Source organism: Cupriavidus necator, assembly GCF_016127575.1.
Taxonomy (GTDB): domain Bacteria; phylum Pseudomonadota; class Gammaproteobacteria; order Burkholderiales; family Burkholderiaceae; genus Cupriavidus; species Cupriavidus necator_D.
This window is the reverse complement of sequence record NZ_CP066019.1, coordinates 1583055-1639239: the sequence shown is the minus strand read 5'-3', so window position 1 is coordinate 1639239 and position 56185 is coordinate 1583055. Positions and strand designations below refer to the sequence as shown.

The 56185-nt window shown below is 66.9% G+C and carries 50 protein-coding genes (2 of these 50 only partly in view); 14 read left to right on the top strand and 36 right to left on the bottom strand.

Features of this window, described 5'->3' with window-relative positions; all coding sequences use genetic code 11:
• Positions 1-52: the beginning of a LysR substrate-binding domain-containing protein gene (locus I6H87_RS26475; RefSeq protein ID WP_231881444.1), read on the bottom strand. 815 nt of this gene lie to the left of the window's left edge; the window shows 52 of its 867 coding nt (coding positions 1-52); its start codon is at positions 50-52; its stop codon lies beyond the left edge, outside the window.
• A gap of 144 nt (positions 53-196) precedes the next feature.
• On the opposite strand from I6H87_RS26475, the gene I6H87_RS26470 reads away from it, so the two are divergent.
• A complete protein-coding gene (locus I6H87_RS26470) occupies positions 197-682 on the top strand; it encodes a (2Fe-2S)-binding protein (protein ID WP_011617287.1) in 486 nt (161 codons plus the stop codon).
• Entirely contained in the window at positions 679-2817 is a 2139-nt protein-coding gene (locus I6H87_RS26465) for a xanthine dehydrogenase family protein molybdopterin-binding subunit (protein WP_011617286.1), read from the top strand. Before I6H87_RS26470 ends, I6H87_RS26465 begins: the two co-directional genes overlap by 4 nt.
• Before the next feature lie 16 nt (positions 2818-2833).
• On the opposite strand, the gene I6H87_RS26460 is transcribed toward I6H87_RS26465, so the two are convergent.
• Entirely contained in the window at positions 2834-4450 is a 1617-nt protein-coding gene (locus I6H87_RS26460) for a sensor domain-containing diguanylate cyclase (protein ID WP_011617285.1), read from the bottom strand.
• A 142-nt stretch (positions 4451-4592) separates the two neighbouring features.
• On the opposite strand from I6H87_RS26460, the gene I6H87_RS26455 reads away from it, so the two are divergent.
• Positions 4593-5624 carry a patatin-like phospholipase family protein gene (locus I6H87_RS26455; RefSeq protein ID WP_010814506.1) on the top strand — a complete coding sequence of 344 codons (1032 nt, stop codon included), beginning with the start codon at positions 4593-4595 and terminating at the stop codon, positions 5622-5624.
• On the opposite strand, the gene I6H87_RS26450 is transcribed toward I6H87_RS26455, so the two are convergent.
• The 10 genes from I6H87_RS26450 to I6H87_RS26405 form a co-directional block, all read right to left on the bottom strand.
• Entirely contained in the window at positions 5605-6249 is a 645-nt protein-coding gene (locus I6H87_RS26450; protein ID WP_010814505.1) for an HD domain-containing protein, read from the bottom strand. The genes I6H87_RS26455 and I6H87_RS26450 overlap by 20 nt on opposite strands.
• The gene (locus I6H87_RS26445) at positions 6246-9713 is read right to left on the bottom strand and encodes an adenylate/guanylate cyclase domain-containing protein (protein WP_011617284.1); all 3468 of its coding nucleotides are present in this window, start codon (positions 9711-9713) and stop codon (positions 6246-6248) included. Before I6H87_RS26445 ends, I6H87_RS26450 begins: the two co-directional genes overlap by 4 nt.
• 142 nt (positions 9714-9855) lie before the next feature.
• On the bottom strand, positions 9856-10176 hold the full coding sequence (locus I6H87_RS26440) for a Rieske (2Fe-2S) protein (protein WP_010814503.1): 321 nt from the start codon (positions 10174-10176) through the stop codon (positions 9856-9858).
• Position 10177: 1 nt separating this feature from the next.
• On the bottom strand, positions 10178-10546 hold the full coding sequence (locus tag I6H87_RS26435) for an SUF system Fe-S cluster assembly protein (protein WP_010814502.1): 369 nt from the start codon (positions 10544-10546) through the stop codon (positions 10178-10180).
• Between the two features lie 6 nt (positions 10547-10552).
• Positions 10553-10999 (bottom strand): Fe-S cluster assembly sulfur transfer protein SufU, encoded by a 447-nt coding sequence (gene sufU / locus I6H87_RS26430; protein ID WP_011617283.1) that lies wholly within the window; start codon positions 10997-10999, stop codon positions 10553-10555.
• The gene (locus tag I6H87_RS26425) at positions 10999-12267 is read right to left on the bottom strand and encodes a cysteine desulfurase (RefSeq protein ID WP_010814500.1); all 1269 of its coding nucleotides are present in this window, start codon (positions 12265-12267) and stop codon (positions 10999-11001) included. Before I6H87_RS26425 ends, sufU begins: the two co-directional genes overlap by 1 nt.
• A complete protein-coding gene (gene sufD, locus I6H87_RS26420) occupies positions 12264-13595 on the bottom strand; it encodes a Fe-S cluster assembly protein SufD (RefSeq protein WP_011617282.1) in 1332 nt (443 codons plus the stop codon). Before sufD ends, I6H87_RS26425 begins: the two co-directional genes overlap by 4 nt.
• Positions 13592-14338 carry a Fe-S cluster assembly ATPase SufC gene (gene sufC / locus I6H87_RS26415; RefSeq protein WP_010814498.1) on the bottom strand — a complete coding sequence of 249 codons (747 nt, stop codon included), beginning with the start codon at positions 14336-14338 and terminating at the stop codon, positions 13592-13594. The genes sufD and sufC overlap by 4 nt, the downstream gene beginning before the upstream one ends.
• A 12-nt stretch (positions 14339-14350) precedes the next feature.
• Entirely contained in the window at positions 14351-15799 is a 1449-nt protein-coding gene (gene sufB / locus I6H87_RS26410) for a Fe-S cluster assembly protein SufB (protein WP_010814497.1), read from the bottom strand.
• Positions 15800-15830: 31 nt separating this feature from the next.
• Positions 15831-16301 (bottom strand): SUF system Fe-S cluster assembly regulator, encoded by a 471-nt coding sequence (locus I6H87_RS26405; protein ID WP_011617281.1) that lies wholly within the window; start codon positions 16299-16301, stop codon positions 15831-15833.
• 132 nt (positions 16302-16433) lie between these two features.
• On the opposite strand from I6H87_RS26405, the gene I6H87_RS26400 reads away from it, so the two are divergent.
• Together I6H87_RS26400 and I6H87_RS26395 are read left to right on the top strand one after the other, a co-directional pair.
• Positions 16434-17144 carry an SDR family oxidoreductase gene (locus I6H87_RS26400; protein WP_011617280.1) on the top strand — a complete coding sequence of 237 codons (711 nt, stop codon included), beginning with the start codon at positions 16434-16436 and terminating at the stop codon, positions 17142-17144.
• Between the two features lie 377 nt (positions 17145-17521).
• Positions 17522-18493, top strand: a complete 972-nt coding sequence (locus I6H87_RS26395; RefSeq protein WP_010814494.1) for a Bug family tripartite tricarboxylate transporter substrate binding protein — start codon at positions 17522-17524, stop codon at positions 18491-18493.
• Positions 18494-18497: 4 nt separating this feature from the next.
• On the opposite strand, the gene I6H87_RS26390 is transcribed toward I6H87_RS26395, so the two are convergent.
• The 14 genes from I6H87_RS26390 to blaOXA form a co-directional block, all read right to left on the bottom strand.
• Positions 18498-19403 (bottom strand): LysR substrate-binding domain-containing protein, encoded by a 906-nt coding sequence (locus I6H87_RS26390; protein WP_010814493.1) that lies wholly within the window; start codon positions 19401-19403, stop codon positions 18498-18500.
• 82 nt (positions 19404-19485) lie between these two features.
• Positions 19486-20724 (bottom strand): metal-dependent hydrolase family protein, encoded by a 1239-nt coding sequence (locus I6H87_RS26385; RefSeq protein ID WP_011617278.1) that lies wholly within the window; start codon positions 20722-20724, stop codon positions 19486-19488.
• 1 nt (position 20725) lies between these two features.
• A complete protein-coding gene (locus I6H87_RS26380; protein WP_010814491.1) occupies positions 20726-22051 on the bottom strand; it encodes an MFS transporter in 1326 nt (441 codons plus the stop codon).
• A 307-nt stretch (positions 22052-22358) separates the two neighbouring features.
• Positions 22359-22724 (bottom strand): HVO_A0114 family putative DNA-binding protein, encoded by a 366-nt coding sequence (locus I6H87_RS26375; protein WP_010814490.1) that lies wholly within the window; start codon positions 22722-22724, stop codon positions 22359-22361.
• On the bottom strand, positions 22725-23078 hold the full coding sequence (locus I6H87_RS26370; protein ID WP_041688113.1) for a toxin-antitoxin system TumE family protein: 354 nt from the start codon (positions 23076-23078) through the stop codon (positions 22725-22727).
• Between the two features lie 253 nt (positions 23079-23331).
• Entirely contained in the window at positions 23332-24243 is a 912-nt protein-coding gene (locus tag I6H87_RS26365) for a carbohydrate kinase family protein (protein ID WP_010814488.1), read from the bottom strand.
• 29 nt (positions 24244-24272) lie between these two features.
• Entirely contained in the window at positions 24273-25907 is a 1635-nt protein-coding gene (gene pgi, locus I6H87_RS26360; protein WP_010814487.1) for a glucose-6-phosphate isomerase, read from the bottom strand.
• Positions 25908-25931: 24 nt separating this feature from the next.
• Positions 25932-27428 carry a glucose-6-phosphate dehydrogenase gene (gene zwf / locus I6H87_RS26355; RefSeq protein ID WP_011617276.1) on the bottom strand — a complete coding sequence of 499 codons (1497 nt, stop codon included), beginning with the start codon at positions 27426-27428 and terminating at the stop codon, positions 25932-25934.
• Positions 27429-27473: 45 nt separating this feature from the next.
• Positions 27474-28460, bottom strand: coding sequence for an ABC transporter substrate-binding protein (locus I6H87_RS26350; protein ID WP_011617275.1), 987 nt, complete (start codon positions 28458-28460; stop codon positions 27474-27476).
• A 25-nt stretch (positions 28461-28485) separates the two neighbouring features.
• A complete protein-coding gene (locus tag I6H87_RS26345; protein ID WP_010814484.1) occupies positions 28486-29508 on the bottom strand; it encodes an ABC transporter permease subunit in 1023 nt (340 codons plus the stop codon).
• Between the two features lie 79 nt (positions 29509-29587).
• Entirely contained in the window at positions 29588-31150 is a 1563-nt protein-coding gene (locus tag I6H87_RS26340) for a sugar ABC transporter ATP-binding protein (RefSeq protein ID WP_041688111.1), read from the bottom strand.
• Positions 31151-31169: 19 nt separating this feature from the next.
• Entirely contained in the window at positions 31170-32438 is a 1269-nt protein-coding gene (locus tag I6H87_RS26335) for an ROK family protein (RefSeq protein WP_011617273.1), read from the bottom strand.
• Between the two features lie 201 nt (positions 32439-32639).
• Positions 32640-33551, bottom strand: coding sequence for a hypothetical protein (locus I6H87_RS26330; protein WP_231881442.1), 912 nt, complete (start codon positions 33549-33551; stop codon positions 32640-32642).
• Between the two features lie 245 nt (positions 33552-33796).
• Positions 33797-34636, bottom strand: a complete 840-nt coding sequence (gene blaOXA / locus I6H87_RS26325; protein WP_011617271.1) for an OXA-1206 family carbapenem-hydrolyzing class D beta-lactamase — start codon at positions 34634-34636, stop codon at positions 33797-33799.
• 152 nt (positions 34637-34788) lie between these two features.
• Between blaOXA and I6H87_RS26320 the strand changes: the two genes are divergently transcribed.
• Both I6H87_RS26320 and I6H87_RS26315 read left to right on the top strand, forming a co-directional pair.
• Complete coding sequence (locus tag I6H87_RS26320; RefSeq protein ID WP_041688442.1) at positions 34789-36429, top strand: hypothetical protein; 1641 nt, start codon at positions 34789-34791, stop codon at positions 36427-36429.
• Between the two features lie 191 nt (positions 36430-36620).
• Positions 36621-36914 carry a hypothetical protein gene (locus tag I6H87_RS26315; protein ID WP_051398564.1) on the top strand — a complete coding sequence of 98 codons (294 nt, stop codon included), beginning with the start codon at positions 36621-36623 and terminating at the stop codon, positions 36912-36914.
• A gap of 76 nt (positions 36915-36990) precedes the next feature.
• On the opposite strand, the gene I6H87_RS26310 is transcribed toward I6H87_RS26315, so the two are convergent.
• Positions 36991-37290, bottom strand: coding sequence for a TFIIB-type zinc ribbon-containing protein (locus I6H87_RS26310; protein ID WP_010814477.1), 300 nt, complete (start codon positions 37288-37290; stop codon positions 36991-36993).
• Positions 37291-37449: 159 nt separating this feature from the next.
• On the opposite strand from I6H87_RS26310, the gene I6H87_RS26305 reads away from it, so the two are divergent.
• Entirely contained in the window at positions 37450-38043 is a 594-nt protein-coding gene (locus I6H87_RS26305; RefSeq protein WP_011617269.1) for a M23 family metallopeptidase, read from the top strand.
• Between the two features lie 30 nt (positions 38044-38073).
• Here the strand turns inward: I6H87_RS26305 and I6H87_RS26300 are convergent, their stop codons facing one another.
• The 6 genes from I6H87_RS26300 to I6H87_RS26275 form a co-directional block, all read right to left on the bottom strand.
• Positions 38074-39405 carry a nucleobase:cation symporter-2 family protein gene (locus I6H87_RS26300; protein ID WP_010814475.1) on the bottom strand — a complete coding sequence of 444 codons (1332 nt, stop codon included), beginning with the start codon at positions 39403-39405 and terminating at the stop codon, positions 38074-38076.
• A gap of 355 nt (positions 39406-39760) precedes the next feature.
• Complete coding sequence (locus I6H87_RS26295; RefSeq protein ID WP_011617268.1) at positions 39761-42055, bottom strand: TonB-dependent receptor; 2295 nt, start codon at positions 42053-42055, stop codon at positions 39761-39763.
• Positions 42056-42311: 256 nt separating this feature from the next.
• The gene (locus I6H87_RS26290; protein WP_010814473.1) at positions 42312-42830 is read right to left on the bottom strand and encodes a thioredoxin family protein; all 519 of its coding nucleotides are present in this window, start codon (positions 42828-42830) and stop codon (positions 42312-42314) included.
• A 3-nt stretch (positions 42831-42833) separates the two neighbouring features.
• Positions 42834-43535 (bottom strand): cytochrome c biogenesis CcdA family protein, encoded by a 702-nt coding sequence (locus I6H87_RS26285; protein WP_010814472.1) that lies wholly within the window; start codon positions 43533-43535, stop codon positions 42834-42836.
• Between the two features lie 273 nt (positions 43536-43808).
• On the bottom strand, positions 43809-45332 hold the full coding sequence (locus I6H87_RS26280) for a Fic family protein (RefSeq protein ID WP_010814471.1): 1524 nt from the start codon (positions 45330-45332) through the stop codon (positions 43809-43811).
• A 409-nt stretch (positions 45333-45741) separates the two neighbouring features.
• The gene (locus tag I6H87_RS26275) at positions 45742-45885 is read right to left on the bottom strand and encodes a hypothetical protein (RefSeq protein ID WP_155737074.1); all 144 of its coding nucleotides are present in this window, start codon (positions 45883-45885) and stop codon (positions 45742-45744) included.
• A gap of 522 nt (positions 45886-46407) precedes the next feature.
• Here I6H87_RS26275 and oxlT point away from each other — a divergent pair.
• The gene (gene oxlT, locus I6H87_RS26270) at positions 46408-47727 is read left to right on the top strand and encodes an oxalate/formate MFS antiporter (protein ID WP_010814470.1); all 1320 of its coding nucleotides are present in this window, start codon (positions 46408-46410) and stop codon (positions 47725-47727) included.
• A gap of 102 nt (positions 47728-47829) precedes the next feature.
• Here oxlT and I6H87_RS26265 read toward each other — a convergent pair whose 3' ends face one another.
• From I6H87_RS26265 to I6H87_RS26255, 3 genes are all read right to left on the bottom strand, one after another.
• Entirely contained in the window at positions 47830-49047 is a 1218-nt protein-coding gene (locus I6H87_RS26265; protein ID WP_010814469.1) for a polysaccharide pyruvyl transferase family protein, read from the bottom strand.
• A gap of 203 nt (positions 49048-49250) precedes the next feature.
• Positions 49251-50369: a chromate transporter gene (locus I6H87_RS26260; RefSeq protein ID WP_231881515.1), complete on the bottom strand. Its 1119-nt coding sequence runs from the start codon at positions 50367-50369 to the stop codon at positions 49251-49253.
• 108 nt (positions 50370-50477) lie between these two features.
• A complete protein-coding gene (locus I6H87_RS26255) occupies positions 50478-51434 on the bottom strand; it encodes a chromate resistance protein ChrB domain-containing protein (protein ID WP_011617266.1) in 957 nt (318 codons plus the stop codon).
• 200 nt (positions 51435-51634) lie between these two features.
• On the opposite strand from I6H87_RS26255, the gene I6H87_RS26250 reads away from it, so the two are divergent.
• The 5 genes from I6H87_RS26250 to I6H87_RS26230 all read left to right on the top strand — a co-directional run.
• On the top strand, positions 51635-52852 hold the full coding sequence (locus I6H87_RS26250) for an acyl-CoA dehydrogenase family protein (RefSeq protein ID WP_011617265.1): 1218 nt from the start codon (positions 51635-51637) through the stop codon (positions 52850-52852).
• Positions 52853-52869: 17 nt separating this feature from the next.
• A complete protein-coding gene (locus I6H87_RS26245; protein ID WP_010814465.1) occupies positions 52870-54210 on the top strand; it encodes an LLM class flavin-dependent oxidoreductase in 1341 nt (446 codons plus the stop codon).
• Between the two features lie 92 nt (positions 54211-54302).
• Positions 54303-55127: a MetQ/NlpA family ABC transporter substrate-binding protein gene (locus tag I6H87_RS26240; protein WP_011617264.1), complete on the top strand. Its 825-nt coding sequence runs from the start codon at positions 54303-54305 to the stop codon at positions 55125-55127.
• Between the two features lie 9 nt (positions 55128-55136).
• Complete coding sequence (locus I6H87_RS26235) at positions 55137-55970, top strand: methionine ABC transporter ATP-binding protein (protein WP_011617263.1); 834 nt, start codon at positions 55137-55139, stop codon at positions 55968-55970.
• Positions 55951-56185: the 5' end (the start) of a methionine ABC transporter permease gene (locus I6H87_RS26230; protein ID WP_011617262.1), read on the top strand. 422 nt of this gene lie beyond the right edge of the window; the window shows 235 of its 657 coding nt (coding positions 1-235); the start codon lies at positions 55951-55953; its stop codon lies off the right edge, out of view. Before I6H87_RS26235 ends, I6H87_RS26230 begins: the two co-directional genes overlap by 20 nt.

Sequence of the window (56185 nt, the reverse complement as noted above, 5' to 3'; positions counted from 1 at the left end):
GCGTCATGTTGCCCGTGCGCGCGGTGGCGGCAAAGGCCTGGAGGACTTGCATCGAGGGGAGCCTGCGGATCATGGCTGTGATCTTGCCTCACAGGTCATGGCAAAACAAGTCGATTGTCCTGCCATGCCGCGCGGCCGATACTGGGCCGCACCGAACCGGCCACTGCGAAGCCGGTGCGCGACGAGGAGACCCCCAATGAAATTGCAGCTGAAGATCAACGGCAAGCGCCATGCCGTCGATGCCGACCGCGACATGCCCCTGCTGTGGGTATTGCGCGACTACCTGGGCTATACCGGGACCAAGTTCGGCTGTGGTGCCGGCCTGTGCGGGGCCTGCACCGTGCATGTCGACGGCAAGGCCGTGCGCGCCTGCATCACGCCCGTGGGCAGCGTGGCACGTGCCGACATTACGACCATTGAGGGATTGTCGGCCGACAATTCGCATCCGGTGCAGCGTGCGTGGATTGTCGAGCAGGTGCCGCAGTGCGGCTACTGCCAGTCCGGCATGATCATGGCCGCCTGCGCCTTGCTGAAGGAGAACCCGGAGCCCGCGCCTGAAGACATTCGCGCCGGCATCACCAACCTGTGCCGCTGCGGCACCTACCCGCGCGTGGAGCGCGCCATCCTGCGCGCCGCCAGGGGACAGAGCATGGCCGATACCGACGGGAGGGCGCAATCGTGAGCGAATGCCACACCAGTCGCCGCCGCTTCCTGCAGGCTGCCAGCGCCGTGCCGGCAGCGTTCGTGCTGGGCTTCCACCTGCCGCTGGCAAAGGCCGCGGATGCGCCCGCGCACGATCCCGACGATATCAACGCGTGGCTGCGCATCGATGCCGATGGCAGCGTGACCATCATGGTGCCTTCCGCCGAGCTGGGGCAGGGCGTGATGACATCGGCGCCGATGCTGATTGCCGAAGAGCTGGAGTGCGACTGGAAGCAGGTGCGCGCGGAGCTGGCGCCCACCGATCCGGTCTACAACAACCGCATGTTCAAGGTACAGGCGACCGCCAGCAGCACCTCCGCGCGCTGGTCGTTCGAGCCGCTGCGGCGCATCGGCGCTACGGCGCGCGAGATGCTGCGCGAAGCCGCGGCGCAGGGCTGGAAAGTGCCGGTCGCGGAGTGCCGTGCCGTACAGGGCGTGGTGCGTCATGAGGCCAGCGGCCGGACGCTTGGCTACGGTGCGCTGGCAGCGCGGGCTGCCGCCTTGCCGCGCCCGGCCAGCGTGGCGCTGAAGGATCCGCGCGACTGGAAGCTGCTGGGCCGCCCGACTGACCGGCTCGACATTCCGCTGAAGACGCGCGGTGCTGCGGTGTTCGGCGTCGATGTCAAGGTGCCGCGCATGCTGGTGGGCTCGGTGATGGCCTGCCCGGCATTCGGCGGCAAGCTGCACCGTGTCGAGGCCCGGCCGGCGCTGGCCGTGCGCGGCGTGCGGCGCGTGGTGCCGTTGGACGACGCCGTGGTGGTGCTGGCCGACAGCTACTGGACCGCGCGCAAGGGCCTGGCCGCGCTCAGGCCGGACTGGAAACTGCCGCAAGGCGAACCCGTCGGCGATGCTGCCTTGATGGCCGGCTACCGGGAAGCCGCGCGGAGCGCTTCGGCGCTGGCGTTGCGCAATGGCGACCCCGATGCGCACATGCAGGCCGGCCAGGCCTATACCGCCGAATACGAGGTCCCGTACCTCGCGCACGCGACCATGGAGCCGATGAATGCCACGGCCGACGTTCGCGCCGACCGTGCCGAGATCTGGGGGCCGACCCAGGTCTGCGGCGAGATCGCGCATCGGCTGGCGCCTGTGCTCGGCCTGCCGGCCGAACGCATCGTTGTGCATTCGACCTTTGTCGGCGGCGGCTTCGGCCGGCGCGAGGAGTTCGACGTCTTTTTGCAGGCGGCGCTGGCATCGAAAGCGGCAGGACAGCCGGTCAAGCTGATCTGGTCGCGCGAGGAAGATATCCAGCACGACTTCTACCGCCCCGCGGCGGCGGCGCGCTTCAGCGCCGTGCTGGCACCCGGCGCGGCAGGCATCCGCGCGCTGGATGCGCGGCTGGCGTGCTCATCGATCTACATCCGCAATTTCCCGGACCGGGTCAAGGGCGGCGTCGATCCCAAGTCGGTCGAAGGCGTGGTGGACCTGCCTTACGCGCTGCCCAATGTCGCCGTGCGCCATGCGATGGTCAATACCGCCGTGCCGGTCGGTTTCTGGCGCGGCGTGGGCTATACCCAGAACACGTTCTTTGCCGAGAGCTTCATCGACGAGCTGGCCCACCATGCCAGGACTGATCCGCTGCAGTTCCGGCTGCGCCTGCTGGCCGAGCGCCCGCGCCAGGCGGATTTGCTGCGCCGGCTGGCGCAGCAGGCCGGCTGGGGCGGCGCACCGGCGGGGCGCTTCCAGGGCGTGGCGCTGTCGCAGGCATGGGGCTCGCTGTGCGCGACGGTAGTGGAGCTGTCGGTGCGGGACAAGCGCATCACGCTGCACCGCATCGTCAATGCTATCGACTGCGGCACCGTGATCAACCCCGCCACGGTCGAGCGCCAGCTTGAGGGCGCCAGCATCTGGGGCCTGAGCGCGGCGCTGTCCGGCGTCATCACGATTGGCGACGGGCGCGTGCAGCAATCCAATTTCCACGACTACCCACTGCTGCGCCTGGCCCAGACGCCGCGCTTCGAGGCTGTGCTGGTGCAGAGCGGCGAGCGCATCGGCGGCGTGGGGGAATCGGCGGTGCCGACGCTGGCGCCGGCGCTGGCCAATGCGCTGTTTGCTGCCACGGGCGAGCGCATCCGTTCACTGCCGCTGGCGCGGCATGGGTTCGAACTGGCGTAGCCGCGGCGCCGGGCCCTCAGGACGCCATCGCCGCTGCCGTGGCGCCGAAGGTTGCGACGCAATTGCGCCCGGAGCGCTTGGCCAGGTAGAGCGCTTCGTCGCCGGCACGGAGAAAGGCGCGCAGCTCGGCGAAATCCTTTTCGTTGCCGGGGCCGTTGGCATCGGTCACCGCACCGATGCTGACCGTCAAGTGCCCGTCGGCACCGGCAGCATTCGGAATCTGCAAGGCCTGGACGGCAGCGCGGATGGCCTCCGCCATGGCGGCCGCGCCGGCAGCGTTGGTGTGCGGCAGCAGGATGGCAAACTCTTCGCCGCCATAGCGCCCCGCATAGTCGCCCGGCCGCCGCACCTGGCGCTGGATGCAGGCGCCCACCGCTGCCAGCGCATCGTCACCGGCCTGGTGGCCGTAGCGGTCATTGAATTCCTTGAAGTGGTCGACGTCCAGCATCAGCAGCGACAAAGGCTGGCTGTGGCGGCGCGCGCGCCGCCATTCCACGTCGGCGGCATCGTCCAGCGCACGGCGGCTGCCAAGGCCGGTCAGGCCATCGGTGTTGACCATCCAGCGCAGGTGCTCTTCCATCTCGACACGGCGCCGCCATTGGCGCGACAGCAATACCGAGAGCGCGATGATGGCAGCGTCCAGCGCGATGATCATCGCCCCGAACACCCAGGCGCGCTTGTGCCAGGGTGCCAGCACGTCGTGGGTGGCGCGTCCCACCACGACCAGCAGCGGAAAGCCCGGAGTGCGCCTGAAGCTGTAGAGCCGCTGCACCCCGTCGACTGCCGCGACGCCGATAAACGTGCCTTGCGTGCCTTGCAGCAGCGGTGCAAATGACGGGCTGCCGGAGATGTCGCGCCCGATCGATTCGGCTTCATAGGGCCGCCGCATGATGATGGTGCCGTCCGTGCGCAGCAGCGTCAGGGTGCCGCCCGCGCCAAGGCTTACGCCATCGAACAGCTTGCGGAAGTAGTTCAGGCGCAAGGTGCCGACCACGGTGCCGGCAAAGCTGCCGTCCGGTGCGGAAAGCCGCCGGCTGATGCCGATGGACTTGTTCTCCGGCGCCAGGCGCGGCTGGAACGGCCGGCTCAGGAACAGGCCGCTGTGATCGCCGCTGCGGTGGACCTGGAAGTAGTCGCGGTCAGAAACGTTGACCGGGCGCGGCGGCCACTGGTGCGAGTCGAACACCAGCGTGCCGTTGGCGTCGGTGACCAGCAGCGAGCCCATGTCTTCGGCGTTGATCAAGCGGTCGAACAGCAGCCGCTGGCGCAGCGCCGGCGGTTGCGCCAGCAGTGCGGGATCGTGCATGGCTTCCACTATGCCCCCGATTGCCAGCTCATGGATCTGCAGGTTGCGCGTGATGCTGCGTTCCAGCGTCAGCGCCAGGTTGGCCGAGGCCTCGCTGGCATTGTCCAGTGCATCCCTGCGCATCTGCACCAGGGCGAGGGCACCAAGGGCCGCGATCATGCAGACCAGGACAAGGCTGGCGGCAACGATCAGGGAGGCCGGGCGGGAAATGGCTTTGCGGGCCGGAAAGTGAGGTATTTGACGCACGAAGGAAAGCTGTTCTGCTTTTATGCGGCCATTGTAGTACCTGGCCGCAGCCTGGCTCAGTTGCGTTATGCGCCAGCGCATCGTCCCGGAGCTTGCGGCCCTGGTCCTGCCTGGCCAGGGCACACGTGCTGTGTGCCACTGCGCGCGTCCGGCACTACGCTGCACGCACAGTTCTTCCCTACACTTGAGCATGGCGGGTTGCCGCCGCTGAAGGGAAGACCGCATGCAGCCAGAGCCTGCACAACCCAAGCCTGTGGCGCTCGCCCTGCAGGGCGGCGGCATGCATGGCGCCTTTACCTGGGGCGTGCTCGACCGGCTGCTGGAGGACGGCAGGCTGGCGATCGAAGGCGTCAGCGCCACCAGCGCCGGGGCCATGAACGCCACCGTGCTGGCCTACGGGCTGCTGCAGGGCGGCAGTGACGGCGCGCGCCTGGCCTTGCATGATTTCTGGGAGGCGATCGCGCACTCGGCGCAGCGCTACAACCCGTTCCGGTGGCTGCCTTGGTTCAAGAGCAGCCATACGCTGGGCCTGAACCATTCGCCGATGTATGCGATGGCCGACATCGCGCTGCGCCTGCTGTCGCCGTACCAGTTCAATCCCAACAACCTCAATCCGCTGCGCGACGTGCTCGGCAGCCAGGTCGACTTTGCGGCACTGCGCGAGCATTGCCCGATCCGGCTCTACCTGTGTGCGACCAATATCGAGACCAGCCGGATACGCATCTTCCCGCCCGAGGAACTCAGCATCGACGCCGTGCTGGCCTCGGCCTGCGTGCCCACGCTGTTCCAGGCGGTCAGCATCGACGGCCAGCACTACTGGGATGGCGGCTATGTCGGCAACCCGGCGATTTTCCCGCTGATCTATCACTGCCAGACCCACGATGTGGTGATCGTCCATATCAACCCGATCGTGCGCCACGGCGTGCCGACCACGGCCGCGGATATTCTGAATCGCGTCAATGAGGTCAGCTTCAACTCGTCGCTGATGCGCGAGATGCGCGCCATTGCCTTCGTCACGTCGCTGATCCAGCAGGGCAAGCTCGACGGCACGGAGATGAAGGAGGTGTGGATCCATTCGATCCGCTCGGACCAGACCATGGCCGCGCTGGGGGTTTCCACCAAGTACAACGCCGATTGGAATTTCCTGTGCTCGCTGCGCGACAAGGGCCGCGCAGAAGCGAGCCGGTGGCTGGAGCAGCACTACGACAGCGTGGGCCGGCGCTCCAGCATCGATATCAGCGGGGAGTTCCTGTAGGCCAGGCCGGCTGCGCCAGCCGCCACGTCAGGTTGGCGCGTGCCTGCGCCTCGTAGCGCGCCTGGAACAGGTCGGTGGTGTAGATGCGCGGGCTGGCCAGCAGCGCACTCAGGAAGGCGCGCTCGGCGGCGTCATAGGCGGCGTCGTCCAGGTCGGTGCGTTCGGCCCGCAGGTTGGCGCCATTTTCCTGGAAGCGCGCGCGGCTGCAGCCCAGCGCCGCCAGGTCGATGTCGGCGGTGAAGCGGCCGGCCAGGCTTGCCGGCACTTCGGCGTGGGTGGTTTCCAGGATAAGGGCGGCCACGCGCGCGGCGGCGGCGATGCTGCCGCCCGACCAATGGCGCAACCATGCGGCGCTGCGTTGCTCGTTGTCCGTGGCGCCGGGCACGTAGATGACGTCGTGGCACCAGAGCGCCAGTTCCACCTCGTCGGTATCCGGTATCGCGCTGCGCGCCCAGTCCAGGTCTTGCAGGCAGCGACGGACATGGTCGAGGGTGTGGTAGTGCCGCGTCGGCTCACCGTAGCAACGAGCGAGATCGGCATAGGCGTCGGCCGCGTGCGTGCCGCCCGCACGTGTCCACAGCGCGACGAAGCGGTCTTGCAGGGGGAGGCCTGGCGTCGAGGTCATGCGTGGGGGCGCTCCGGGGTATTGGCCTGGTCGGCCGCCAGCGCTGCAAGCAGCGCCTGGGCCTCCTGCCAGTCCGCGGTGTCGGTGCCCTCGCTGAAGCTGCCGTGGACCCGCGCCAGCACTTGACGCGCCGCGTCGACCTTGCCTTGTTGCCGCCACAGCCGGGCCAGGCTCAGGGTGGCCTGCAGCTCCAGCGGCTTTGCACCTTGTTCGTGGGCGACCGTGATGGCCCGGTGCAAGCAGGCTTCGGCTTCCTCCTGCGCGGCCGGCGGCGCAGGGCGCTCTGCCGACAGCTGCAGCAGCATCTCGGCGCGCAGCCGGTACACGGTTGCCTCATCCAGCCGTTCTCCGGTCTCTTCCACCAGCGCTTGTGCCTGCGTGAGCACGTCCAGCGCGGCGGTGGTCTGGCCTGCCTTGCCGCAGGCCTCGGCAACCAGGGCCAGCAGGTTCGGCATGCCCAGTCTGCCGCCGGTGGCCTCATAGGCGGCCACGCCCTGGCGCATCAGCGCAACGCCTTCCTGGTGACTGCCCAGCGCCGCCATCGCCCAGCCCTGCAGGACGGTGCCCCACGCCAGGTAGATCGGAAAACCCTGTTCGCCCGAGATGGCGATGGCGGCTTCGGCGTACTCCTGTGTCAGCCGGACTTCGTGCCGGCATTGATGCTGTTCCGCGGCAAAGACCAGGCACAGGGCAAGGTTGTACGCATCCGGGCGGGCACGGGCCATGGCCAGCGCCTCCTGGCAGCGCGCCAGTGCCTGGTCCGCCAAGCCCTGGTACCACAGGATCCAGCCCAGCGTGCTGGTGGCGTGGACGGCCGGGTCGCGCCCGTAGCCCGTGAGGAAGTCGTACGCCGGTTGCTCAGGATGCGGCACCGCGAGCACCGCCTCAACATGCTTGCGCGCGGCGTCCAGCATGCCAAGGCGGAACAGCGTGGCGCCGATCGCGCGATGGCCCTCCGCCAGCTGCTTGGGCTTCTGCGACTTCATGGCCAGCGCAAGCAGCCGCTTGCCCAAAGGCAGCGAGACCTCGTATTGCGCACGAAGCTGATAGAACGCCCACAACCCCAGCTGTGCCGAGAACAGGTAGGGCGTCTGCTGGCCTTGCTCGCACAAGGCCAGCGCACGCCGGTAATTGCCCTCGACTTCGGGCGATGCCTGGCCCCGGGCCGCAATCAGGGCCGGCCCGAGCGCAAGCAGCAGCGTCAGTTCCTGGCGCGCGCGTTCGGCACTGTCGGGTTGCCGCTTGAGCAGGTCGATGGCCATGCTCAGGTGCCGGATCGCTTCGGCCTGCGCCGAGCGCAGCAGGGCTTGCTGGCCGGCGCAGTGCAGGTACTCGACCGCCTTCGGGATGTTGCCGCTGTTGCTGTAGTGGTGCGCCAGTTCGCTGCAGTAGTCCTTGAGCCGGCCATGGAAGAGCGCCTCGATGGCCTGGGCGGAGCTTTCATGCAAGGCGCTGCGCCGCTCGGTGAGCAGCGAGCTGCCGGCCACCTCCTGGGTCAGCGCGTGCTTGAAGGCGTACTCGACCTCAGGGAATGCCGGCCGTTCGTAGATGAAATCCGCAGCCTGCAGGTCGGACAGCAGCGGATGCAGGTGGTCTTCCGGCAAGCCGGTCACGCGCAGGACCAGGCTCAGCGGGAACTCCTTGCCAATCACGGCCAGGGTCTGCAACAGCTCCTTCTGGGCCAGCGGCAGCCGGTCGATACGGGCGGCCAGCACGCCTTGCACGGTGGTGGGGATATGGAGCAGGGCCGGCGCGGTCTCGATGCGGTAGCAGCCGGGCTGGCCGAGCAGCGCGCCTTCCTCGGCCAGGGTCTGGACCACTTCCTCCATGAAGAAGGGGTTGCCTTCGGTCTTGTCGAGGATCAGCCGCTTCAGCGGCACCAGGCTGCGGTCGTCCCCGAGCAGCGCGGTCAGCAGTTCCTGCGCCTCCGCCTGCCCCAGCGGCTGCAGCTGCAGCTGCGAATAATGCCCGTCCGCATTCCAGCGATGGCTGTACTCCGGCCGGTAGTTCACCAGCAGCAGGATGCGCGCGCCGGGCACATGGTCGATCAGCATATTGAGGAAGGCCTCGGTCTCACCGTCCAGCCATTGCAGGTCTTCGAAAATGACTTCCAGCGGCTGGTTGAGGCTTTCCCGGACCAGCAGCCGCGCAATCGCCTCGAAGGTGCGCTGGCGCCGGATGGTCGGGTCCATGGTCGGCAACGGCGAGTCGGGCTCGATGGTGCCGAGCAGGTAGAGCAGGTAGGGCAGGTGTTCTTCCAACGAACGGTCCAGGGTCAGCAGCCTGCCGGTCACCTTTTCGCGGCAGCTGCGGTCGCCGTCCTGCGCCGTGATCTGGAAATAGCTCTTCAGCATCTCGATCAGCGGCAGGTAGGCAAACGCCTTGCCGTGCGAGACCGAGAAGGTCTCCAGCGCCAGGCAGCCCTGCTGCGATCTGACCTTGAACTCATGGAACAGCCGGGACTTGCCGACCCCCGCTTCGCCGACCACCGCAACAATGCGCCCGTGTCCAGCCTTGGCCTGCCCCAGCGCCGCGTGCAAGTGCGCCAGCTCATCCTGGCGCCCGACAAACCTGGCGAGGCCGCGGTGCGCGGCCACCTGCAGGCGCGTGCGCAAGGCTCCCAGGCCGACGACTTCATATACCGCGAGCGGATCCCGCACGCCCTTGACATGGGTGGTCCCCAGCGCCGTGAACTCGAAATAGCCTTCGGTGAGCTTGTGGGTCGATTCGCTGACAAGGATCGACGCCGGCGTGGCAATCCCCTCCATGCGCGAAGCGATATGGATGGTGTGCCCGACCGGATCGTAGTCGGTGTGCAGGTCATCCTTGCGGATCGAGCGCACCACGACTTCGCCGGTATGGACGCCGATCCGGATCTGCAGCGGGATGCCTTGCTCCAGCCGCACCCGGTCGCTGTGGCGATGCATCGCGTCCTGCATGCGCAGCGCCGCGTAGAGCGCGCGCAAGGCATGGTCCTCGTGGGCAATCGGCGCGCCGAACAGCGCCAGGATGCCGTCGCCGAGGAACTTGGCCACATAGCCCTCATAGTGGTGGACGGCTTCCATCATCAGCGTCACCACGGGGTCGATCAGCCGGCGCGCGTCTTCGGGGTCGAGGTCCTGCGTCAGCGCGGTCGAGCCGGCCATGTCGGCAAACAGCGCGGTGATGGTCTTGCGCTCGCCGGCGGTCTCGCCCCTGGCCTCCATTGCCGCCTGTTCGGCCAGGATGCGCCCGGCAAGGTGGGGCGGGGTGTAGAGGACCGGGGCCGTGGCCGCGGGCGGCGCTGGCGTGGCAGCGGTGCCGACCGGGGCGTCGGTCAGCGCAAAGCCGCAAGCGCGGCAGAACTTCGCGGCTGCAGTGGCTTCCTCACCACACTGAGGGCAGGCTCGGCCAAGCTTTGCTCCGCACGCCTCACAGAAGTTGGCTCCCGCGAGGTTCGCGAAACCGCAACTGGTGCAGCGCATTTCGCCTCCTGGCCGTCGTTGGTTGCCTGGACGGTACTCAAGACTATTAGAGATGGGATCGGCGGGGATGGCAAGGCGGCGCAGCCTGGCGACAGTGCGTCCAGACCCGCCCCCGGCCAAGTGACTGATCGGGGTTGTACGCTTATTCCCCGCGCTCGTCCCTGACCTGCACCTTGCCGTCCGCCACCCGGACCGGGAACGTCGCCACCGGCTCGTAGGCGGGCGGGGACAGCGCCTCGCCCGTCAGCAGGGAAAAGTGCGAGCCGTGGCGCGGGCAGACGACTTCCTGGCCTTCCACGTCGCCGCCGCAGAGCGGCTCGGCCTCATGCGAGCAGAGGTCCTCGATGGCGTAGTAATTGCCATCCACATTGAATACCGCGACCTGGACGCCATCGATATCGACGCTGCGGCAAGTGCCGGGCGCGAAGTCCTCGGCTCGGGCGACATCGATCCACTCGCTCATCTCAGAGCAGCCCCAGTTCCAGGCGTGCCGCCTCGCTCATCCGTTCTCTCGACCAGGGCGGGTCCCACACCAGTTCTACCTCGACCGCGTCCACCCCGCTGGCTTCCATCACCGCGCTCTCCACCACGCCGGGGAAGGTCTGCGCCACCGGGCAGCCCGGCGCGGTCAGCGTCATGCGGATCCCGACCTTGCCGCTGGCTTCGTCCACCGATAGCTGGTAGATCAGGCCAAGGTCGTAGATATTGACCGGGATCTCGGGGTCGTACACCGTGCGCAAGGCCGCTATCACCCGCCCCTCGAGGCTGTCCGGCTCAGCCTCGAACCTGTCTTCGTGTTCCCTGGCCTTGTGCAGCCAATCGATCATGCTCATGGGGTTCTACTCCGTTGAGACCGGCCTGGCGCTGTTCTCCAAAGCGGCTTGCATGGTATGCCAGGCCAGGGTGGCGCACTTCACGCGCGCCGGGAACTCGCGCACGCCGGCCAGGACTTCCAGCTTTCCCATCGGCACTTCGGACTGCCCCGGCTTTCCGGTGACCAGCGCGTGGAAGCCGCAGAACAAGGCCCGCGCCTGCGCCTCGGTCTTGCCTTTGAGCGCTTCCGTCATCAGCGACGCAGAGGCAGTGGAGATGGCGCAGCCCGAGCCCTCGAAGCTGGCGTCTTCGATCACCGCGTCGCGGATTCTCAGGTACAGCGTCAGCCGGTCGCCGCACAGCGGGTTGAAGCCCTCGGCGCTGCGGTTCGCTGCCGCCAGCCGCCCGAAATTGCGCGGCGAGCGGCTGTGGTCGACAACCACTTCCTGGTAGAGGCTGCGCAGGTCAGACATCAGGCGAATACCTCCTGTGCCGCGCGCACGGCAGCAAACAGTGCATCCACCTCTTCACGCGTGTTGTACAGCGCGAAGGAAGCGCGCACCGTGGCGGGCACGCCGAAGCGCTCCATCACCGGCATGGCGCAATGGTGGCCGGCACGGACCGCGACGCCGTGCTGATCGAGGATGGTGCCGACATCGTGGGGATGGATGCCGTCCAGCGTGAACGAGAGGATGCTCGCCCTGTCGGCAGCCGTGCCGATCATGCGCAGGCCGGCGATCCTTGCTGCCTGCGCGCTGGCGTAAGCGAGCAGCGCGTGCTCGTGGGCGGCGATGGCTTCCAGGCCGAGCGCGCGCACGTACCCGATGGCGGCGCCAAGGGCGATGACGCCGGCGATATTGGGGGTGCCCGCCTCGAACTTGTAGGGCAGCTCGTTGTATGTGGTCTTGCGGAACGTGACCTCGCGAATCATGTCCCCGCCGCCCTGGTAAGGCGGCATGGCATCGAGCAGCGCGGCCTTGCCGTAGAGCACGCCGACGCCGGTGGGCCCGTAAAGCTTGTGCCCGGAGAACGCGTAGAAATCGCAATCGAGGGCCTGCACGTCGACCTTTAGGTGCGGCACGGCCTGGGCGCCATCGATCAGCACCGGGATGCCATGGTCATGCGCCAGCTCGATGATGTGCCGCACCGGGTTGACGGTGCCAAGCGCGTTGGAGAGGTGCGTCAGCGCGACCAGTCTGGTGCGCGGGCCGAGCAATCGCGCGAACTGCTCCAGCATCAGCTCGCCGGCATCGTTGATCGGCGCCACCTGCAGCAAGGCGCCGGTGCGCTGGCACGCCAGTTGCCACGGCACGATATTGGAGTGGTGCTCCATCGCGCTGATCAGGACCTCGTCGCCCGGGCGCAGGCGCTGGCCGAAGCTTGCCGCCACCAGGTTGATGGCCTCGGTGGTGCCGCGCACGAACACGATTTCCTCGCGCCCGGCGGCGTTGATCAGGTCTCGCACTGCGTCGCGCGCGGCCTCGTAGGCATCGGTGGCGCGCTGGCTCAGGGTATGCACGCCGCGGTGGATATTGGCGTTGAGCGCGGCGTAGTAATGCGCTTCGCAATCGATCACGCTTTGCGGCTTCTGGGTGGTGGCGGCGTTGTCCAGATAGACCAGCGGCCTGCCGTTGATGGTCTGGCGCAGGATCGGGAAATCCTTCCGCAGCCGCTCCACCTCCAGGCTGGCGGCCGGCACCGCGTGCTCCACGGCCATCCGTTCATGCGCAGCCGTGTTCATGGCAGCTCCTTCACAGGCTCCGGCAGCTTGCCGCGCAAGAGCGTTTCCAGCCGCGTGCGCAATGGGGCAGGGCCGAGCCGCCTGACGACCTCTTCGGCGAAGGCAAAGGTCAGCAGCGCACGCGCCGCGGCATCGTCCATCCCGCGCGAGCGCAGGTAGTAGATCTGCTCGGCGTCGAGCTGGCCGACGGTGGCGCCGTGGCCGCATTTGACGTCGTCGGCATAGATCTCCAGTTGCGGCTTGGTGTCGACCTCGGCCTGGTCGGACAGCAGCAGATTGCGGTTGGACTGGTGCGCATCGCTGTGCTGGGCATCGGCATGCACTACCACCTTGCCGTTGAAGACGGCGCGCGAGGCGCCCGCCAGTACGCCCTTGTACAACTCGCGGCTCTTGCTGTGCGGGCTGGCGTGGTCGACGCGGGTGTGGTGGTCGACATGCTGCCGCCCGGCGGTCATATACAGCCCGTCCAGCGAACACTCGGTATGCTCGGCATTCAGCCCGACATTGATGTCGACCCGCGCCAGGGCGCCGCCCAGGGCAAAGGAACTGGAGGCGCAGCGGCTACCCTGCCGCTGGTCCAGGTTCACGCCGGCGATATGGAAGGCCTTGAGGCTCTCCTGCTGCAGCTTGTGATGTTCGACCTGCGCATCACGCTCGGCAACGATGTCAGTGATGGTATTGGTGCAATAGGCCAGGCCATCCAGGCCGGCGTGGTGCTCCACGATGCAGACCTGGCTGCCGGCTTGCGCCACCACGAGGTTGCGCGCATGGGTTGCCAGTTCGGCAGCGGTGGCAAGGAACAGCAAGTGGATCGGTTGTTCCGGGACGGTGCCGGCCGCCACGCGGATATAGGCACCGTCGGTCATGAACGCCATGTTCAAGGCGGCGAAGCCGGACGGGTAGTCGCTTGTGCGACACAACAGCAGCGCTTCCAGGCAGTCCGGCGCGCGCTCCAGCGTCGCGGCGAGGCTGGCCAGCTCGATGCCCGCAGGCAGGGTGCCGATGCGCGACCATTGCGGCTGGTGCGTGCCATTGACGAACACCATCAGCTGCGCGCCGGCCAGGGCAAGCGCCTCGATCTGGGCTGCCACCGCGGGGTCCGGGCTGTCGCCGGCCTGCGGCAGTGCCACGGCAAAGCGGCTTCGCTCGAGTGCGGCCACGCTGGTGTATTTCCAGTCCTCGTGGCGCAGCGTGGGGAACCCGGCCTGGGCGAAATGATCCAGCGCCTGCCGCCGCGCGTGCGCAAGCCAGCCCAGACGGCGGCCGGGCAGTGCGGCCTCGACGCGGGCGAACTCGGCGAGATAGTGCTCCAGTCCGCTTGCGCTCATGTCGAAGACTCCATCGCGGCATAGCCGTGCCGCTCCAGTTCGCGCGCCAGCTCCGGCCCGCCGGACCTGGCGATGCGGCCTTGCGCAAGCACGTGGACCTGGTCCGGCACGATGTAGTCGAGCAGGCGCTGGTAGTGCGTGACCAGCACAATCGCGCGTTGCGGGCTGCGCATGGCCTCGATGCCCCTGGCGACGATCTTGAGTGCATCGATGTCGAGGCCGGAGTCGGTCTCGTCGAGAATGGCGAGCCGCGGCTCCAGCACTGCCATCTGCAGGATCTCGTTGCGCTTCTTCTCCCCGCCGGAGAAGCCCTCGTTCACCGATCGGTAAAGCAGGTCCTGGTCCATCTCCATGAGCTGGAGTTTGTCCTTGACCAGGGCGAGGAAATCCATGGCGTCCAGCTCCGGCTCGCCACGGTGCTTGCGGATCGCGTTGAGCCCCGCCTTGAGCAGGTAGATATTGGAGACGCCGGGGATTTCCACCGGATACTGGAAGGCGAGGAAGATGCCCGCGCGGGCGCGCTCTTCCGGCGGCATGCCAAGCAGGCTGGTGCCGTCATAGAGGACTTCGCCCTCTGTCACGGTAAAGCGGTCGCGCCCGGCCAGTACGTGGGCCAGGGTGCTCTTGCCCGAACCGTTCGGGCCCATGATGGCGTGCACCTCGCCGGCCTTCACGCTGAGGTCGATGCCGTGCAGGATGGGCTTGTCGTCTACGCTGACGTGCAGCTTGCGAATCTCAAGCATGGCTGGCTTCTTTCATCCGATACTGCCTTCCAGGCTCACGCCCAGCAGCTTCTGGGCTTCCACCGCGAATTCCATCGGCAGCTCCTTGAATACTTCCTTGCAAAAGCCGTTCACGATCATCGAGACTGCATCCTCCGCGCTGACGCCGCGGCTCTGGCAGTAGAACAACTGGTCCTCGCCGATGCGCGAGGTGGAGGCCTCGTGCTCGACCTGGCCGGTGGCGTTCTTCACCTCGATATAAGGGAAGGTATGGGCGGCGCATTTGTCGCCCAGCAGCAGCGAATCGCACTGCGAGTAGTTGCGTGCGCCGACCGCGCTCCTGGCCATCTTCACCAGCCCGCGATAAGCATTCTGGCCGTGGCCGGCCGAGATGCCCTTGGAAAGGATGGTGCTCCTGGTGTTCCTGCCGAGGTGCGTCATCTTGGTCCCGGTGTCGGCCTGCTGGTAGTGGTTGGTCAGCGCGACTGAATAGAACTCGCCGACCGAGTCGTCGCCCTGCAGGATCACGCTCGGATACTTCCAGGTGATGGCGGAGCCGGTCTCCACCTGGGTCCACGAGATCTTCGAGCGCGCGCCGCGGCAGTCACCGCGCTTGGTGACGAAGTTGTAGATGCCGCCCTTGCCGTCCTTGTCGCCCGGATACCAGTTCTGCACGGTCGCGTACTTGATCTGTGCGTCTTCCAGCGCGATCAGCTCCACCACCGCGGCATGCAGCTGGTTCTCGTCGCGCATCGGCGCGGTGCAGCCTTCCAGGTAGCTGACGTAAGCGCCCTGGTCGGCGATGATCAGGGTGCGCTCGAACTGGCCGGTGTTGCTGGCATTGATGCGGAAGTAGGTCGACAGCTCCATCGGGCAGCGTACCCCGGGCGGGATATAGCAGAACGAGCCGTCGCTGAACACGGCGGAGTTGAGCGAGGCGAAGAAGTTGTCGGTATAGGGCACGACCGAGCCGAGATACTGCTGCACCAGCGCCGGATGCTCCCGCACCGCCTCGGAAAACGAGCAGAAGATGATGCCGAGTTCGCCCAGTTTCTGCTTGAAGGTGGTGGCCACCGAGACGCTGTCGAATACCGCGTCCACGGCCACGCCGGCCAGCAGCTCGCGCTCGTGCAGCGGCACGCCCAGCTTTTCGTAGGTGCGCAGCAACTCCGGATCGACCTCGGCCAGCGTCTTCGGTCCGGCCTTCTGGGAGCGCGGCGCGGCATAGTAGGCGATTGCCTGGTAGTCGATGGGCGGGTGCGTCACCGTCGCCCAGTGCGGCTCGGACATCGTGAGCCAGTGGCGGAAGGCCTTGAGACGCCACTCCAGCATGAACTCCGGCTCGCCCTTGATGGCCGAGATCATGCGGATCACGTCCTCATCCAGCCCGCACGGCACCGTGTCCGTCTCAACGGCGGTGTAGAAGCCATGCTTATAGCCGTGGCTGATCAGTTCATCGAGCTTGCGTGCCGGGGTTGCCATGGTTTGCCTTCGCTTGCCACTGTCACCTGAATCACAAAATGTCAGCTTGCGGCCCGTTTGCGCGTCGGGCGCGCAAGGCGCCGATATCCACCGGGTGCAACACCGGTTGCGCCATATCCGCCAGCGTCACGCCATTCAGTGCGCTAAAGATGACTTGATTGATCGATTGCCAGTTGGCGCGGATGGCGCACAGGCCTTCCTGCGCACACAGGCCGGCAGCGACACTGCACTCGGTCATGCCGGCCGGGCCTTCCATGGCGTCAATCACCTGTGCGATCGAAATCTGTCCCGGCGGTCGCGCCAGCAGGTAGCCGCCATTGGCACCGCGCAGAGACTCCAGCAAGTGGTGCCTTGCCAGCATCTTCAGAATCTTGCTTGCCGTCGGAACCGCCACACCGATCGCGGCGGCGACCTCGGCCGCACTGTAGATCCGGCCCGGGTTGCGCGCCAGGTGCGTCATGATCACCGTGCCATAGTCAGTCAGCTTGCTAAGTCTGAGCATCGTCGCCACCAGTATTTCTTAAATTAGAACCAATTCGGTCCTGATTTGTTCCGGCACGGATATCCGCCTAACAAAAGTCGTAATCGACGGTGTATAGATGGGTTATCTGCGCCAGCGAGGAGGACCTCAGGCATGGCCAACCAACCCATTACCGTCATCACCGGCGCGAGCCGCGGCCTGGGCCGCGCAGCCACGCGCCGTCTGGCCACTGTTGAAGGCCATCTGGTCGTCGCCACGGCGCGCACGCCGGCGGACCTCGCTGGGCTTGAGGCAGAGCTCCGGCTCGCGGGGCATCCGATCGCATGCCACCGCCTTGACGTCACGGAAGAAGGCTCGGCGGCCGCACTGGCCAACTGGCTGAGCGAACGCTTCGGACGCGTGGACGTGCTGATCAACAACGCTGGTGTTTCGCTCGACCACTATCACACCAGCCTGCTCGAACTGCCGCTCGAGACCCTGCGCCGCACCCTGGAAACCAATCTGTTCGGCGTGCTGCGGACCACCCAGGCGCTGGCACCGCTGCTGCGCGCCAGCCGCGCCGCCCGGGTGGTCAACCTGGCTTCGGGCATGGGGCAATTGGCGGAGATGGGCCGCGGCGTGCCGGCTTACCGGATCTCGAAAACGGCGCTGAATGCCGTCACGCGCATCCTGGCCGCCGAGATGGCCGATCACGGCGCCAAGGTCAACTCCGTGTGCCCGGGCTGGTGTCGCACCGATCTGGGCGGCCCCGATGCGCCGCGCTCGCCGGAGCAGTGCATCGACACTGTGATCTGGCTGGCAACGCTGCCCGACGATGGTCCCACCGGCGGCTTCTTCCGCGATCGCCAGCCGATTCCGTGGTAGCGATCAATGCTGTGACGCGCCTTCGAGCATCCGGATATCGGCCGATTTCCCTGCCCGCAAGGGCCGGTACGTGACCATCTTCCGCCCCAATCGGAGGTTCGGAAGCAGTAGCAAGAAGGGACGCCTTGGCGTCCCTTCTTGCATGATTGAACCCAGCGGCTCAGGTGCAGACCGTGTTGGCCGCGTCCTTCGCCTGCACTTCCGGCGGGGTCGGTACCGTCAGTGTCACGGTCGGCCGCCTGTCCGCACATACCCTCGGTTGACGGGGTAATTTATGTGGGTAAAATCCAATTCACAACTATGAATAAATGCAGGTGCAGCCATGGCTGGCCATGCCGGTGCCGGCTTCCGACAACCGCCGTCCAGGAGACAACCCGATGAAACCGAACTTGCGCCGCCGCCTGATGCTGTGCGCCGCCATGCTGGGCGCGATGCCCGCGTTGGCCTGGAGTGACACCTATCCCAGCAAGCCGATCCGCATGGTGGTGCCGTTTGCGCCAGGCGGGGCCACAGACGTGGTGGCGCGGCTGATTTCGCAGAAGCTGGGCGAAGCGCTCAAGCAGTCGGTGGTGGTGGAAAACCGTCCCGGAGCCAACGGCATCATCGGCACGGACATCGTGGCGCGCGCGGCGCCGGACGGCTACACCCTGCTGCTGAACAGCGCCGGCGCGCAGACCCTCAGCCCGGTGCTGTACAAGGCGGGCTATGAGCCGCTGAAGAGCTTTGCGCCGATCTCGCAGATCAGCAATATCGGCTTCGTGATGGTGGTCCATCCGTCGGTGCCGGCCAAGACCGTGCAGGAGTTCGTGGCGCTGGCCAAGTCCAAGACCAAGCCGCTGAGCCTGTCGGCCGGCAGCAGCATGATCGAGCTGATCGGCGCCACCTTCAAGTCCGCGGCGGGCACGCCGGACGTCGTCAGCGTGTCTTACCGCGGCACCGGGCCGCAGATGCAGGCAGTGGTGGCAGGCGAGGTCGACATGACCATCGACCCGTTCAACGGCATGGCGATGATCAAGGCCGGCAAGCTGCGTCCGCTGGCGGTGTTCGCGTCCAAGCGCTCGCCCGCGCTGCCGGACGTGCCGACCATGCATGAGGCCGGCTATGACGGCATGGCCTTCAATTCCTGGGCGGGGCTGCTGGCACCGGCTGGCACGCCCAAGGAAATCGTCACGCGGCTGAACCAGGAGGTGAACCGCATCCTGGCGCAGCCCGAGATCAAGCAGCGCCTGGCAGCGATCGACTATGAGGTGGTGGGCGGCACGCCGGAGCAGTTTGCCGCGACCATTGCCGAGGATGCGGCAAGGTGGGCGAAGATCGTCAAGGATACGAACTACAAGGCGGGTTCCTGAGCGATCAGGCTGGTGCAGGCGTCGCCTGCCGCACCAGCCAGCTGCGGAACGCGCGCGCCGCGGCCGGTTCCATCCGGTCGCGCGGCCACACCGCGTAGTAGCCGCCGCCCAGGCTGGCGCTGGCCTCGCTGGCGCGCACCAGCAGGCCTTCGCGCAGGCAGGCGTCGATCATATGGCGCCAGCCCAGTACGATGCCATGGCCTTCCATGGCCAGCTGCAGCAGGATCGGGTACTGGTTGGAGGTGAGCACGTTGCGCAGCGTGGCGTCGGGCAGGCCCTGGTTGGCCAGCCAGGTCTGCCAGGACATCCACTGGCGCTGGCCGTCGTCGAGCATCAGCAGCGTTTCATTGGCCAGCGCGGCCGGGGCCAGCGTGCGGCCGTTCAGGTAGCCCGGCGCGCACACCGGGAACACTTCCTCGCCATACAGCCGTCGTGCTGCCAGTCCCGGCGGCGGGCCCTCGCGCAGGTAGTACATGCCGATATCGAACTCCGCCGGCGACAGCGACGCCAGGCTGTCGTTGACGGTCAGGCGCAGCTGGATCTCGGGGTGCGCCTCGCGGAACGAGGCCAGCCGCGGCGTCAGCCACAGCACCGCCACGCCGCTGGAGCACGCCACCGTCAGGGCGGTATGGCTGCGCACCTTCATCACGTCTTCGGTCGCTTCGGCGCAGCCCACCAGCAGGCGCTGCACCACCTCGGCATAGCGCTGGCCACTGACGGTCAGGCGCAGCGCGCGCGGTTCGCGGATAAAGAGCTTGCGCCCGAGAAAGTCTTCCAGCTGGGCCACCTGGCGGCTGATCGCGCTTTGGGTCAGGTGCAGTTCGGCCGCGGCGCGGGTGAAGCTGCCGTGGCGCATCGCGGCTTCAAACGCGACCAGGTTGGGCAGGGGCGGGAGCGGGGAAATGCGCATGGGGTTTCCGGTCAGAGAAGCCGCCATGATAGACCGCCGGCGCATCCAGATGGAGGCCAGCGGGAGGGGCGCGCCGCCCGGATCAGCCGGCGCGGCGGTGGATGCGGCCGGCCTGCATCACCACGCTCAGGCGCTCGCCCTGGCCGGCGATCAGGCCGATATCGGCCAGCGGATTGCCGTCGACCAGCAGCAGGTCGGCCAGCGCGCCGGCGCGCACGGTGCCAAGCTCGCCTTCGCGCTGCAGGATGGCGGCCGCGATCGAGGTGGCCGAGCGGATCGCTTCCAGATTGCCGAGCAGATCGGCGCGGATGCGGAACTCTTCGGCCTGGTGGTCGTGCATCTCGCCCAGCAGGTCCGAGCCATAGCCCATCGGCACGCCGGCATCGGCATAGATGCGCAGCGAGTCGCGGCCGGCCTGGCGCACGGTCTCGATCTTGGCCACGGAGTCGGCCGGCAGGCCCAGGCGGGCGCCGTCGCGCGCAAGCGCGTCGTAGGTGACCAGCGTCGGCACCACGAAGGCGCCGTGCCTGCGCATCTCGTCGGCGCTGTCGCGGTCGACCAGGTTGCCGTGCTCGATGGTGCGCACGCCACAGCGCACCGCGCGCGTGATGGCGCGGCCGGTGTAGGCGTGGGCCATCACATAGGTCTGTGCGGCTTCGGCTTCGGCAACGATCGCGCGGATCTCGTCTTCGCTGTACTGGGTGTTGCCGATCGGGTCGGTAGGCGAGGCCACGCCGCCCGAGGCCATGATCTTGATCTGGCTGGCGCCCTTCTGGATTTCTTCGCGCACGGCTAGGCGCACGGCATCGACGCCATCCACCACGCGCGCGATGGCACCGGCGCGGAAGGCACACGAACAGGGCTCCAGCACATCCGAGCGCGGACGGAAATCACCATGGCCGCCGGTCTGCGACAGTGCCTTGCCCGACGCAAAGATGCGCGGCCCCGGCACCAGCCCGGTGGCAACCGCCTGCGACAGGCCCCAATCGGCGCCGCCGGCATCGCGCACGGTGGTGAAGCCGCGCTCCAGCATGCGCTGCATGATCGGCAGCGCGCGGATCGCCACCAGCACGTTGGGCTGCACCGCGTTCAGGCCGAGGTTGGCCAGCGAGGCCAGCACATGCACGTGGCAGTCGATCAGGCCGGGCATCACGGTCTTGCCGCGCGCGTCGATGCGCTGTGCGTTGGGGGCATCGATGGCCGGGCCGACCGCGGCAATGCGCTCGCCTTCAACCAGGACATCGTGGCCGCGCAGGAGCTCGCCCGTGGCGGGTTCGAGCACATCGCCGCCGTGGAAAAGGATCTGGGGACTCTGGGACATGTCAGCGTTGTTGCAGGTAGGAAGGTTCGCGCACGAAGCGGGTGCCGACCAGGCTGATGGCGGCGGCGATCATCACGTAGATGGCCGGGGCCATGCTGCTGCCGGTGGTGGCGATCAGCCAGGTGATGATGAACGAGGCAAAGCCACCGAAGATCGTCACCGCGAAGTTGTAGGCCACCGACAGGCCGGTCGACAGCACGCGCGCCGGGAACAGTTCGGAGAACGCCGCCAGGATCGGGCCGGTATAGGTGGCGATCAGCACGCCGAACACCAGCTGGAATACCAGCAGCGAAGCCAGGCCGGGCGCATGGTTGATATACGCGAACATCGGCCACGCCAGCACCAGGATCAGCAGCGCCGAGCCGCTCAGCAGCACGCGCCGGCCGATGCGGTCGGCCAGCAGGCCCACCAGCGGCGCGAACACCATGATGGCACTGCCGCCCGCCATGCCGGCGATAAAGCCATCGGCCTGCGGCACCTTCAGCACCTTGACCGCGTAGGTCGGCATGTAGAACAGCAGCACATAGGTGCACACCGTCCACAGGATCACCATCGAGAAGCTGGCCAGGGTCTCGCGCGGGTAGGCCTGCACGATTTCCTTGAGCGGTGAATCGGCGCGCTCGGCGTTGTCGCGGAAGGTCGGGGTTTCATCGAGGTGGTGGCGGATGTAGTAGCCCACCGGGCCGATCACGATGCCCAGCAGGAACGGCAGGCGCCAGCCCCAGCTGTTGAGTGCCTCGGTGCTCAGCGAACTGGTGACGAAGGTGCCCACCGCCGCGCCCAGCAGCACGGCCACGCCGATGCTGGCCTGGATCCAGCTGGAGTAGTAGGCACGCTGGCGCGCCGGGGCGTACTCGGTCAGGAAGGCGGTGGCGCCGCCCATCTCGCCGCCGGCGGAGAAGCCCTGCATCAGGCGCGCCACCACGATCAGCAGCGGGGCGAAGAGGCCGATCTGGTCGTATGTGGGCGCAATGCCGATCAGCGTGGTGCCGAGCGCCATCAGCAGGATGGTCAGCGACAGTGCCGCCTTGCGGCCCACGCGGTCGGCGTAGATGCCCAGCACGATGCCGCCCACCGGGCGCATGAAGAAGCCCACGCCGAAGGTGGCCACGGCCAGCAGCAGCGAGCTGAGGTCGTCGCCGGTGGGAAAGAACAGCTTCGCGATGATGACCGCGAAGAAGCTGTAGACGGTGAAATCGAACCATTCCAGGCCATTGCCGATCACCGTCGCGATGATGGCGCGGCGGCGCTGGCTGGGCTGGATGGCGGGCGCCGCTGGCGCAGCCGGTGTGTAGGGCGCGCTCGTTGGCGCAGCGCTGTTTTGCATGGGTGTTTCCTCCTCTGTGACAGCTGCCGGGGGCAAGGGCCGGTGTCGTCTCAGGCCGGCCGGGCAGATGGTGCAGCTGATGTTAGGAGAAGGCGGGGCGCAGACGGTAGCGATATCTCCGCATGAATGCATGCGCGTGGCGCATGGCTCGGGGTGATCGCGTCGTTGAGAGTATTTGCCGCCCGGACATTGCCGCCTGCTCAAGAGCAGCAGTTTCGCGGCGCTCAACCCCGGGCAGCTGCTGTGGCCGGCGTTCCTGCTGTAGTGGCAAGCGCGCGGGCCATGCAGCCAATCATGTCAGCGGACGCTAGTGAAAAGCAAGCTCAAGCTCCACGCCGCTGTAGTCAACGCGCGGAGCAAGCCTGCGGCGTGGCCCTTGTTCAAAGTGAATCAAGCCATAGCCCTCCATCGTGCGGAGTGTCCGCGACAGGTTCGACACGGCCCGTCCGGTTTTTTGCGATAGCTCTTCGAGCGATTCAGGATTCGTTTCCGCGATCAGCGCAAGCAATTGGCGATTGGCTGGGGACAGGACCTTTGCCAGCACGTCCAGCGATTGAAACCAGACCTTGGGCTCATCCTTTCCGGGCTTGAGTTTGCCGCGGGCGATCGCCATGGTGCGGGCCTTGAAGTCGTCCAGTGAGGCGATGCCAATCTTGAGGTTGCCGCTCATCATTCACTCCTTTTGCTGCAGGATCTTGTCGACCTCTGTCCAGAAATCTTCCAGCAACGTGGAAGCATCGTGGTAGCCGTAGAATCGAACGCCCGCCGCCATGTGCTGGTGGTCGTATTCAATGCGCGTCCGCACTCCTGGCCCGGATCCCTCATTGATGCCGTGCGCATTGTCAAAGCCAAGCAAACGGCAGCCAATCCTGTCATGCAGTGTCAGCGAATACCTCAGTCCGTGAGGGCGTTCCTGCGAGACAGCGCAGGTGCGCACCACGATTTTCACCCAATGCAAGCTTTCGTCATCCATGACGAAGCGGAGCCCATCCAGGTCCAATAGTGTGTCGAGGCTACGGTCGCGCATAGGTATGCTATCACAGTGTGATAAGTATAGCGAGCCCGACCGCTTGCATAGTTTCGTACGTCCATAGGACGCCCGAACAACGTTTGTCTGTGGCCAAGGCCCGTCTGGTTAGCACATCACTTTGCCACCGACAATGTAACGAGGAGGTTATTTTCTGGAAATCTGGCGCATATTCAGAGCTTTCCCAAAGGGCTTTCCTTGCTGGCTCCGGCTTTTCCGTTGCTGATCGCTTGCGGCTCCTGTCGCCGGCCCTTCAGGCAGCCAGCAATTCTTCCACTTCCTCGCGCCGCGGCGGATACGCGCCGGCCCGGGTCGCAGCAATTGCCGCCGCGGCGGCAGCCAGCCGCGCCTGCGCGGCAAGGTCGCCCGCCGCGCCGGACAGCACGCCGGCCATCCAGCCGCCCATCGCCGCATCGCCACAGCCGACGGTGTCGGCCACATCAACTGCGAGCGCGGGCTGCTCGACGACAATACTGCCCTTGAGCAACGTCATGCCATGCGCGCCGCGCGTCAGCATGACGGTTGCATCGGGCGCCATGGCGCGTACCTGTGCCAGTGCCGCGTCGATATCGAGCGTGGGAAAGAGTCCGGCCAGGTCTTCGTCGGAGATCTTGACGTAGCTGGCCAGCCGCAGCATGTGTGCGAGGACGTTGGCGTAGCCCGGTGCGCGCATCAGGTCCCGGAAGTTGGGGTCGAAGGCAATGCGCTTGCCCGCCGTTGCGGCCAGCGTGGCTTCTTCACACAGCCGTGCCGCCAGCGGCTGGCGCACCAGGCTGATGGAGCCGAAGTGGATCACCTCTGCCGCCTGGCGCCAGCCCTCTGGCAGGCGCGCCGGATCGAAATGCAGGTCCGCGCTGTCGTCGCCGACAAAGAAGTACTGCGGCGGATGGCGTGACGCGACAAAGGCCAGCAACGGCGAGCGCGCCACCCGCTGCAGGAAGCGGCTGTCCAGGCCGGCGTCAGCGCTGGCTTGGGCCAGGTCATCGCCGAACAGGTCCTGGCTGACGGCTCCCGCAAAGGCGGTGGCAATGCCCAGCCGGGCGCCCACGCGCGCCACGTTCCAGCATGAGCCGCCGGGCAGGCCCAGCCAGCTGCCGTCGGCCTGGCGGACCATGTCGGTCAGGGCTTCTCCGAACACGACATAGCGGGGAAGGGGCGTGGACATCGGCGTCTCCTGTGTTGTTTGCCGCGGGGTTAGCCTGCGGCCGTTGCCCGCACTGCCTGGGCGCGGCGGATCAGTGCGGCCGTCGACGCATCATGCGCGGCGGCGCCGGCCGTGCCTTCCAGTTCGCGCTGGATCGGCGCGGCCAGTTTCTTGCCGAGTTCCACGCCCCACTGGTCAAACGAATTGATCTGCCACAGCGCACCCTGCACGAAGGTGCGGTGTTCCGACAGCGCCAGCAGCGCGCCCAGGTGGTACGGGTCCAGCCGCTGCAGCAGCAGCGTATTGCTGGGCCGGTTGCCCTCGAACACCAGGTGCGGCACCAGCGCTTCGTCGCGCACGCCCTCGGCGCGCACTTCGTCGGCGGTGCGCCCGCGCAGCAGCGCCTCGCCCTGTGCAAAGCAGTTGGCCAGCAGCTTGGTATGGTGGCCGGGCAAGTCGCTCACGGGTTCCAGCGTGGCGATGAAGTCTACCGGAACCAGCTGCGAGCCCTGGTGCATCATCTGGAAGTAGGCGTGCTGGCCGTTGGTGCCGGTCGTGCCCCATACCACAGCGGCCGAGCCCGCATCGAGCGCGCCGCCGTCAAGCCGCACGGACTTGCCGTTGCTTTCCATTTCCAGTTGCTGCAGGAAGGCCGGCAGCAGTTCCAGCGGCTCGCAGTAGGGCGCCACGCAGCGGCTGCCGGCGCCGAGGAAGCTGCGGTACCAGACGTCGAGCAGGCCCAGGATCATCGGCAGGTTGCGCTCGGGCGGTGCGCTGGCGAAATGCAGGTCCATCGCGCGCGCGCCGTCCAGCAATTGCCGGAAGCGCTCGAAGCCGATGGCCACGGCGATCGAAAGTCCCACTGCGGACCACAGCGAGAAGCGTCCGCCCACCCAGTCCCAGAACGGGAACATATTGGCCGGGTCGATGCCGAACTCGGCCACCGCATCGCGGTTGGTCGACACCGCCACGAAATGGCGCGCCAGCCCGGCGCGGGTCACGCCTTGCTGCAGGAACCAGTCGCGCGCGGTGCAGGCGTTGGCCATGGTTTCCAGCGTGGTGAAGGTCTTGGAGCAGACGATCACCAGCGTGGTGGCGGCATCCAGCCCCGACAGCGTGCGTGCCAAATCGCTGCCGTCGACATTGGCGACAAAGTGCATGCGCGGGCCGGTGGTTTGTGCATCGCTCAGCGCGCGGCAGACCATGCGCGGGCCCAGGTCCGACCCGCCGATGCCGATATTGACGACGTCGGTGATCGCGCGGCCATCGAACCCGGTCCAGGCGCCACTGCGCACCGCGTTGGCAAAGCGCTCGATCTGTGCCAGCACCGTGGCTACGTCAGCGCCCACGGGCACGCCGAGCGCGCGATAGCCGTCCTCCGGATAGGCGCGCAGCGCGATATGCAGTGCTGCGCGGTGCTCGGTGGTGTTGACCGGTTCGCCGCCGAACATGGCGTCGCGCCGCTCGGCCACGCGCGCCTGGCCAGCCAGGGTGAACAGCAACGCCAGCGTTTCGTCGGTGATGCGGTTCTTGGCGTAGTCCAGCGTCAGGCCGCAGGCTTCGGCGGTGAAGCGCTCGGCGCGCAGCGGGCCGCGCGGGCCTTCGAACCAGTCGCGCATATGGGTGCCGCGCAGGGTGTCGGCGTGCGCGCGCAGGGCTTGCCAGGCGGGCAGGGAAGTGGTCATGTCAGATACTCCGCAATACGTGGGCTACATCTCTTCATGCCAGGCCATGCCGTCTCGCGACAGCAGGGCACTGGAGGCTGCCGGGCCCCAGGTGCCGGCGGTGTAAGGCTTGGGCGGCGTGGGCGAGTTCTCCCACGTCTTCAGGATGGGCGCGACCCAGCGCCACGCCTGTACCTGCTCATCGCGCCGCACGAACAGGCCCAGCCGGCCGCGGATCACGTCGAGCAGCAGGCGCTCGTACGCGCCCACGCGCCGTACACGTGGGGCGGCAGTGTTCAGCTGCAGGTCGAGGGACGCGGGAATCAGCGCCTGCGTGTCGCCCGGCTGCTTGGTCAGGAAATACAGCCGGATGCTCTCCTCGGGCTGCAGCGTGATCACCAGCCGGTTGCCGGACATGATTCCCAGCGGGTGCGGGAACAGCGGGTAGGGCACGTCATGGAAATGGATTACGATCTCCGCCACGCGCGACTGCATGCGCTTGCCGGTACGCAGGTAGAACGGCACCCCGGCCCAGCGCCAGTTGGCGATCTCGGCGCGGATAGCGACGAAGGTCTCGGTGCGGCTGTCGGGCGCGATGCCGGGTTCACTGGCATAGCCGGGCACCGGGTCGCCGCCCGCGGCGCCACGGGAGTACTGGCCACGCACCACCTTTTCGGCCACGTCTTCCGGCCGGATCGGCCGCAGCGCCTTCAGGATCTTGAGCTTCTCATCGCGGATGGCGTCTTCCGACAGGCTCGTGGGCGGCTCCATCGCCACCATGCACAGCAGCTGCAGCAGGTGGTTCTGCACCATGTCGCGCAGCGCGCCGATGCCGTCATAGAAGTTGCCGCGGCGCTCCACGCCCAGCTCTTCGGCGATGGTGATCTGCACCTGGCGCACCCATTCGCGCCGCCACAGCGGCTCGAACAGCACGTTGCCAAAGCGCACCGCCATCAGGTTCTGCACCGACTCCTTGCCCAGGTAGTGGTCGATCCGGTAGATCTGGTCCTCGGCAAAGTGCCGCGCCACTTCCGCGTTGATGGCCTCGGACGAGGCCAGGTCGTGCCCGAGCGGTTTTTCCAGCACGATGCGGCTGCGCGGGCCGGTCAGGCCCACGCGCGCCAGTTGCTCGCAGATGGTGACGAACAGGTGCGGGGCCGTGGCCAGGTAGAACACCACCACTGGCGCCGCGCGCGCATTGACCAGCTCGGCCAGCGCGCCGAAGCCGGCATCGGCGTTGGCATCGACCTGCAGGTACACGATGCGGTCGAGAAAGCCCTGCCACGCTGCGGCCGCGGCGTTGCCGGCCAGCGCTGGCAGCACTTCGTCGTTTAGCATCGCCAGGTAGGCGTCATGCGACAGCGGCTGGCTGCCCAGTGCCAGGATGCGCCCGCGCGGATGCAGCGAACCGGCGGCGTGGGCATCGAACAGTGCCGGCAGCAGCTTGCGCCGCGCCAGGTCGCCGGTGGCGCCGAACAGTACGAAATCGAACTCTGGAGCAGGTTCAGGTGCCGGAGCGCCGGCAGGGGGGCTAGCCATCATGGAATCAGCAAATGGAAAAGAGGGTGGAAGGACCGGCCGTGCCGCTTACCGCGGCGCGGCCCAGCCCTTGTACTGGCCTACATTGGCACGCGTCACCAGCGTGGACGGCAGCAGCACGGTCGGGTTGGGCGGGCGCTGGCCATTCATCATGCCCACGCCCAGTTGCACAGCGGTGCGGGCAATGGCCCACGGGTCCTGGCTGGCCGAGGCCTGCACCAGCGTGTCGGCCTTCAATGCCGCCTCGATGTCAGGCGCGCCGTCGACCGAGGCAATCACGATGCCGCGGCGGTTGAGCTGGCGCGCGGCCAGGTCCGCGCCCACGGCCTGCGGGTCGTTGATGGTGAAGACCGCATCCACCTTGGGAAAGCGCGTCAGGTACAGCTGCATTACGTTCAGCCCGCCTTCGCGGGAGCCCTTGGCATCCTGGTCGTCGGACAGGATGCGGATATCGGGGTGGCGCGCCAGCACGGTCTTGCAGCCCTTGACCCGGTCCAGCACCGCCGATACGGGCGGGCCGTTCTGGATGATGACGTTGCCGCGGCCCTTGAGCCGGTCGGCGATAAAGCCGCAGGCGAGTTCGCCGGCCTGGGTGTTGTCGGTCTGCACGGTGGCATCGGCGCCGGCGGCGGCCACATCGACCGCCACCACCACGATGCCGGCCTTGCGCGCCTTGCGTACCGCCGGCTCGATGGCGCGGGCGTCGGCGGCGTTGATCAGGATCAGGTCGACGCCGGCGACGATAAAGCTGTCGATGTGCATGAACTGCTTGTTCAGGTCGTAGTCCGCCGACAGCACGGTGACCTTTGCCTTCGGGTTGGCCTGCAGGGCCGCGGCCTCGGCACCGCGGGCCAGTGCGACAAAATACGGGTTGCCCAGCGAACCCAGGGTCACGCCAACCTTCTTGAGCGGGCGCTGCACGGACTGGACATCTGAAGCCGGCGCGGTCTGCGCGGGCGCTTGTGCCAGGGCCGGCGCCGCGCACAGCGCTGCCAGCGCGCTCGCGGCAAGGGCTTTGAGGATGGGTTGGATCACGGTCTGTCTCCTGTGCGGCCGCAGCTCAGGTACGGGCCGAGCCCTTCTGGCGATAGCGGTCGAGCGCGACCGCGCCGATGATCACCAGGCCCTTGATGATGTATTGCCAGATATCCGACACGCCCAGCAGGATCAGCCCGTTGGACAGCACCGCGATGATCAGCGCACCCACCAGCGTGCCGGCAATCGATCCGACCCCGCCGACAAAGCTGGTGCCGCCCAGGATCACCGCGGCGATCGCATCCAGCTCATAGGACTGCCCCAGCTGCAGCCCGTTGGCCGCATACAGCCGCGACGCCGACATCACGCCGCCCAGCCCCGACAGCAGGCCCGACACCGCATAGACGAACAGAAGCACCACCCACACCTTGATGCCCGACAGGCGCGCCGCCTCGGCATTGCCGCCGACCGCGTAGATCTGCAGCCCCAGCACCGTGCGGCGCAGCACCAGCCACGACACCGCGACCACCGCAACGGCAATCACCACCAGCCAGGGGATGCCCAGCAGGTCGCCGTTGCCGATAAATGCGAACGGGATATCCGGGTTGTAGACCGTGCTGTCGTTGCCGACCAGCCGCGCCAGCCCGCGCACCGCGGTCAGGCTGCCCAGCGTCACGATGAACGGCGGCAGCTTCATGAAGGCGATCAGCGCACCGTTGACCAGTCCGAACAGCAATCCGCACAGCAGCGCTGCCGGCACGCTCAGCGCCGCCAGTTGCGGCATCAGCGAGACCAGCATCGCCACCACGGCCGACACCGACAGGATCGATCCCACCGACAGGTCGATGCCCCCGGTCAGGATCACGAATGTCATGCCCGCGGCCAGTACCAGGTTGATCGACGCCTGCTGGGCGATGATCGACAGGTTCTGCAGGCTGGCGAAGTTCTCGGTCAGCAGCGTGAAGCCAAAGCAGAGCAGCACCAGCACCGGCAGCATGCCGAGCGCGCGCAGGCGTTCCTGCGTGGTGGCGCGGCCGGTGGCGTGGCCCACCGGCGTGGCAGCCTGGGCGGTGACGCCATGGGCCGTGGATGAGAGGGGATTGCGCATATGTGTCTCCTGATGCTGCGAGGCGGGATGCCGCCCCGGTGCGGCCGTTCTTTGCCGGCCTGTACGGGAATTCAGCGGTTCAGTGCAGGACCGGGGGCGGTTGCTCGCCGGCGCCGGTCGCCAGCGCAATGATCCGTTCCTGCATGGCGGCGGCATCGGCGCAGCCCGGCACTTCGCCGGCCAGCTCGCCTTCGCGCATCACCAGCACGCGGTCGCACAGGCCGACCACCTCGGGCAGTTCGCTGGAAATCATCAGCACCGCCACGCCGGAGCTCGCCAGCTCATTGATGAGCCGGTAGATCTCGGCCTTGGCGCCGATATCCACGCCGCGCGTGGGCTCGTCCAGGATCAGCACGCGCGGCCGGGTTTCCAGCAGCCGCGACAGCATCACCTTCTGCTGGTTGCCGCCGGATAGCGATCCCACGTTGACCTGCGGGTGCGCCACGCGGATGCCGAGCGAGCGGATCGCCGCGGCGGTGCGCTGGCGCGCGCTGGCGCGGTTCAGGCGCCCGCCGCGCAGCGCATCGCGCGCGGCCACGATCAGGTTGATGTTCTCGTGCACGCTCTGGTCCAGGAACAGGCCCTGCAGCTTGCGGTCTTCGGTCAGGTAGGCAATGCCGGCATCGATCGCCTGGCGCGGGCCGGTGACGGCCAGCGGCGTGCCGGCCACGAACACGGCGCCATCGGTGCGGGCATCGGCGCCGAAGACTAGCCGCGCCAGCTCGGTGCGCCCGGCGCCCACCAGCCCGGCCAGGCCCAGCACCTCGCCGGCGCGCAGGTCGAAGCTGCAGCCGCGCACGCGCCGGCCATCGGACATATTGCGCACCGACAGCATGATCTCGCCCGGCGCGGCCGCGCCATGGGTCTTGGTGTAGAAGCCGGACAGGTCGCGCCCGACCATCATCTTGACCAGCGCCGCCTGCGTCAGAACGTCGCGCGTGAGCGTGCCGACAAAGCAGCCGTCGCGCAGCACGGTGACGCGGTCGGCCAGCTCATCGATTTCCGCCATACGGTGGCTGATATAGATGATGGCCATGCCTTCGGCGCGCAGCTGGCGGATCAGGGCGAACAGGCGGTCGGTCTCGCGGGTGGACAGCGGCGTGGTGGGCTCGTCCATCACCAGGATGCGGGTCTCGAAATGCACCGCGCGCGCGATCTCCACCAGCTGGCGCTGCGCGATCGACAGCGTATGCACCGGCGTCTGCGGCGTGAAGTCCGCGCCCAGCCGGGCCAGCGTGGCCTCGCAGGCGCGCGCCATGGCGGCGCGGTCGACCATGCCGCGGTGGTGCAGGTGGCGGCCCAGGTAGATATTCTCGGCCACGCTCAGGTTGGGCGCCAGGCTCAGCTCCTGGTAGATCACGGCCACGCCGTGGGCGCGCGCCGTGGCCGGGCCGTCGATGGCCACCGGCTTGCCGGCGATGCGGCACTCGCCGCCCGGGTCGGCGATGTAGGCGCCGGACAGGATCTTCATCAGCGTGGATTTGCCGGCGCCATTCTCGCCCATCAGGGCATGGACTTCGCCGGCGTAGACGGTCAGCTCCATGTTGCTGAGCGCCTTCACGCCGGGGAAGGTCTTGGAGATATTGCGCAGTTCAAGCAGCGGCGCTGGGCCCGCATGGCCGCCATGCAGGTGCGCTGCCATGGGCGAGGTACGCGGTGCTTCAGACAATGGCATGGCCGGCCTCCGGAACGATGGCAGACGCGCCCCGTAGCAGTTCGGCGCGCGGCGAGAAGTTCATGAACATCGGCAGCGACGCGGCACCCACCGCGCCGGCGTTGGCGCCAAAGCAGCCGCGCACCACGGTGGCGGGCGCGCGGGCTTCGGGGGCGCTTTCATCCAGCACCTGCTGCAGGCGCGCAATCAGCGTGGCGACCAGGCCGCCGTCGATATCGGCATCGAAGATCACCAGCGGCACGTCGAGCACGGCGAGGGCGGACTGCAGCGCCGGCGCCAGCGCATCGACGCAGTCGGCAATCCATTCCTCGACCGCGGGGTGGCCCAGCTCGACCTGGCGCTGCAGGTCGGCATGGCCGTTGACCACCACGCCGTGGTGGCGCAGGTGGCGGGTCAGGGCGTTGAGCGACGCGCGCGAGATCAGGATGTCGCGCCGCTTGCCGGTGCCGGTGGCAACCGGCGCGGAGGGCAGGGTGCTGGGCGGCACCGGCATCATCGCGATATCGCCGGCATTGCCGGAGACACCGCGCACGCAGTCGCCATTGAGCACCACGCCGCCGCCGATGGCGGGGCCAAGGAAGACATAGAGGAAATGCCGGGCATGGTGGCGCCCGTAGAACAGTTCGGCCACCGCGGCGGCGGTGCCGTCGTTCTCGCCGAAGACCGGCAAGCCGGTGGCGGCGTTGAGCATTGCCGGGAAGTCAGCCTGGTCCCAGGCGCGGAAGCTTGCCTGGAAGGCTTCGCCCTGTACGTCCAGCTCGCGCAGCCAGGCACCCAGGTTATAGGGCTGCGCCACGCCGATGCCCAGCAGGCGCTTCTGTTCGGTGGGGGTGAGCAGGGCGCGCAGCTCGGCAATATCGTGCCGCACCATTGCCAGCGCCTGGTCAGGGTGGGGCAGGACCAGCTGGTGGGCGCGGCTGGCCAGGATATGGCCGGCAAAGTCCACCATCACCACCTCGATGCTGCCGCGGTCCAGCCGTACGCCAATGCCGAAGGCGCCCTTGGGCTGCAGCCGGATCAGGCTGGCCGGCTGGCCGCGCTGGCCTTCCGTGCGGCGCCCGGACTGTTCGACCAGACCTTCCTCGGACAGGGTCTGCACGATGCTCCCCACCGCCGTATTGGTCAGCTGCGCCATGCGCGCCAGGTCAGCCTTGGAGGCCTCGCCGGCACGGCGCAGCGCCAGCAGCAGCGCGCGTTCGTTGTACAGGCGCAGGCTGGCGGAATTCACGCCACGGCCCGCTTTGGATGCGGTCATCTTGTCTCCGTCCGCTATTAATTAATTCATGTTGAATTAAATGATATGGGTGCGCAGAACTCAACCGCGGGGAAACCCGGAGGGCGGATGCGCCGCCTGGGTGTCAGGTGATCGGGAAGCCACTGCCATGGCTCGGAAGGAAGAAGGTAGCGGCGGTCCGCCCGCAGGAGGACCGCCCGGGGGCGTTGCGGGGGGGCGGGCTTATTGTTTGGACATCTGCATGGTGAAGTACCCGCCGGTCCCGGTGCTGGCGGCCATCACCAGCGTGCGTGCATAGCGCGTGCTGCTGCTCACGATGATGCTGCCGTCGGCCGGCATCAGGCGGATCGCGGCAAAGCCGTTGTGCGGCACGCCGGTCGACAGCGCGCAGCCGGTGCTGCCCGGCTGCGTGGAGTTTTCGGCAACGATCCTGACCGCATACAGGTTCTTGGCCGATCCCGGGGTGGCAAGCGTTGCCGTGCCCTGCAGGTCGCAAATGCGGGTGCCGCTGGTATAGGTACCGGTGACGTTGCCCGCGTCATCGATCTGCATGGCAAAGCCGTCTTGCTTCCAGTTGCCGGCGATGGCAGCCTGGTCCACGGCTAGCGCGTTGGACGGATCATAGGTACCGGATAGCAAATTGATAGGGTTGCTTGGCGTGGCGACGAAATTGCCGTCAAAGCGCTGCCCCGGGGTAATGGTGCCGGCCCCGGTGGCCGGGTAGGCAAAGCCGGTTTCGTACAGCGTGCCGGGGCCCAGCGTCCAGGCCGAGCCAGAAAACTGGAACGCGCCTGCCAGCACGCCCGTCAGTCTCGCGTGCACGAACTTCCCGCTGTTGTCGACCAGCGTGGCGTTCATGAAGCCGACCCAGAGACCTTCGCTGCCATTGCCGACCGTTGCCGTCGAGCCCGGTTGCGGTGCGCTCAGGCTCGGCGGCAGCTCGCCAGTGGGTGCAGGTTGCGGTGCTGCTTCGGGCGAGGGCTCAGGCTTTGGTGCAGGCGCCGGTGCCGGATTATTTTCGGACGGTGGCGTTTGTGCCGCCGGTGTGGTCGTTGCGTCGTCCCCGCCGCCGCCACAGGCGGCCAGCAGCGCGATGGCCGACAGCAGGGCTGCCGGCATTGCCATTTTTCTCATTGGATTTCACCTCCGGATTGTGGGAAAGGTCTAGCTGTCCCGTTGCATATGGGCGTCGGGCAGATCCCACTACGGAATGGTTGCGTCGGGCGACGCGGTGGGAAATGCCGGCCGGCCAAAGCTATCGATCCGGGGTCGGCAGGTAAATCAGACGGATCTGAAATACGGGGGAGAAATTGCCTGTGTGAATATCCGAGGGCAGTCACTGCAGGCGGCCGCGCGTGCGGCGGGCGCCTTCGGCTGCGTCAATCCGGCAACGCCCCCGCCTGCCGCAGCGCCGCGCGCGCAATCTCCATGCGCGCCTTGGCGTGTTCGGGCTGCACCATGTCGAGATTGAGTGCAAACAGGTAGTCGTCGTCGCCACGCTCAACCCAGCCCACCAGCCAGCCCACTGCGGGCTTGGCCGAATCGGCCCACCCGGTCTTGGCGTGCAGGGTGTAGCCGGCGGTGCGCTCCATCACAGTGATGTCGTCCACGGCCTTGAAGGTGGTCGGGGAGAACGGCAGCGTGCGCTGTACCACGCCCTTCAGGAAGTCGATCTGCTGGTAGGCGGAGATCTGCAGCGTGCCGTTCAGCCAGAAGCGGTCGACCTGGCCGGAGCTGTTGGCATTGCCATAGTGCGATGCGGTCAGGTAGCGCTGGTAGGCCGCGCTGCCAACCCGCCGCGCCAGCGCCTGGTAGGCCGGCACGCAGGAATTCGGGAAGGCGACGCGCAGCGGCACGTCAGCGTTGCAGGCGTCGGGCAGGACAGCCTTGCCGCCGACCAGCCAGACCTTGCCGTCCCACGGCAGCTTGTCATGGTCGACGTCGGCCACGGCACCGCTCTCCAGGCCGATCATCGAGTTCAGGATCTTGAAGGTCGACGCCGGCGAGTACTGCGTGGCCGCACGCGGCTTGTTGTAGGTCAGCATGCGGTCGCGCCGCAGGTCGTAGATCACCATGGTGCCGGTGGCATCGGCCTGGCGGAACAGCGCCGCGGCATCCAGCGGGACTTCTTTCGGTGCCGCCAGGGCGGGCAGGGTGGAGGCGAGCAGGCCGAAGCCGATCGCCATCGGTGTCAGCAGACGAGCAAGATGTTTGTTCATGGCTTTGCAGAAGAGTTGAGGGGATGGCAATCCGGGCCCGGACCGTGGTGCGCAGCATAGGAGAGCGTCCGGATAAGGCCAACCGCGTTGGCTGTAACTTGCGTAACATGACGGGCGCCACCAGCGGTTTTCACTCGATCCCTGCCTACCTGATGCCAGCCACGCCTGCTCCGATCCATATCGACGTGTCGGCCCCGTACCGGGTCGACGGCCAACCCGCGCGCTACCAGTCGGTCTGGCTGCTGGCGCGCATCTGGCATGCGCATCGCACCGGGGAGGGCGGTGTCACCGCGGCGGTGGTGCGCAGCGCCTTCCCGACGGCGGCCAACCTGCGCATGCTGGTGTCGCGCGCGTTCGCGGACTTTGCGCGCTGGCAGGTGGTGGTCGGATGGGGGGCCGACCGCCAGCGCGACCCGGCCGCGGCCAATCCGGCGCAGCGCAGCCGCGGGCCGTTCTGGATCACGGCAGCGTGCGCGCGCCACCTGCGCTTTGTGGCGGACGGGCGCACGCTGGGCCCGGCCGCGCTGGCCCGCCGCCTTGGCTTTCCCACGGGGCCGCAAGCGGCGCCGGCGGGCCAGCCGGACGGCGTCGGCTACGTGATGCGCGACATGGCCTTCTGGAGCGAGCTGACCCAGGCCATGCGCGGCGCGCAGGACGGCCACGCGGGCATGCACGGCTCGGCCGTGGCCGAGTCCTTCCGCGCGGCAGGCCGCAGTGCCGGCGACGGATTCCAGCAAGCACTGTCATTGCTCAAGGAAAGCCTGGCGTGGCGGCGCTGCGGCCGCCTCGATCAGAGCCGGGCGGCACTCAGGCGTGTCGACCGCCTGGTGCAGGCGGCTGAGGCCGGCGCAGCGACGCCCGCGTTCTGCGCCATGGCGCATATCGTGCGGGCCTGGGAGCGCTATACCCGCGGTGACAGCGACGGCGCGCGTGCCGGCCTGGAAGGGCTGCAGTCCGATCCGGAACTGCGCCTGGTGGTGCGCTACAACCCGCGCGTGCGCTTTGAAGTGCTGAACCTCGAAGCGCTGCTGCACAAGGCCGATGCCATGCGCGCCGGTCATGCCGGCACGGCGCGGGCCGCGCAGCTGGCGCTGGATACCTTCGCCGGTGCGCTGCAGGCCGCCTACGAGGCGGATTCCGTCGACGCCGTGCAGCATGCCGCGGCCAATATCGGCCTGTGCCTGTGGCTGTTCTGGCAGCACGGCCTGGTCGATGCCGCGCGCACCTTGTCCGCCAGCGCGGTGCAGCGGCAGGCGATGCGCTGGCTGGGCTTGTCGGAGTGGATCTGCGACCGGTTCGGCGTGGGCGGTGGCACGGCGTGGAACGCAATCTTCCTGTTGCGCATCGCACGCGGCAGCTGCGGGCCCGATACCCCGCCGTCCGACCGGCCAGCCAGGGCCAACGACAGCATGGCCGCGTTCCGCCGCCAGCGCCCGCTGTCCGTTGCCGACGCTGTCGACGCACTGCGGCCGTTCCACGCGCCGTTCGCACCGGCCAAGGGCTTCGTGCGCTGGTCCGCCGTGGCTGCGTTCGCGCTGGAAGACCATGACGCCGGCCACGTCAGGCTGGGGCCGTTGCAGCTGGCCAACCTGCTGCTCGAATCGGCCTGGTACCTCACCCACGAGCAAGGCGCTACCGCCATAGCGTGTGCCGCGGTGGAGCGGCTGGCCGCCCAGTTGCCGGCGCTGCGGCCGGCCGAGCGTGCCTTCTTCACCGTGGAATTGCGTGCCTTGCCGCCTGAGTTGCGCGATGCTGCCGCGGAAGCTTCGCGGCGCCGGCGCAAGGCGGCGTGAGGGCTGGGAGCACCCAGACAGCAAGCCAACGGTTTTGGGTGCGCCAAAGCCGCCCGAACTAGCCTAAGCAAGGTGTTCTCCCTCTCCCCTCATGGGGAGAGGGCCGGGGTGAGGGGTGGTTTAGCTAGAAACGACATCAAGCCGGGCCTTCGGCCTGCGGGATCCTGGCCAAGACCGATCGGCTTGATGCGATGGTACTGGCACGCTTCGCCCTGCAGATTCGCCCGCCGGCGCGGCCGCTGCCCGACGAGGCGCAGCGCGAGTTTGCCGATCTACTGGATAGACGCAGCCAACTGGTGGCGATGCGCGCGCAGGAGAAGGCATGGGTTGCCACTGCCCCGCCAGTCGCACTTAAGAGTTTGAAGGAGCATATAGCGCGGTTGGACGCCCGCATTAAGTCTCACGACATCGACATGACGCACAAGCTGCGCACCAGCGACGTGTGGAAGAACAAGGTCGAATTGCTCGACAGCATGCCGACTTGACACGGTTGCTCTCCCGCAAGCGGGAGAGCGAGCACACAAACGTTGTGCTGGAACCAGTGGCACTAGCAATCCGGCTTCAGTCGAACAGTTCGTGCCAGATGCTCTTCTTCTTATAGTGCTTCTGCTCGCGCTCATAGTACCGGTCGCGGTCGCCATGGCCGCGCTGGTATTCCTGTCGCGGGGGCGGGGTTTGCTGCGGCATTTGCTGCATCGGCGCCGCCTGCTGTGCCGGGGCGGTTGCCACGGAGCGCTCAAGGATCTTGTCGAGTTCGCCCCGGTCCAGCCAGACACCGCGGCATTTCGGGCAGTAATCGATCTCGATGCCCTGGCGTTCGGACATCACGAGTTGCGTTTGCGGGCACACCGGACAATCCATTGCTTCTCCTCATTGCAGTGAAAACAGTCAGGGTATGACCGGCGCCAGCCCGTATGGTTCGGCCGGAGAGTGCTTTCGAAAGTGGTGCCGGGGCCGTTTGATGTGGCGCGCAGGCCCGCCTGACGGGGAATTTGCGGGGCTGGCTGCCGTCGAAGGCATATGCATGCCTCCCGTCTGTCTTCCCGTCCCCGCGCTTTCGCCGGCCTGATCTGGCTGGTGGTGAGCATCGGCCTGATCTGGCTCGCCTGGCCCTGGTTGCGGCCGCCACTCGAACGCGCGATCTACGTGGCCCGGCTCTCGGTCCGCCCCGCGCCGGTGGCATTGCCGGTGCCGGTCCAGGGCATTGTCCCGGGCGCGCTGCGCGATACCTGGCACGGCGCGCGCTCCGGCGGACGCAAGCATGAGGGCATCGATATCTTTGCGCCGCGCGGCCGCCCGGTGGTGTCGGCTACCGAGGGCATTGTCACGCGCGTGGGCACCAACAAGCTGGGCGGTAAGGTGGTGTGGGTGATGGGGCCCGGGCGCCAGCTGCATTACTACGCCCATCTTGACGACTACGCCGGCGTGCGTGCCGGCGACGTGATTGTGCCCGGCACGGTGCTGGGCTATGTCGGCACAAGCGGCAATGCGCGGGGCACGCCGCCCCACCTGCACTATGGCGTCTACACCGCGGGCGGGGCGATCAATCCCTACCCGCTGCTGAAGGCGCCCGCGCCAGGGGGCGGGGCGGCCGCGCGAGGCGGCGCACGCTAGCGCGCGCCCGCGGGCTTCAAGGCAGGCTGCTCAGGCAGCCTCGCCGACGGTGCCGTGGCCGGCTTGTTCGGCAGGCTCGTCCTTGCCGCCGGGCAGCAGCAGGTTGAGGATCACCGCCGACAGCGAGCCCACCGTGATGCCGGAGCCAAACACTTCATGGACGAAGGCAGGCAGCTTGGACAGCAGTTCCGGGCGGAACGTCACCGCCAGGCCGCAGCCGATCGACACGGCCACGATCAGGGTATTGCGCTGCGTGAACTTGACGGTGCTGAGCATCTGGATCCCGCCCGACACGATCATCGCGAACATCATCAGGCCGGCGCCGCCCAGCACCGGCTGCGGAATCGTCACCACCAGCGCGCCCAGCACCGGGAACAGCCCCGCCAGCAGCAGCATGACGCCGGTCAGCGCGACCACATGGCGGCTGGCCACGCCGGTCAGCGAAACCACGCCGACGTTCTGCGCAAAGGTGGACAGCGGCGGGCTCGACACCAGTGCCGCAAAGGCCGAGCCAAAGCCATCGCACAGGATGCCGCGCGACAGGCATTTACCGGAAATCGGCCGCTGCGTGGCCGCGCCCAGTGCCATGAACGTGCCCGTGGATTCGACGATGGTCACCAGGAAAGCGATCGACATGGCGACGATGCCGGAGATTGGGAACGACATCCCGAAGTGCAGCGGCTGCGGCACCGCGATGATCGGCGCCTGGTGAAACTGGGTGAAGTCGACCAGGCCCAGCGCCAGGCAGAGCAGGTAGCCGCCGGCAATGCCGACCACAATGGCCGAGGCCGACAGCATGCCCTTGCCCCACTGCACCACCGCGACCACCAGCGCCAGCACCGCGACGGCAATCGCCAGGTTGCCGGGTGCGCCATAGCGGCTGCTGCCCTGGCCGCCTGCGGCCCAGTCGATGGCCACCGGAATCAGCGACAGGCCGATCATGGTGACTACCACGCTGGTGACGGTATGCGGAAACAGCTTGCGGATCGCCGGCATGAAGAAGCTGCCCAGGATCATCACCAGCGAACCCGCCAGCGCCGAGCCCAGGATGCCAGCCACGCCGTGTTCGACGCCCACGCTGATGGCCGCGCCGACAAAGGCGAAGCTGGTGCCCATCACGCATGGCATGCGGATGCCCACCGGGCCAATGCCCTTGCACTGGATGATGGTGACGATGCCCGAGCCAAGCAGGGCCGCATTCACCAGGGCAATGACCTGGTCCGGCGGCAGCTTCAGCGCACCGCCAATGACCAGCGGCACCGCAATGATGCCGCCCAGGGCGGCCAGCAGATGCTGGAGCGCAAGCAAAAACGTCGTCAGCCGAGGGGGGCGGTCTTCCACCTTGAATAGCAAGGGCGCCATTCATGTCTCCTGTTGTCTGGCCGGATAGGTTTCCGGACTGTCTTGTTCTTCTGGCGCCGGGGAAGGGGCTGCCCCCGGGCCCTGTCATTGCGCGCTGACGGGCAGGCGGAGACCGCCTGCCGCGAGCGTGGCCTGGATCCAATTCCAGGCCGCAACCGGGGAGCAAGAATAGCAGGGATAAGCACTCCGTGATACAAAAATTGCATACAGTTTGTATCAACTCCCTTGCGCAGGAGGATATAGGAGCGGGGAGAGGCGCCGTGCGCCGGCGTGCCGCTTCCGCGGCCGTTGCGCCAACCCGGCGCAAACGGCGCGGCCGGTCAAGGGACCAGGCCAGCGCCGTCCGGCGGCAGCCTTACCAGCGGTGCTGGTACATCGCGGTCAGCGTGATGCCCGCAGCCGGCAGGCGGCTGGTGTTATTGCTGTTGCGCATCAGCTGGCTGTACAACGGGTAGTAGTAGCGGTTGAACAGGTTCTCGATCCCCACCGTGATCGTGTCCTTCTTGCTGACCTGGTAGCGGCTGATCAGGTCGACGGTGGTGTAGCTGCTGACCTCGCGCCGCCCGAAGCTGTTCTGGTCGTTGAGCCGGTAGTCGCGGCCGCCGTAGTAGGTCACCTGCAGGCGGTTGCTCCAAGTGCTGATCGGCCGGTACTGGACGTAGGCGGTCAGCTTCAGCGGCGGGATGCGATAGCCCGTCATGTTCTGGAAGCTGCTGCTGCCTTGCGGCTGCTCGCGGCCGTTGATCCAGGTGAACGTGCCGCCGGCGCCCCAGGTCTCGCTGTCGCTCAGGTAGTCGGCGGAAGCCTCAACGCCTGCGATGCGTTCCTTGGTCCGGGTCAGGATCAGGCCGTTGTTGAAGCTCTGCACGTCGCCCAGCTGCGAGGTGGTGTAGAACAGCGCCAGGCTCGCCATCGTATTGCCGAATGCGCCGCGCCAGCCGATTTCATAGTTGTTGGTCTTGACCGGCTCAAGGCTCGACGAATTGATATTGAAGCCCGGCCGCGCATTGCGGATCTGCAGGCCGATATCGGGCAACTGGAAGCCCTGGCCGAACGAGGCATAGAACTCCTGGTTCTTCACCGGCGCGTACGCACCGCCGATATTGAAGAGCCACGCGCCGTAGTTGACGGTGCCGCCCTGGACCGCGACCGGGTTGCTGACCCGCGATTGCGACAGCGGCACGAAGTCGTCGAACGTGGCGCTGGCGCGTTCATAGCGCGCGCCGCCTTCCATCGACCACTGCTCGTTGAACTTGTGCTGAAGCTGCCCGAAGATCCCGCCGCTGCGGGTGGTCAGCGGCGGCATGTAGGTCAGCGAACCGGTCTTGTTGAAGACCAGCCCGCCGCTCTGGTCGTAGGCGCGCGGATCGAACACGTCGAGCGGCATGTCGCTGCGCTCCTGGTTGTAGTCAGCGCCCCACAGCAGCTTGGTCTTCTTGTCGGCACCCAGCGGGGTGCTGATGGTCAGGCGCCCGCCGAACACGTCGCTGTTCTGGCTGACCTGGTCCACATTGCCGCCACGCGTGGCCACCGCGCGCGCATCGAACGGGGGGAAGCGGGTGAAGTAGTCGCGGTAGTAGATCTGCGTCGACACCGTGCTGCCGAGCAGGTCCAGGTTCTGGTAGCCCAGATTGACCACGGTGTTGCGCAGTTCGTTCTGGTTTTCCAGCTGCAGCCCCTTGATCGCCCGCGCCGCGGCGGTGCCCGGCGTCAGCCTGGCCACCGACGGATCGGAGGCGTAGTCGGTGTTCTGCTTGGCCTGGTACTGGCTCACGCTCAGTTCGATGCGCTGCTGGCTGTCGATGCGCCAGCCCAGCTTGCCGCTGACGTTGTAGACGTTGGAATCGAACAGGTCGCCCTGGCTGGGCTCCGGCGCGATGCGGTGGCCGTGCGCGTCGTAGGAGCCGCCGATACGCTGCGCGCCGAGGTGGAACGCGTAGTCGATCGGCCCCTGGCTGCCTGAAAAATGCTGCTGGACATTGGCGCTGAGCCCTTCCTTGCTCAGCCGCGTCAGCGGGGTGCCGAGCGTCACCGTGGTATCCGCGCTGGGCGCGCCGCCCGCGGGCCGCGTGGTGATCGCGATAATGCCGCCGTTGGCGCCGGCGCCATAGATCGCGCTGCTGCCGCGCATGACTTCGATCTTCTCGATGTTGCTGGAATCGATGGTGGCGAGGTTGCGCGCCGAATCCCGGTTGGTGTTGAGCGGAATGCCATCCACCAGGATCAGCGTGCCGCGCCCGCGCAGCGTCTGGCCGAAGTCCGTGACCGTGCGGCTGGAGTCCGCCATGCCCGGGATCAGCTTGCTCAGCATGGTCGCGAGATTGGTGGAGCCCACCTTCAGCTCCTCGATTTCCTCGCGCTCCAGCACCGTCACCTGGCGCGTCGGGCTGACGAGATCGCTCTTGATCCGGTCGACCCTGACCTCCACCGCATTCAGCTCGCCGCCGTCGGCCTTAGCGGTCGGGCCTTCCTGCTTCGCCCCCGCACCGGACGTCCCGGTTTGTGCCACGGCGGCGCCGGCGGCCACCTCCTGTGCTTCTGACAGCAGCGGAGTGCCCGCGCCGATGGCGGCCATGAGAAGGGCGAGCGGACGGACCCGGAAGCGGCCGGCCGGCCCCTCCAGGGTGACTGAGCGCGTTGCGGTTTGCATGGTTATGGTCAGGCGAACGTAGTGATGTGTTTAATGTGCTTTTGAAAACCCCGCGAATTATAATCAGAATGATTCCTATTAACTAGAGATTGGGGAATCTGAATTTTCGTAAGGTGTGCCGGGGAACCGGCTCGGATGTGTCTTGGAAGCGAGAACAGGCTCCAAGGCCTGGGCCGTGCCGGAGAGCACGGCCCAGCGCGCGGCAGGCTCGTTCGCCATTCGCGCTCAATGGTCGCTTGTAAGCGATATGGCAGGCTTACTTGTTCTTGCCCAGCGCCTTCTGAATGGCCGCTTCGGTCTGGGCGTAATTCCCTTCGCCAAAATGCTTGTAGACCACGGTGCCGTTGGCGTCGACCAGGTAGAGCGCCGGCCAGTACTGGTTGCGCCAGGCGTTCCAGGTGGCATAGGCGTTGTCCTGCGCTACCGGGTAGCGGATATCGAAGCGCTTGAGCGCTGCCTGCACGTTGGCGGTGGACTTCTCGAAGGGGAACTCCGGGGTGTGGACGCCGACCACGACCAGGCCCTTGTCGCGGTATTTGTCGTACCACTGACGCACATGGGGCAGCGTGTTGATGCAGTTGATGCAGCTATAGGTCCAGAAATCGACCAGCACGACCTTGCCGCGCAGCCCGGCAACGGTCAGCGGTTCAGAGTTGAGCCACTTGTCGATGCCGGTGAATTCCGGCGCCTTGCCATAGTCGGCAGGGGCGGCGGCGGCATGCTGGGCGGCGACGATGGCGGTAGTGGCAAGCAGGGTACGAAGCAAGCGATGCATGGTTCAGGCTCCAGGTTGGGAGGCAGGGAAAAGGGAGGTCAGCCAGGCGACGGCAAGGGTGTCGTACTGGAAGTACATGGCGATGGCGGTCGCCACCACCAGCACGCCGAAGCCTTGCTGCAGCCGGTGCGTGTGACGCGCCAGCCGGCGCACGTGAGTGGTGGCGAACTGGCCGCCATAGGCAATGCCCAGCATCGGGATGGCCGCGCCAGCCGCGAACAGCGCCAGCAGGCCGGCGGCGCGATGCAGGTCTTGCGCCTTGGCCACCAGCGCGAGGATCGACGCCAGCACCGGCCCGGCGCACGGGGTCCACACCGCGCCCAGCGTCATGCCCAGCACAAAGCCGCCGGCCACGCCGGTGCCGGTCCGGCCGCCGGCGCCCGCCAGGCGGTCGACCACGCCGGCTAACGGGGCCGCCAGGCGCTCGAAGCCCGCCGGCCAGAGCCGTGCCAGGCCGGCACCCAGCAGCAACAGGATGGCCGCGTTGCGCACCACGCCTGGGGCTTCGCTGAAGGCGCTGGACAGTGCGCCAAAGACTATGCCCAGCGCGGAAAACGCGCTGACGAAGCCAAGCGCTATCGCCAGCGGGCGCAGCCGGCCGGATTCGCCCACCGAGCCGGCCAGCAGCATGGGCAGCACCGGCAGCACACAGGGCGAGGCAATAGTCAGCACGCCGGCGGCAAAGGCAAGGAAGGCGTCGATCATGGATGGCTTCCGTCGGCGTGCGCGGTGTCGTGGCAGGCACGATAGCAGGGGCAGGGCGGCGGCGGATGGATGGCGACGACGGACATGGCGGAGAACTCCCGGTGTTGGCGATAGACGCATTCCACCGTCCGCACGTATCCGGGTTGTTTCCGCTTCCCGGCATCCGTGCAAGCTTTCATGTCTGCCGTGGCCCGGGATACAAAGCGATACATAGTGGCGCCGGTGCCGCCCCATGGTGGCGGCACCGGGCAGTGCCAATGCTGTGCCGCCGCTTCAGCGGCTGCCGTTGAGCTCGAGGTATTCCGTGAATTCGTCGCGCACGACGGCTTCAATGCGGGCGAGCTCGTCGTCCGTGATGTCTTCGAACAGCTTGCGCTTGCGCCTGGACAGCTCGCCGTGGTTCTGGACGATCAGGTCGATCAGGTTCGACAGGCGTGACTGGCGCAGGTCGAGCCAGCTTTCCAGGCGTGCGACGCTGGCATCGTAAGCGCGCAGGTACTGGATCTCCTGCGCAAGGTCCTGCTCGACGCACTGCTCGATGCATTCGAAGACGAATTCGCACAGCGCTGTTGCATCAAAGGATGCGTAAAGCCAGCCGGGCTGTGGCGACTTGATCAGGATCGTGTCGCTGTCCGAATCCAGCGCGTAGTTGAGCAGGGCCGTCCGCGGGGCGGAATAGGACTTCAGCAGCGCGGCATAGGTATCGATCTGCTTGAGCATCCGTGCCGACACCGGCAGCACGACGCCATCTGGCGTGACACCGGCCTGGCGCAGCAAATGGTGGATGAGGAATCGATGGAGCCGGCCGTTGCCGTCGTAGAACGGGTGGGCGAAGACAAAGCCAAACGATACGCACGCCGCGGCCACGATGGGGTTCGCCGCCTGTGCCTCGACCAGGCCCGCGACCGCGGCAATCCCGTCCATCATCGCGCCAAGCTGCCCGGGCGGCGGGGGAATATAGTCAGCGATGTTGCGCATGCGCCCGCCGCGGGACAGCCAGTTCTGCTTGTCGCGGTAGGAGAATTCGGCGCGCAGCCCCGAGATGATTTCGTTCTGCCACTCGCACAGCTGGGCTTCGGTCAACGGCGCGGGATTGCCGGCATATTCCAGCAGCCGCCTGAACTTGGCAACCCGCTGGTTATCGGGGATCTCGTGCTCGATGGAGTAGGTCGATCGTGTCTCCGCGAGGTAGAGGTAGTCCACCGCGCGCGCCAGCAACTCTGGCTCGAGCCGCTTGATGGCCGCGGCCACGCGGCCGGGGAGGTCGGCGGCAATGTACTGCGCCAGCTTCTCGGTGCGGCGCACCAGGGGGCAAAACGCGGCCGGGCCGAGGTGGTTGTTCTGGATGCCGAACTGCAGGTCCGGCGTTGCCGGGCCGGTCAGGTACCGGCTCTCGTCCAGCGCCAGTACCCTGGGCGCCCCGGCCGGCAGCTTGTAGTCGAATTGCGCTCCGGCAAGCCATTTGGCATAGAACGCGCTCAGCCTCGCATAGCGCGAGGTCGGGGTGGCCGCCAGCCACTCCCGTACGGCCTGCACCGCTGGCGCATGTTCGAACAGCGCCGCCAGCACGGTCAGGTCGAGCTGCTCCTTCTTCAGCGCGAAAGTCAGGTGGTCCACGGTCGTATCGCCGCCGCGGTAGCGGTTCCTTGGGTACACGGTGCGCGTGGTGCCGTCCGGTCCGGTGTGCGTGCTGAGGACCCCGGTCTTGTCGGCAAGGGCGGACGTCGAGCGCAGCGGCGGCACGCGCAGCCCGAACTTGCGGATAAGCGCGTCGTAGCCAAGTGGCGCATGAGACATAGATGGTCGCAATTTCCGGATGCCGGTTTGCTCGGGAGCTTACCAGAGTTTCTACAGAACTTACCAAAAGATCTACTTCTATGCCTGCTGCTTTCCATTCTATCTATAGCAATGGATGGGCAACCTGGCCGCCGGGCTTCCAGGAGTTCTACAGTACTTACCGTTTCATCTACTTTCATGGGCAGCCTGGATGATCTTGTCTACAGTGCTTGCCTGCCGACCCGGGCAGCAGCGCATCTGGCCAGCAAATCGAAATCCATCATGACAAGTTGCCATCTGCTGAATCTCGCCAAATCGCGCTCAGGGTTTTTCGGTAAATCCCTCAGGGTTTTCGAGAATCCCTGACCGCCACCCCGCGCTAAGCGTTTTTATTTATTTGTCTGGCCCGAATAATCGCCTATAACTGCATCTACATGCTGCGGCTGATGTCACGCATCATGCCTACGCCCGCCAGGCTTGCCTGCGGGCATTTTTTTTGGCTCGCCGGTGCGGTTTTATGCCGTATTAATCGCTCTGATTTATTTCGTTCATCATTCGGTGCGGTCAAAATCATGACATTTCTGTAATCATGACATTTTCGTAATCATGCTGTTCTGGCCGGAACGGACGGCTTCCGGGTATGACAAATTTGTAATGATGGGATTTAAGTCGTTTTCCTCATCCATTCAAAACGAACCCTCATCTATCGGCGGCGACGCGCCCGGAAGTGGCTCCAGTAAAGGGTTTCATGGTTATCCGGCGGTGCCCGGCCGGGCCTCCTTCCAGGGGCGATGATGCATTTTCAGCGTGAATATCCGGAACCCATCCTTCGCAATCATAAATTCAGTGAAAACCCTGCCATGCCTTTCCCTTGACTTACCTGATATATCACATACTGTGTATTCCATCGCCACTCCGAACTTGAGAGAGGTGAGGGCGGAGACCTCAGGTCGGCGTCGGAATAAGAGGCAAATAAATGCCAATGACACAGGAGACATGAAATGCCAGCAGCCACCCTTATGCTGAGGCGCAGTGCGTCCGCATACCCGCCCGCACCCCCGCAACTGAATGGCCAAATGATTCAAGGAGCGCGCAAATGAGTAATCCGTCCGCAGCGCTGGGCGCTAATCGCCAGGTCCCGGAAGGCACACGCTGGCTGCAATTGATCGTCGGTGTGATCTGCATGATCGCCACCGCCAATATTCAATACGCCTGGACCCTTTTCGTCCCTGAAATCCAGAGTACCTACGGCTGGTCGCGCGCCAGCATCCAGATCGCCTTCACCGTCTTCGTCCTTGTGCAGACCTGGCTGGCGCCGATCGAAGGCTACTTCATCGACAAGTTCGGCCCGCGCATGATGGTCGCCTTCGGCGCGGTCTTCATCGGCGCGGCGTGGTGCATCAACTCCCAGGCCACCACCCTGATGGGCTTCTACGTCGGCGCAGCCGTTGGCGGCCTTGGCGTGGGCTCGATCTACGCCACCTGCATCAACAACGCGCTCAAGTGGTTCCCGGACCGCCGTGGCCTTGCGGTGGGCCTGACCGCGGGCGGTTACGGCGCCGGTTCCGCGGCAACCATCCTGCCCATCGCGGCCATGATCGAGTCGCAGGGCTTCCAGCACACCTTCCTGTTCTTCGGCCTGCTGCAGGGCGGACTCGCCTTTGTCGCGGCGTGGTTCCTGCGCGCACCGAAGGGTAGCGAGGTGAAGGCATCGCAGAAGCTGGTCCAGGCCACGCGCGACTACACGCTCAAGGAAGCGATGTCCACCAAGCTGTTCTGGCTGATGTTTGTGATGTTCATCCTGGTCGTCACCGGCGGCATGATGGCCGTGGCCCAGCTTGGCGTCATCGCCAAGGACCTGGGTGTGAAGGAGTTCAAGGTCGACCTGCACTTCTTCGTGATGGCCGCACTGCCGCTCGCGCTGATGCTGGACCGGATCATGAACGGCATCTCGCGTCCGTTGTTCGGCTGGATCTCGGACAACATCGGCCGTGAGAAGACCATGGTCATCGCCTTCACCCTGGAAGGCCTTGGCATCATCGCGCTCGGCTACTTCGGCAGCAACCCGTACGCCTTCCTGATCCTGTCGGGCGTGGTGTTCCTGGCCTGGGGCGAGGTCTACTCGCTGTTCTCGGCACTGGCCGGCGATGCCTTCGGCACCAAGCACATCGGCAAGATCTATGGCGTGCTCTACACGGCCAAGGGCATCGGCGCACTGTTCGTGCCGGTCGGCAACCTGATGATGGAGGCGAGCGGCACCTGGTCGACGGTCCTCTACACGGTGGCGGCCATGGACCTGAGCGCGGCCTTCCTGGCGATCATGGTCTTGCGGCCGGTGCTGGCCAGCCATGTAGCGACTTCCAGGAGTCTTTTCTCGAAGGAGACGGCGGCGGCGGGGACGCAGGTTCCAGCCTGACCGGCCGATATACAGGCGTCTAGCGGCAAACCGGGCGGGCTTCTTCGGAAGCCCGCTTTTTCGTACCGGGGACTTGCGTCTCGGGCGGGCACTTCGATCGCGCTAGTTCTCCTGAACCAGCTGGAATGCGCTCCTGCATGCCTTGGCCCATTCCCAGGCCAGTTCCCTGCGCTGCGCGGTCCGGGTTGCCATCGCTTCGTCCAGGCCGTCCGCAAGATCCTGAACGATCACCGCGGCCGGCGCCCCGGCCGCGCCCCAGGCCGCGGCAAAGGCGACCTGCTTGCTGGTGCCAGGAGGTTGTGCGGGCCGGAGCAGGCCAAGCCGTGGCAGGAAAAAGGCGCCGGCGACAATGCCGCCGTGCAGGCTGCTGCCGACAAAGCCCTGGCTGTGCGCAATCAGCGCACAGATATCCCACAGATTGAGCGATTCGAACAGGACCACAGGCGTGCCGCGCAGCCGTGCCGCCAGGCGCTGGTAGCAAGCCAGGTCGTCGTGCCAGGGCGCGGCGCCGGCGCGAAACAGCACCATGCCCAGGGCCCTGGCCCGGGCGATACGTTCGAGCTGGGCCGCCAGCTGTGAAAGGGTATCGTCGTCGCCAAAATCCGCGCTGAACTGCACGGCCAGGTATCCCCCCGAGAACCCTGACACGATGCGGGCGCACTCGCCCTGGCGGGCGCGCCGGCGGATGCAGGGGCCGAACAACTCGGCCACCAGCACGGCCGGATCGGGCTCCAGGCGGCAGGCAATGCCGTTCTCCGCGAGCATGGCCCGGGTCTGATGGTCTCGTACCCCGACGCTGGTGGCGGCCCCGAGCTTGGCCACCACCTCGGCCCGCATGGCAGGCTCAACCGATCCAAGTTCAATGCCGCCGACGGCGTGGACAATGACACGCCGGACGTTGGCAAAGATGCCGGCCGGCAACAGGTAGGGGACAAGGTCCCGTATGCCCAGCTGCGCCTGGGCCCAGACCGTCCGCTCGTGCGGCCGGGCATCGAGCATTGCCACTACTGCCCGGGCCTGCCCGGGAGGCTGCAGCATCACGGCCGCCTCCCAGAGCGAGCAGGTCAGGGTTTCGCCACCCACATGGATGACATCGACGGCGCTGTCGCCCACGCTGGCTGCAAGCCGCGCCAGGGTGTGGACCCGATGGCCGCCATGGATTCTCAGGTTGCGCTCGGCCAGGCCCCCGTAGAACGGGTTGGCCGGCCCGATCAGGCTTCGCATCACATGCGGCAGCAGCAAGTCGCCGAAGTTGTGGCGATCGAAAGCGCCAAACAGGATCGTGGGGAAGCCGGTGGTTCCTGAGTGGGAGGCTGGCATGGCGTTTGGCAAGAATTGGCGCCCACGGGGTTCTCAGATCCGCATTTTGTGCATTGCGCGATGGGACCCTCCTCGGGACGCCTCTCCGTCGGATTAGATTCCCCAAAGCCGTCCATCGCAAGTGGCTTCGGCCACCAGGGCAGTGGGCCGGTTGTGCGCCCAAGCTCGCAAAGCGATTTCATGGACCCGGCGCGGCGCTCCCGTCAATGATGCATGAGCGGATAGATCACCAGGCCGATCAGCGCCGCGCCGGCCACGATCACGGGTTCGGGCAGCTTCCTGAACCTGAGCAGCAGCGCCACTGTGCAAAGCGCCAGCAGTACCGTCGGCACATCCACGATCGAACGCCTGGCCAGCACGATCACGGCGCCGGTGATGGCCCCCACCGCGGCAGCGGTCACGCCATCGACAAAGGCCAGGATGGCGGGCAGCTTGCCGTATTTCTTGAAGTAGGGGGCCGGCAGGACGGTGAACAGGTAGCACGGCAGGAAGGTGGCCAGCGCCGCAACCGACGCGCCGGGCAAGCCGGCCACCAGGTAGCCGATAAAGCCGACGGTGATCACCACGGGGCCGGGCGTGATCATGGCCACCGCCACGGCATCGACGAACTGCTTTTCATTGAGCCAGTGGAAGTCGGTGACCACGCCGCCGTACAGGAACGGCACAATGGCCAGCCCCGAGCCGAACACGAATGCGCCCGCCTTGGCAAAGAACACGGCGATCTGTGCCAACAGGGGCCAGTCAATGGTGCCAGCCACGCCCCCGGCCAGGGGCAGCTGTGTCGCCGCGGCCGCATGCAGGCCGCCCTGGCGCAGCCATTTCGGCGGGGCGCGCCAGAACCACACCAGCAGCCCGGCCGCGAGGAACATCCACGCGATTTCGGATTCGGTGACCACCGTGACCGCGGCAAGCACCAGGTAGATCGCCCACAACAGGCGGTCTTTGCCCACGCTCTTGGTCGTGAGCTTGTACGCACTGATCGCAATGATGCCGATCACCGCGGCCCCGACGCCGTAGAACACGGACTGCATCCACGTCAGGCCGCCAAAGCGCACATAGGCCCAGCCCAGCGCCAGCACCATCAGGAATGACGGCAGCACGAACGCGATCCCGACCAGCGTCGCGCCCGCGATGCGGTAGTGGACATAGCCCAGGTAGATGGCCAGCTGCGCGGCCAGCGGGCCGGGTGCCAGCTGTGCCAGGGCCAGCCCCTCCTTGTAGTCGGCGTCGGTGATCCACTGGCGCCGGTCCACCAGGTCGCGATGCATATAGCCAGCCAGCGCCACCGGACCGCCGAAGCCGAGCGTACCCAGGCGCAGCATGTAGCCGACCAGCTGCCAGAGGGTGTAGCGCGGCCGTTCCGTGAGCGCGGCCTTAGGGGTTGGGGCCTGCGAGACGTTGCTCACGTCGTGGACCTCAGGGGCATGGTGCTATCGCTTTCCGGAAAAATGCACATAAAGAGAATCGAGGGTACGGCCGATTTCGGCCAGCAGCGCGTCGTCATCCGCCAGGCGCTCGCGCGCGCCGGCAAGCACAGCTTCGAAGCCGCTGGCTTCCGGCGCCTGGGCCCCGCCGATATCCAGGGCGTGGACCATGTTGGCCAGGCGGGCCAGCCCGCGGTCGGCGTCCAGCCCGAAGCTGGCCAGCAGCACCTCGAATGAAACCTTGTCGCCCACATGCGTGAAGGCGGCGCCGTCGAAGTCGAAACCCAGCGCGTCATGCGGGCAGTCCGCGGGATGCTCCAGCCACAGGAAGCGCGCATGGGGGTCGATAAAACGCTGGATCAGCCACGCGCTGGCGACCCGGTCCACCCAAAGGTGGCGCCGCGTTGCCCAATCGCGCCCCTGGTATTGGGCAGGATCCCGGCGCGGGATGCCGCCGCTTGCAGGCTGGGGCTCGCCTGGCGAACGCAGGGTTTCGATCGCACTGGTGAAGTCCCGCCATTGCAAGGAGGCGTTGACCGATGCGTCATTGGGGAAGAAATCGGTCCCGGCGATGGCATCAAAGGCACGGCCGTGCCGGCGCAGAAGGCGGGCGATCCCGGCTTCGTCCTGGCCGGACAAGTTCTTGCGGTCTTCGGAGAGGGCGGCCAGCCAGACGGCGTAGTCGGTCGTGCGGTCAAACAGGGTCCGGTAGGCGTGAGCCTCCGCCGGATCATGCGCGCGCACATTCAGCAGCCAGGCCTGGCCGCCTTCCTGGATGGCTTCATCGGCCAGGTCACGTAGTTGAGCGCTTTGCGCGCTTGGCGTCGGCAACAGATAGGCGCCGTCGCGCAGTGCAGCGCAGCCTAGTGCCTTGAGGGCCCGCCAGATGCGCATCCGGGCAGTGGCGCACTTGGTTGGCAGGCTGATGACGAGGAGGGTCCACAGTTCCGGAGCTGGTTCCATGGGCCGATACTAAGTGCTTGTAGAGTGTGGATCAACTCTGTAGCGATCTCTACAATTTCAGTCGAGTGCACTTAGTGGCACTTATTCCGGAGTCGGCTGTAGTCCATTGGGTAGATAACGATATAGGCATTCATTCGTTCCCGTGTGATGCAGGGTTCCCTATCTTGTGAGCCTGCTCATCCGCAAGGAAGGAATCCTTTATGAATGCCCCGTTGGACTTCGATGCGCGGCACGCGCTGCGCGCCGCGCTGGACGCCGTGCCGGCGCTGGCGCGGAAGATTGGCGTCGACGCGGCCGCCCGCGAGGCACGGCGGCTGCTGCCCTATGAGGCCTTCGCGCTGTTTCGCGAGTCCGGGCTTGGCGTGCTCCGGCTCCCGGTGGAGCAGGGTGGCTTGGGCGGCTCGCTGGCCGACCTGTTCGAGGTCATTGCCGCGCTTGCCGCGGAGGAATCGAACGTCGCGCACGCGCTGCGCATCCACTTCGACCAGACCGAGTCGCTGCGCCTGGCGCCGCGCTCGGCGTTCAATGACCTGCAGGTGCAGCGCATTGTCGGGGGCGCGATCTTCGGCGGTGCCTCCACCGAACGCGGCACGTCGCGTCCCGGTGAAATCAGCACGGCGCTGCGGCGCGACGGCGGGCACTACCGCCTGAGCGGCAAGAAGTATTACTCCACCGGCACAGCCTTTGCCGACTACGCCCGCATCAATGTAAAGGATGCCGATGGCGCCGATGCCTCGATCATCATCCCGACCGATCGCCCCGGCTTCAACGTCGTTGACGACTGGGACGGCATGGGCCAGCGCATGACCGCCAGCGGCAGCCTGGTGCTGGACGATGTGCAGGTGCTCGCCGAGGAAGTGACGCGGCGCGCCAACAGCACGCTGGTCGGTCGTCACTGCGGCGCGCTGCGCCAGCTGCACCTGGTGGCGGTGGCGGCGGGGATCGTGCGCAATGCCTGGGCCGATGCCTTGCGCTATGTGCGCGAGCATGGCCGTCCGGTGCTGCACAGCCCGGCATCCTCGGCACGCGAAGACCATTTCATCCAGCAGGTGATCGGCGACCTGGCCGCGCACAGCCATGCCATCGACGCACTCGTGCGTGAGAATGCGCGCGCACTGGACCGCTCGGCCGATGCGCTGCTGGCACGCTCCGAAGACGCCGAAGCGCTGGTCCTGGCCGGCGCGCTGGCCACCGCGCAGACCCAGCTGGTGGTCAGCAAGCTGGCGCTGCACGTGGCCGAGCGCATGTTCGAGGCCGGCGGCGCCTCGGCCACCGCCAGGCAGCACAACTTCGACCGGCACTGGCGCAACCTGCGCACGATCTTCAGCCACAACCCGCTGCTGCACAAGGCGCGCGTGGTCGGCGCCTACCACCTGAACGGCGACACCACGCACCTGGCCGAAGGCCGGGTGTTCTGAGCCGCGGGAGACGAACGATGACAACAAGCTCACCGCAGCGCCAGCTGCACCTGAATATCAACGCGCTCCATTCCGGCTTCGTGCCGTCGGCGTGGCGCCTGCCCGCCAGCGACCCGCGTGCGTTCGTGGACGTGCAGCACTACATCCGCCTGGCACGCATCGCTGAAGCGGGGAAGTTTGACGCGATCTTCCTGGCCGACAATGCGTCGATCGCCGACCAGATCCATTTCCGGCCGATCACGGCGCTGGAGCCGACCCTGCTGCTGGCCTGCGTCGCCGCGGCGACTACCCATATCGGACTGGTGGCCACGGCCTCCACCAGCTACAACGAGCCCTATAACATCGCGCGGCGCTTTGCCACGCTGGACCATGTCAGTGGCGGCCGCGCGGGCTGGAACGTGGTGACCACGGCGGATGCCGGCTCGGCACGCAACTTCGGCCGCGCCGCGCCGCCGGACCACGGACAGCGCTATGCGCGTGCCGACGAGTTCACGGATCTTGTCAAGGCGCTGTGGGACAGCTGGGAAGACGATGCCCTGATCGGCGACAAGCACGACGGGCGCTTTGTCGATACCGCCAGGCTGCAGCCGGTGGCGCACCATGGCACCTTCTTCGACGTGCAGGGCCCGCTGAACCTGCCGCGGCCGCCGCAGGGCCATCCGGTGCTGTTCCAGGCCGGCGGCTCCAGCGACGGGCGCGAGCTGGCCGCGCGGCATGCCGAGGCGGTGTTCTCCGCGTCGCAGTCGTTCGAGGAGTCGCTGGCCTACAAGCGCGAGATCAACGCACGTGCCGAAGCGCTGGGCCGCGGCCCGCACGCGGTCAAGGTGTTGCCGGGGCTGACCACCATCATCGGCGCCACCGAGGCGCAGGCGCGGCAGCGCCGCGACGAGCTGGTCGACCTGATTCCGTGGGACTACAGCCTGGTGCGGCTGGCCGGCACACTAGGCATCCCGGTGGAACGGCTGAGCCTGGACGCGCCGCTGCCAGATGACCTGGCGCTGCCGGCCAACGGCAACCACACCTTCTTCCGCGCCACCGTGGCGGTGGCGCAGCGCCAGAACCTGACGGTGCGGGCGCTGATCCGCGAGCTGGCGGGCGGCGGCGGCCACCGCGTGATCGTGGGCACGCCGGAGCAGGTGGCCGACGATATCGAACACTGGTTCCGCCATGGTGCCGCGGACGGCTTCAACCTGATGCCCGATGCGCTGCCCGACGGGCTGCAGGCCTTCGTCGATGGCGTGGTGCCGATCCTGCAGCGGCGCGGCATCTTCCGCACTGCGTACGCGGGTACCACGCTGCGCTCGCACCTGGGCCGCGAACGGCCTGCGGGACGGGTACCAGCGCAGGCTGCGGCGTAAGCAGAAGTCCGCATTTGCTACGTCGTATTCCTTCGTGGACTGGGCAACGGGCGTTTCTTAGACTGGTCCTTCCTTATCACTGCCCACCTGCCATGACACGACGCCCTTTCTTTGCCACCCTCGCACTCGCCGCGCTGACGGCGCTTGCCACGCTCTCCATCGGCAACGCCCACGCGCAAGCCAGCGACCGGCCACTCAAGGTCGGCGTGCGCGGCGGGGTCGACGAAGAGATCTGGGAAGTGGTGACGCGCGTCGCCGACAAGCAGGGGCTGAAGGTGCAGACCATCGTCATCACCGGCACCGCCAGCCCCAACGAGGCCCTCAACAATGGCGACCTCGATGCCAATGCCTTCCAGCACATCCCGTTCCTGCGCGACCAGGTCCGGCAGCGGGGCTACAAGATCGTCAATGTCGGCGATACGCTGATCTCGCCGATCGCGTTCTATTCGCGCAAAGTCAAGTCGCTGGAGGCGCTGCCCAACGGCGCGCGCATCGGCATCCCGAACGACCCGAGCAACCAGACGCGCGCGCTGGTGATCCTGCGCGACCACGGGCTGGTCAAGCTCAAGGATGGTTTCGATCCCTATACCGGCACGGCGTCGCTGGCCGACATCACGGCCAACCCGAGGAAGCTGGAGTTCGTGGAAAGCGCCTCGGTGGTGCTGCCGCGCGCGCTGCCAGACGTCGATGCGGCCGCCATCGTCAATACCTTTGCGTACCAGGCCGGCCTGATCGCCACGCGCGACGGCATCGCGGTGGAAAAGAGGGAGCACAACCCGTACGTGAATGTGATTGCCGTGCGCGAGAAGGACAAGGGCGCGCCGTGGGTCGCGCGGCTGGTCAAGGCCTATCAGTCCGACGAGGTGCGCAAGTTCATCCAGACCAAATACCAGGGTTCCGTGATCCCTGCCTTCTGACGAGCCAGCATGCACGCTGTCCTACCGTTGCGCGAATCCGCGCCGCATATCGTGTTCGCGGGGATCGGCAAGACCTACGCGGGGGCAGGCGCCCCCGCGCTGGCCGATATTTCCTTCACCATTGGCCGCGGCGAGCGCTTCGGCATCATCGGACGCAGCGGCGCCGGCAAGTCGACGCTGCTGCGTACCATCAACATGCTGGAGCGTCCCGACACCGGCCACGTCCGCATCGACGGCACCGATATCGGCCTGCTGGACGAGAACGGGCTGGTGACGCTGCGGCGCCGGATCGGCATGATCTTCCAGCACTTCAACCTGCTGTCGGCCAAGACCGTATTCGACAACGTCGCGCTGCCGCTGCGCGTGGCGGGTGTGCCGCGCCACGAGATCGCGGTCCGTGTGATGGAGCTGCTGGACCTGGTCGGGCTGACCGACAAGGCGCGCGCCTATCCCGTGATGCAGTCCGGCGGGCAGAAGCAGCGCGTGGGCATCGCCCGTGCGCTGGTGCACCGGCCCGAGATCCTGCTGTGCGATGAGGCCACTTCCGCGCTGGACCCGGAGACCACTGAACAGATCCTGGCGCTGCTGCGCGACATCAACCAGCGGCTGGGGCTGACCGTGGTGCTGATCACGCACGACATGGCGGTGATCAGTGAAGCCTGCGACCGCGTGCTGGTGCTCGACCACGGCCACGTCATCGAGCATGGCCCCGTCTGGAAGGTGTTTGCCGAGCCGCACGCGGAAGCCACCATCGCGCTGCTGCGGCCATTGCGGCACCGCATGGCCGCCGTGCCGGACACAACCAGACAGGAGACTGCACATCGTGCTGCTGCCAATGGCTGACAAGTATTTCAAGGCACTGGGCGAGACCCTGCTGATGACCACCAGCGCGTGCGCCGTGGTGTTCGCCGCCGGCATGGTGCTGGCCCTCGTGCTCACCATGACCGCTCCCGGCGGCCTGGCGCCGCGGCCGCGGCTGCACCGGACCTTGTCGGTGCTGGTGAACATGTTCCGCTCGATTCCCTTCATCATCCTGCTGGTCGCGATGCTTCCGGTGA

What these genes read in the sequence shown, in the direction of transcription:
- I6H87_RS26395 (WP_010814494.1), top strand. Translation starts at nt 17,522, where the DNA reads ATGAAACCGAACTTGCGCCGCCGCCTGATGCTGTGCGCCGCCATGCTG.
- I6H87_RS26235 (WP_011617263.1), top strand. Translation starts at nt 55,137, where the DNA reads ATGCACGCTGTCCTACCGTTGCGCGAATCCGCGCCGCATATCGTGTTC.
- I6H87_RS26250 (WP_011617265.1), top strand. Translation starts at nt 51,635, where the DNA reads ATGAATGCCCCGTTGGACTTCGATGCGCGGCACGCGCTGCGCGCCGCG.
- I6H87_RS26285 (WP_010814472.1), bottom strand. Translation starts at nt 43,535, where the DNA reads ATGATCGACGCCTTCCTTGCCTTTGCCGCCGGCGTGCTGACTATTGCC.
- I6H87_RS26345 (WP_010814484.1), bottom strand. Translation starts at nt 29,508, where the DNA reads ATGCGCAATCCCCTCTCATCCACGGCCCATGGCGTCACCGCCCAGGCT.
- I6H87_RS26445 (WP_011617284.1), bottom strand. Translation starts at nt 9,713, where the DNA reads ATGCGCTGCACCAGTTGCGGTTTCGCGAACCTCGCGGGAGCCAACTTC.
- I6H87_RS26400 (WP_011617280.1), top strand. Translation starts at nt 16,434, where the DNA reads ATGGCCAACCAACCCATTACCGTCATCACCGGCGCGAGCCGCGGCCTG.
- blaOXA (WP_011617271.1), bottom strand. Translation starts at nt 34,636, where the DNA reads ATGAACAAACATCTTGCTCGTCTGCTGACACCGATGGCGATCGGCTTC.
- sufD (WP_011617282.1), bottom strand. Translation starts at nt 13,595, where the DNA reads ATGAGCGCAAGCGGACTGGAGCACTATCTCGCCGAGTTCGCCCGCGTC.
- I6H87_RS26240 (WP_011617264.1), top strand. Translation starts at nt 54,303, where the DNA reads ATGACACGACGCCCTTTCTTTGCCACCCTCGCACTCGCCGCGCTGACG.
- I6H87_RS26460 (WP_011617285.1), bottom strand. Translation starts at nt 4,450, where the DNA reads ATGCGCTGGCGCATAACGCAACTGAGCCAGGCTGCGGCCAGGTACTAC.
- I6H87_RS26390 (WP_010814493.1), bottom strand. Translation starts at nt 19,403, where the DNA reads ATGCGCATTTCCCCGCTCCCGCCCCTGCCCAACCTGGTCGCGTTTGAA.
- I6H87_RS26375 (WP_010814490.1), bottom strand. Translation starts at nt 22,724, where the DNA reads ATGATGAGCGGCAACCTCAAGATTGGCATCGCCTCACTGGACGACTTC.
- I6H87_RS26380 (WP_010814491.1), bottom strand. Translation starts at nt 22,051, where the DNA reads ATGCAAAACAGCGCTGCGCCAACGAGCGCGCCCTACACACCGGCTGCG.
- I6H87_RS26450 (WP_010814505.1), bottom strand. Translation starts at nt 6,249, where the DNA reads ATGACCTCGACGCCAGGCCTCCCCCTGCAAGACCGCTTCGTCGCGCTG.
- I6H87_RS26365 (WP_010814488.1), bottom strand. Translation starts at nt 24,243, where the DNA reads ATGTCCACGCCCCTTCCCCGCTATGTCGTGTTCGGAGAAGCCCTGACC.
- I6H87_RS26255 (WP_011617266.1), bottom strand. Translation starts at nt 51,434, where the DNA reads ATGGAACCAGCTCCGGAACTGTGGACCCTCCTCGTCATCAGCCTGCCA.
- I6H87_RS26305 (WP_011617269.1), top strand. Translation starts at nt 37,450, where the DNA reads ATGCATGCCTCCCGTCTGTCTTCCCGTCCCCGCGCTTTCGCCGGCCTG.
- I6H87_RS26245 (WP_010814465.1), top strand. Translation starts at nt 52,870, where the DNA reads ATGACAACAAGCTCACCGCAGCGCCAGCTGCACCTGAATATCAACGCG.
- sufC (WP_010814498.1), bottom strand. Translation starts at nt 14,338, where the DNA reads ATGCTTGAGATTCGCAAGCTGCACGTCAGCGTAGACGACAAGCCCATC.
- I6H87_RS26280 (WP_010814471.1), bottom strand. Translation starts at nt 45,332, where the DNA reads ATGTCTCATGCGCCACTTGGCTACGACGCGCTTATCCGCAAGTTCGGG.
- I6H87_RS26425 (WP_010814500.1), bottom strand. Translation starts at nt 12,267, where the DNA reads ATGAACACGGCTGCGCATGAACGGATGGCCGTGGAGCACGCGGTGCCG.
- I6H87_RS26260 (WP_231881515.1), bottom strand. Translation starts at nt 50,369, where the DNA reads ATGCTGCGCCTGGGTACGCTCGGCTTCGGCGGTCCGGTGGCGCTGGCT.
- I6H87_RS26320 (WP_041688442.1), top strand. Translation starts at nt 34,789, where the DNA reads ATGCCAGCCACGCCTGCTCCGATCCATATCGACGTGTCGGCCCCGTAC.
- I6H87_RS26275 (WP_155737074.1), bottom strand. Translation starts at nt 45,885, where the DNA reads ATGATTTTGACCGCACCGAATGATGAACGAAATAAATCAGAGCGATTA.
- I6H87_RS26470 (WP_011617287.1), top strand. Translation starts at nt 197, where the DNA reads ATGAAATTGCAGCTGAAGATCAACGGCAAGCGCCATGCCGTCGATGCC.
- I6H87_RS26265 (WP_010814469.1), bottom strand. Translation starts at nt 49,047, where the DNA reads ATGCCAGCCTCCCACTCAGGAACCACCGGCTTCCCCACGATCCTGTTT.
- I6H87_RS26370 (WP_041688113.1), bottom strand. Translation starts at nt 23,078, where the DNA reads ATGCGCGACCGTAGCCTCGACACACTATTGGACCTGGATGGGCTCCGC.
- sufU (WP_011617283.1), bottom strand. Translation starts at nt 10,999, where the DNA reads ATGTCTGACCTGCGCAGCCTCTACCAGGAAGTGGTTGTCGACCACAGC.
- zwf (WP_011617276.1), bottom strand. Translation starts at nt 27,428, where the DNA reads ATGATGGCTAGCCCCCCTGCCGGCGCTCCGGCACCTGAACCTGCTCCA.
- I6H87_RS26405 (WP_011617281.1), bottom strand. Translation starts at nt 16,301, where the DNA reads ATGCTCAGACTTAGCAAGCTGACTGACTATGGCACGGTGATCATGACG.
- I6H87_RS26330 (WP_231881442.1), bottom strand. Translation starts at nt 33,551, where the DNA reads ATGAGAAAAATGGCAATGCCGGCAGCCCTGCTGTCGGCCATCGCGCTG.
- sufB (WP_010814497.1), bottom strand. Translation starts at nt 15,799, where the DNA reads ATGGCAACCCCGGCACGCAAGCTCGATGAACTGATCAGCCACGGCTAT.
- I6H87_RS26315 (WP_051398564.1), top strand. Translation starts at nt 36,621, where the DNA reads ATGGTACTGGCACGCTTCGCCCTGCAGATTCGCCCGCCGGCGCGGCCG.
- I6H87_RS26435 (WP_010814502.1), bottom strand. Translation starts at nt 10,546, where the DNA reads ATGAGCATGATCGATTGGCTGCACAAGGCCAGGGAACACGAAGACAGG.
- I6H87_RS26335 (WP_011617273.1), bottom strand. Translation starts at nt 32,438, where the DNA reads ATGACCGCATCCAAAGCGGGCCGTGGCGTGAATTCCGCCAGCCTGCGC.
- oxlT (WP_010814470.1), top strand. Translation starts at nt 46,408, where the DNA reads ATGAGTAATCCGTCCGCAGCGCTGGGCGCTAATCGCCAGGTCCCGGAA.
- I6H87_RS26300 (WP_010814475.1), bottom strand. Translation starts at nt 39,405, where the DNA reads ATGGCGCCCTTGCTATTCAAGGTGGAAGACCGCCCCCCTCGGCTGACG.
- I6H87_RS26340 (WP_041688111.1), bottom strand. Translation starts at nt 31,150, where the DNA reads ATGGCAGCGCACCTGCATGGCGGCCATGCGGGCCCAGCGCCGCTGCTT.
- I6H87_RS26385 (WP_011617278.1), bottom strand. Translation starts at nt 20,724, where the DNA reads ATGTCCCAGAGTCCCCAGATCCTTTTCCACGGCGGCGATGTGCTCGAA.
- I6H87_RS26440 (WP_010814503.1), bottom strand. Translation starts at nt 10,176, where the DNA reads ATGAGCGAGTGGATCGATGTCGCCCGAGCCGAGGACTTCGCGCCCGGC.
- I6H87_RS26455 (WP_010814506.1), top strand. Translation starts at nt 4,593, where the DNA reads ATGCAGCCAGAGCCTGCACAACCCAAGCCTGTGGCGCTCGCCCTGCAG.
- I6H87_RS26310 (WP_010814477.1), bottom strand. Translation starts at nt 37,290, where the DNA reads ATGGATTGTCCGGTGTGCCCGCAAACGCAACTCGTGATGTCCGAACGC.
- I6H87_RS26290 (WP_010814473.1), bottom strand. Translation starts at nt 42,830, where the DNA reads ATGCATCGCTTGCTTCGTACCCTGCTTGCCACTACCGCCATCGTCGCC.
- I6H87_RS26295 (WP_011617268.1), bottom strand. Translation starts at nt 42,055, where the DNA reads ATGCAAACCGCAACGCGCTCAGTCACCCTGGAGGGGCCGGCCGGCCGC.
- pgi (WP_010814487.1), bottom strand. Translation starts at nt 25,907, where the DNA reads ATGACCACTTCCCTGCCCGCCTGGCAAGCCCTGCGCGCGCACGCCGAC.